Annotated in this window: 44 protein-coding genes (1 of these 44 running past the window's edge); 20 read left to right on the forward strand and 24 right to left on the reverse strand. The window is 61.9% G+C overall.

Annotated features, from left to right (window positions below):
* Positions 1-681 precede the first annotated feature (681 nt).
* The 4 genes from EZI54_RS11015 to EZI54_RS11030 form a co-directional block, all read right to left on the reverse strand.
* Positions 682-2,154 carry a Na+/H+ antiporter NhaC family protein gene (locus EZI54_RS11015; protein WP_242674425.1) on the reverse strand — a complete coding sequence of 491 codons (1,473 nt, stop codon included), beginning with the start codon at positions 2,152-2,154 and terminating at the stop codon, positions 682-684.
* A gap of 188 nt (positions 2,155-2,342) precedes the next feature.
* Entirely contained in the window at positions 2,343-3,626 is a 1,284-nt protein-coding gene (locus EZI54_RS11020) for an NAD(P)/FAD-dependent oxidoreductase (RefSeq protein WP_131481925.1), read from the reverse strand.
* 304 nt (positions 3,627-3,930) lie between these two features.
* Complete coding sequence (gene gabT, locus EZI54_RS11025) at positions 3,931-5,208, reverse strand: 4-aminobutyrate--2-oxoglutarate transaminase (RefSeq protein WP_131481927.1); 1,278 nt, start codon at positions 5,206-5,208, stop codon at positions 3,931-3,933.
* A 26-nt stretch (positions 5,209-5,234) separates the two neighbouring features.
* The gene (locus EZI54_RS11030) at positions 5,235-6,698 is read right to left on the reverse strand and encodes an NAD-dependent succinate-semialdehyde dehydrogenase (RefSeq protein WP_131481929.1); all 1,464 of its coding nucleotides are present in this window, start codon (positions 6,696-6,698) and stop codon (positions 5,235-5,237) included.
* A gap of 127 nt (positions 6,699-6,825) precedes the next feature.
* Here EZI54_RS11030 and EZI54_RS11035 point away from each other — a divergent pair, with 127 nt between their 5' ends.
* From EZI54_RS11035 to EZI54_RS11060, 6 genes are all read left to right on the forward strand, one after another.
* Complete coding sequence (locus tag EZI54_RS11035; RefSeq protein WP_131481931.1) at positions 6,826-7,743, forward strand: LysR family transcriptional regulator; 918 nt, start codon at positions 6,826-6,828, stop codon at positions 7,741-7,743.
* A gap of 323 nt (positions 7,744-8,066) precedes the next feature.
* The gene (gene kdgD, locus EZI54_RS11040) at positions 8,067-8,978 is read left to right on the forward strand and encodes a 5-dehydro-4-deoxyglucarate dehydratase (protein WP_131481933.1); all 912 of its coding nucleotides are present in this window, start codon (positions 8,067-8,069) and stop codon (positions 8,976-8,978) included.
* Between the two features lie 72 nt (positions 8,979-9,050).
* Positions 9,051-10,376, forward strand: coding sequence for an enolase C-terminal domain-like protein (locus tag EZI54_RS11045; RefSeq protein WP_131481935.1), 1,326 nt, complete (start codon positions 9,051-9,053; stop codon positions 10,374-10,376).
* Between the two features lie 57 nt (positions 10,377-10,433).
* On the forward strand, positions 10,434-11,192 hold the full coding sequence (locus EZI54_RS11050) for a FadR/GntR family transcriptional regulator (protein WP_131481937.1): 759 nt from the start codon (positions 10,434-10,436) through the stop codon (positions 11,190-11,192).
* 98 nt (positions 11,193-11,290) lie between these two features.
* Positions 11,291-12,868 (forward strand): aldehyde dehydrogenase (NADP(+)), encoded by a 1,578-nt coding sequence (locus tag EZI54_RS11055; protein ID WP_131481939.1) that lies wholly within the window; start codon positions 11,291-11,293, stop codon positions 12,866-12,868.
* A 62-nt stretch (positions 12,869-12,930) separates the two neighbouring features.
* A complete protein-coding gene (locus EZI54_RS11060; RefSeq protein WP_131481941.1) occupies positions 12,931-13,872 on the forward strand; it encodes a 2-hydroxyacid dehydrogenase in 942 nt (313 codons plus the stop codon).
* 81 nt (positions 13,873-13,953) lie between these two features.
* On the opposite strand, the gene EZI54_RS11065 is transcribed toward EZI54_RS11060, so the two are convergent.
* Together EZI54_RS11065 and EZI54_RS11070 are read right to left on the reverse strand one after the other, a co-directional pair.
* The gene (locus EZI54_RS11065; RefSeq protein WP_131481943.1) at positions 13,954-15,615 is read right to left on the reverse strand and encodes a GMC oxidoreductase; all 1,662 of its coding nucleotides are present in this window, start codon (positions 15,613-15,615) and stop codon (positions 13,954-13,956) included.
* An 18-nt stretch (positions 15,616-15,633) separates the two neighbouring features.
* Positions 15,634-17,115, reverse strand: a complete 1,482-nt coding sequence (locus EZI54_RS11070) for a flavin-containing monooxygenase (RefSeq protein WP_131481945.1) — start codon at positions 17,113-17,115, stop codon at positions 15,634-15,636.
* Positions 17,116-17,208: 93 nt separating this feature from the next.
* Between EZI54_RS11070 and EZI54_RS11075 the strand changes: the two genes are divergently transcribed.
* Complete coding sequence (locus EZI54_RS11075; protein ID WP_131481947.1) at positions 17,209-17,415, forward strand: hypothetical protein; 207 nt, start codon at positions 17,209-17,211, stop codon at positions 17,413-17,415.
* 20 nt (positions 17,416-17,435) lie between these two features.
* On the opposite strand, the gene EZI54_RS11080 is transcribed toward EZI54_RS11075, so the two are convergent.
* Positions 17,436-17,879 carry an Lrp/AsnC ligand binding domain-containing protein gene (locus EZI54_RS11080; protein WP_131481949.1) on the reverse strand — a complete coding sequence of 148 codons (444 nt, stop codon included), beginning with the start codon at positions 17,877-17,879 and terminating at the stop codon, positions 17,436-17,438.
* Between the two features lie 147 nt (positions 17,880-18,026).
* Here EZI54_RS11080 and EZI54_RS11085 point away from each other — a divergent pair, with 147 nt between their 5' ends.
* A complete protein-coding gene (locus EZI54_RS11085) occupies positions 18,027-21,521 on the forward strand; it encodes an NAD-glutamate dehydrogenase (protein WP_131481951.1) in 3,495 nt (1,164 codons plus the stop codon).
* Positions 21,522-21,713: 192 nt separating this feature from the next.
* The gene (gene putA, locus EZI54_RS11090) at positions 21,714-25,343 is read left to right on the forward strand and encodes a bifunctional proline dehydrogenase/L-glutamate gamma-semialdehyde dehydrogenase PutA (RefSeq protein ID WP_131481953.1); all 3,630 of its coding nucleotides are present in this window, start codon (positions 21,714-21,716) and stop codon (positions 25,341-25,343) included.
* A gap of 114 nt (positions 25,344-25,457) precedes the next feature.
* On the opposite strand, the gene EZI54_RS11095 is transcribed toward putA, so the two are convergent.
* Both EZI54_RS11095 and EZI54_RS11100 read right to left on the reverse strand, forming a co-directional pair.
* A complete protein-coding gene (locus EZI54_RS11095) occupies positions 25,458-26,651 on the reverse strand; it encodes a pyridoxal phosphate-dependent aminotransferase (RefSeq protein WP_131481955.1) in 1,194 nt (397 codons plus the stop codon).
* Between the two features lie 204 nt (positions 26,652-26,855).
* Entirely contained in the window at positions 26,856-28,439 is a 1,584-nt protein-coding gene (locus EZI54_RS11100; protein ID WP_131481956.1) for an FMN-binding glutamate synthase family protein, read from the reverse strand.
* A 155-nt stretch (positions 28,440-28,594) separates the two neighbouring features.
* On the opposite strand from EZI54_RS11100, the gene EZI54_RS24820 reads away from it, so the two are divergent.
* The 4 genes from EZI54_RS24820 (at position 28,595) to moaA (ending at position 31,069) form a co-directional block, all read left to right on the forward strand.
* Positions 28,595-28,831 (forward strand): helix-turn-helix domain-containing protein, encoded by a 237-nt coding sequence (locus EZI54_RS24820; protein WP_207389197.1) that lies wholly within the window; start codon positions 28,595-28,597, stop codon positions 28,829-28,831.
* 88 nt (positions 28,832-28,919) lie between these two features.
* Positions 28,920-29,675: a cation diffusion facilitator family transporter gene (locus EZI54_RS11110; protein WP_131481957.1), complete on the forward strand. Its 756-nt coding sequence runs from the start codon at positions 28,920-28,922 to the stop codon at positions 29,673-29,675.
* A gap of 127 nt (positions 29,676-29,802) precedes the next feature.
* Positions 29,803-30,060 (forward strand): MoaD/ThiS family protein, encoded by a 258-nt coding sequence (locus EZI54_RS11115; RefSeq protein WP_131481958.1) that lies wholly within the window; start codon positions 29,803-29,805, stop codon positions 30,058-30,060.
* 13 nt (positions 30,061-30,073) lie between these two features.
* The gene (gene moaA, locus EZI54_RS11120; protein WP_131481959.1) at positions 30,074-31,069 is read left to right on the forward strand and encodes a GTP 3',8-cyclase MoaA; all 996 of its coding nucleotides are present in this window, start codon (positions 30,074-30,076) and stop codon (positions 31,067-31,069) included.
* Positions 31,070-31,208: 139 nt separating this feature from the next.
* Here moaA and EZI54_RS11125 read toward each other — a convergent pair whose 3' ends face one another.
* From EZI54_RS11125 to EZI54_RS11175, 11 genes are all read right to left on the reverse strand, one after another.
* Positions 31,209-31,610, reverse strand: coding sequence for a ribonucleotide reductase subunit alpha (locus tag EZI54_RS11125; protein ID WP_131481960.1), 402 nt, complete (start codon positions 31,608-31,610; stop codon positions 31,209-31,211).
* Positions 31,603-32,031, reverse strand: coding sequence for a putative zinc-binding protein (locus tag EZI54_RS11130; protein WP_131481961.1), 429 nt, complete (start codon positions 32,029-32,031; stop codon positions 31,603-31,605). Before EZI54_RS11130 ends, EZI54_RS11125 begins: the two co-directional genes overlap by 8 nt.
* A gap of 33 nt (positions 32,032-32,064) precedes the next feature.
* Positions 32,065-32,805 (reverse strand): Crp/Fnr family transcriptional regulator, encoded by a 741-nt coding sequence (locus tag EZI54_RS11135; protein ID WP_131481962.1) that lies wholly within the window; start codon positions 32,803-32,805, stop codon positions 32,065-32,067.
* Positions 32,771-34,036, reverse strand: coding sequence for a molybdopterin molybdotransferase MoeA (locus EZI54_RS11140; RefSeq protein WP_131481963.1), 1,266 nt, complete (start codon positions 34,034-34,036; stop codon positions 32,771-32,773). The genes EZI54_RS11135 and EZI54_RS11140 overlap by 35 nt, the downstream gene beginning before the upstream one ends.
* Complete coding sequence (moaB, locus tag EZI54_RS11145) at positions 34,036-34,599, reverse strand: molybdenum cofactor biosynthesis protein B (protein ID WP_131481964.1); 564 nt, start codon at positions 34,597-34,599, stop codon at positions 34,036-34,038. The genes EZI54_RS11140 and moaB overlap by 1 nt, the downstream gene beginning before the upstream one ends.
* 182 nt (positions 34,600-34,781) lie before the next feature.
* Positions 34,782-35,591 (reverse strand): peptidylprolyl isomerase, encoded by an 810-nt coding sequence (locus EZI54_RS11150; RefSeq protein ID WP_131481965.1) that lies wholly within the window; start codon positions 35,589-35,591, stop codon positions 34,782-34,784.
* Between the two features lie 51 nt (positions 35,592-35,642).
* Entirely contained in the window at positions 35,643-36,320 is a 678-nt protein-coding gene (narI, locus tag EZI54_RS11155) for a respiratory nitrate reductase subunit gamma (protein WP_131481966.1), read from the reverse strand.
* Positions 36,321-36,337: 17 nt separating this feature from the next.
* Complete coding sequence (narJ, locus tag EZI54_RS11160) at positions 36,338-37,078, reverse strand: nitrate reductase molybdenum cofactor assembly chaperone (RefSeq protein ID WP_131481967.1); 741 nt, start codon at positions 37,076-37,078, stop codon at positions 36,338-36,340.
* 10 nt (positions 37,079-37,088) lie between these two features.
* A complete protein-coding gene (gene narH / locus EZI54_RS11165; protein WP_131481968.1) occupies positions 37,089-38,648 on the reverse strand; it encodes a nitrate reductase subunit beta in 1,560 nt (519 codons plus the stop codon).
* Positions 38,645-42,394: a nitrate reductase subunit alpha gene (locus EZI54_RS11170; protein ID WP_131481969.1), complete on the reverse strand. Its 3,750-nt coding sequence runs from the start codon at positions 42,392-42,394 to the stop codon at positions 38,645-38,647. The genes narH and EZI54_RS11170 overlap by 4 nt, the downstream gene beginning before the upstream one ends.
* 89 nt (positions 42,395-42,483) lie before the next feature.
* A complete protein-coding gene (locus tag EZI54_RS11175) occupies positions 42,484-43,767 on the reverse strand; it encodes an MFS transporter (protein ID WP_131481970.1) in 1,284 nt (427 codons plus the stop codon).
* A 238-nt stretch (positions 43,768-44,005) separates the two neighbouring features.
* On the opposite strand from EZI54_RS11175, the gene EZI54_RS11180 reads away from it, so the two are divergent.
* From EZI54_RS11180 to EZI54_RS11190, 3 genes are all read left to right on the forward strand, one after another.
* Positions 44,006-45,868, forward strand: coding sequence for a histidine kinase (locus tag EZI54_RS11180; protein WP_131481971.1), 1,863 nt, complete (start codon positions 44,006-44,008; stop codon positions 45,866-45,868).
* 54 nt (positions 45,869-45,922) lie between these two features.
* Complete coding sequence (gene narL / locus EZI54_RS11185; RefSeq protein WP_131481972.1) at positions 45,923-46,576, forward strand: two-component system response regulator NarL; 654 nt, start codon at positions 45,923-45,925, stop codon at positions 46,574-46,576.
* A 340-nt stretch (positions 46,577-46,916) separates the two neighbouring features.
* Positions 46,917-49,586, forward strand: coding sequence for a nitrate/nitrite transporter (locus EZI54_RS11190; RefSeq protein ID WP_131481973.1), 2,670 nt, complete (start codon positions 46,917-46,919; stop codon positions 49,584-49,586).
* Between the two features lie 58 nt (positions 49,587-49,644).
* On the opposite strand, the gene EZI54_RS11195 is transcribed toward EZI54_RS11190, so the two are convergent.
* Entirely contained in the window at positions 49,645-50,022 is a 378-nt protein-coding gene (locus tag EZI54_RS11195) for a SirB2 family protein (RefSeq protein ID WP_131481974.1), read from the reverse strand.
* 117 nt (positions 50,023-50,139) lie between these two features.
* Between EZI54_RS11195 and EZI54_RS11200 the strand changes: the two genes are divergently transcribed.
* The 4 genes from EZI54_RS11200 (at position 50,140) to EZI54_RS11215 (ending at position 55,719) form a co-directional block, all read left to right on the forward strand.
* Positions 50,140-51,321, forward strand: a complete 1,182-nt coding sequence (locus tag EZI54_RS11200) for an NnrS family protein (protein WP_131481975.1) — start codon at positions 50,140-50,142, stop codon at positions 51,319-51,321.
* Positions 51,322-51,416: 95 nt separating this feature from the next.
* Positions 51,417-53,921 (forward strand): cation-translocating P-type ATPase, encoded by a 2,505-nt coding sequence (locus EZI54_RS11205; protein WP_131481976.1) that lies wholly within the window; start codon positions 51,417-51,419, stop codon positions 53,919-53,921.
* A 41-nt stretch (positions 53,922-53,962) separates the two neighbouring features.
* Entirely contained in the window at positions 53,963-55,129 is a 1,167-nt protein-coding gene (locus EZI54_RS11210; protein WP_131481977.1) for a zinc-binding dehydrogenase, read from the forward strand.
* 11 nt (positions 55,130-55,140) lie between these two features.
* On the forward strand, positions 55,141-55,719 hold the full coding sequence (locus tag EZI54_RS11215; protein WP_242674427.1) for a peroxidase-related enzyme: 579 nt from the start codon (positions 55,141-55,143) through the stop codon (positions 55,717-55,719).
* Positions 55,720-55,786: 67 nt separating this feature from the next.
* Here the strand turns inward: EZI54_RS11215 and purU are convergent, their stop codons facing one another.
* The 3 genes from purU to EZI54_RS11230 form a co-directional block, all read right to left on the reverse strand.
* Positions 55,787-56,653, reverse strand: coding sequence for a formyltetrahydrofolate deformylase (gene purU, locus EZI54_RS11220; RefSeq protein WP_131481978.1), 867 nt, complete (start codon positions 56,651-56,653; stop codon positions 55,787-55,789).
* Between the two features lie 113 nt (positions 56,654-56,766).
* Positions 56,767-57,486: a sarcosine oxidase subunit gamma gene (locus tag EZI54_RS11225; protein WP_131481979.1), complete on the reverse strand. Its 720-nt coding sequence runs from the start codon at positions 57,484-57,486 to the stop codon at positions 56,767-56,769.
* Positions 57,479-57,671, reverse strand: partial view of a sarcosine oxidase subunit alpha gene (locus EZI54_RS11230; RefSeq protein ID WP_131481980.1) — the final stretch only. Its footprint extends 2,828 nt past the window's final position; the window shows 193 of its 3,021 coding nt (coding positions 2,829-3,021); the start codon falls outside the window, past its right edge; the stop codon is at positions 57,479-57,481. The genes EZI54_RS11225 and EZI54_RS11230 overlap by 8 nt, the downstream gene beginning before the upstream one ends.

A 57,671-nucleotide genomic window follows, 5' to 3' on the forward strand; every position in this document is an offset into this window, starting at 1 on the left:
CTGTCTCTGGTCAGTTTGCTGGATACGATAAACCGGCTTCAGAGCCAATCATGAACCGCCGTGGTACGGAACCGTATGCCCGGTGGTGTGAGAGGACGGGGGAGGCAACTCCCCCTCCTACTCGATTCTACTGCATCCTGGGGCGTTCACGAATTGAATCAGCTTGGGCGTCACTATCCTGGGGCCCTTCTGGGCCCTCCGAAGCTAAAGCGTCGGCTACATTGAAGCAGCAACTCGAGCATGTAGCAGATGCTTTAGCTTCTGAGGCGCCGAAGGTGCCCATTTTTGGATATACGGCGTTGCCGACAGCCCCCTTCGAAGCCGAGGAAGTATTCCAAAAGTTGCCGGTTTGCACACGGATACTCCCTCTCCCCTTGAGGGAGAGGGTTGGGGAGAGGGGGCGCCGGCAGGCGCTCGTTATTTCAGGTTACCAATATGTCTTGCCAGACTCTCATCGCACCCCCTCTCTCCAAACCTCTCTCCCGCCCAGGGGAGAGAGGCTTCAAACCGCCACTACTTGCACACCCTCTCAGGCGACGTGAGCGACGGCGTCCGTTGGGCTTGGACTCAGAGAGCCTGATCGTCCGCCGTACCATAGGAATCATCCGGAACACCCTTCACCCAGACACAAAAAAGCCGGGCGAGGCGCGAAGGCCTGGCCCGGCGATCAAGTGCGATACGTCAGGCGATGGCGTAACCCATCACCAGGAAGGACGCAAACGCCAGGCTCGCGCCAATCATGGCGTACGGGATCTGTGTCAGACCGTGCTGCATCGGTGTGCACCCCGAACCGGTGGATGACAGCACCGTGGAGTCACTGAAGAAGCAGGCGTGGCTACCGAAAGCAGAGGCAGAGAGCAGGGCGCCCACGGTCAGCGGCATGGACATGTCCATGGCATGAGCCATCGGGATCACGATCGGCAGGGACACCACAAACACACCCCAGCTGGAACCCGTGGAGAATACAACGGCCGCCATGGTGGCGAAGACCAGGGCCGGCAGCAGTTCCGGTGACAGGTACGGGGTGATGGTGTCGATGATGTAGGTGGTCATGCCCAGCTCATCGTTGATGGCCTTGACCATGAACCCGGCGCATACGACGGCGATCGGATGCAGCATCACCTTGAAACCGTCCAGCATGGAATCGGTCAGCTCGCCAAACGTCATCAGACGCTGCCAGAAGTACAGCACCATGGTGAAGATGGACGCCACCAGGGCACCCAGCAGCAGATCGATGTCGTAGTAGACGCTGGCGATGATCAGCACGGCCATCGGCAGCAGGAAATTCATCAGGCCCACAGTCGTCGAAGTGCGACGGACGTTGCTGGTATCAAAACCCAGATCTTCAACGCCATCGGGAATCGGTTGGCCTTTACTGGCGCGTTCCTCGGCCTTCTTCATCGGGCCGAAGTCCTTGAGGATGCCCATGGCGACCAGGAAAACGACGATCAAAGCGGCCCAGCCGTAGGCCATGTAGGGAATCGATTCGATGTAGAGCGCCATGCCCTGGCCGTCGGCGGCGGCGCCGTTCTCTTCCAGCAGCGCGCCAAAGTAAACCGCCCAGGTGGAAATCGGAACCAGGATGCAGACCGGTGCGGCGGTGGAATCCACCAGGAACGCCAGTTTCTCACGGGAAATCTTGAAGCGGTCCGTCAGCGTCTTCATGGACGCGGACACCGCCAGGGAATTCAGGTAGTCGTCGATAAAGACCGCGAGGCCCAGGAATGACGTGGTCAGCATCGTGCCGCGTTTGGTCTTGATGCGCTTGGCCAGCATGTCGCCGAAACTCAGGACGCTGCCGCCGCGCTCCAGCATGTTGATCAGCCCACCCATCATGCCGCAGACCAGTACGATCCAGGCGATGGTCTCGTTCTGGACCACGTTCATGGACAATTCGCCCAGGCTGCTGAAAAGGTTGGTCGGGTCGATCAGGAGGGAACCGGCGATGATGCCGGCGAAGATGGATTCCAGGGGGCGCTTGGTCTTGACAGCAACGACGACGATCAACAGGGAGGGCAGCAGACTCAGCACACCGTACGCATCGCCCTCCCCATGCCAGGTCGACATGTAGGCAAAGGCTGCCAGTATCGCGCCGTAGCCCAGCATGGAATACAGGGCGCCCCGACCGGGATCGTCCCTCAGGCTTTGGTCCACTGCGGTGATCCCGCTATTTGTTCGAATTGTGTCGTCAGTCATCATATTACCCGTCTCTTGCTTTTTTATGGAATCGCGGTGAGAGCCATCACCGCGCTGTTGAGGGAGCTTTCGATCAACTCCTGAGGGCAATTCGATTTCACCGGGTCAGCACATTGGCGCCACGGTTGTTATTTTCAGTGGGGAAATCAAATGCCAAGCTGATCGCGCAGGTTGTAGTACCAGGCGCCCATGGCGGTCAGGGGGATCCGCATGGCCCGACCGCCGGGGAACGAGTACTGGGGCAGGCCGGCGAAAATATCGAACCGCTCCGCCTGGCCCTGGATCGCGTCACTGATCACCTTGCCCGCCAGGTGGGTGCAGGTGATGCCGTGGCCGCTGTAGCCTTGCGCGTAATAGACGTTGCTGCCGATGCGGCCGAACTGGGGCAGGCGCATCAGTGTCAGCAGGAAATTGCCGGTCCAGGCGTAATCCACGTTCACGCTCTTCAGCTCCGGGAACGTCTTGAGCATCTTCGGAACGATCAGGGATTCGACCTTGCCCGGCTCACGAGCGCCGTAGGTGACGCCGCCGCCGTAGATCAGCCGGCCATCGCCGGACAGGCGGAAATAATCGAGAAGGTAGTTGCAGTCCTCGACGCAGTTGTCATTCGGGAGCAGTCGCTTCTGGACGGCTTCCGGCAGCCGCTCCGTGGTGATGATCTGGGTGCCGCAGGGAATTGCCTTGGACTCCAGCTCGGGCAGCAGACCGTTGAGGTAGGCGTTGCCGGCCACCAGCACGTAGTCGGCTTCCACACTGCCTTCCTCGGTGTGCACCACCGGCTTGTCGCCCTCACGAATCCGCAGGGCCGGGGAGTTCTCGTAGATGGTGCCGCCGAGGGATTCGACGGCCGCCGCTTCGCCCAGTACCAGGTTCAACGGATGAAAATGCCCGCCGCTATGGTCGATCAGGCCGCCGGTGTAACGATCGGAGCCGATGTGCTCGCGAATGGCGTTCTGGTCCAGCAGTTCGAGTTGTTCGTGACCGTGGGTCTCCCACAGCTTTTTCTTTTCGACCAGTTCATCGAACTGTTTGCCATTGCAGGCCGCGAAAATACCGCCTTCTTTCAAGTCGCATTGAATGTTGTAGTCTTTGACGAAACGGCGCAGGATGCGGCCGCCCTCAAAAGCCATCTGGCCCATCTCGGCGCCGACTTTCTCGCCGTAATGGCGTTCGATGAAGTCGATATCGCGGCTGTAGCTGTTGACGATCTGACCGCCGTTACGGCCTGAGGCGCCGAAACCGATGCGGCTACCTTCCAGGACCACGACCTTGTAGCCCTTCTCGGCCATGTGCAGGGCGGTGGACATGCCGGTAAAACCGGCGCCGATGACGCAGATATCCGCCTTCACATGTCCCTGCAGGGTCGGACGCACGGTCTTGTCGTTCGCGGACGCCGCGTAATAGGAATGGGTATGAGACGTTGTTGGCACGGTGTTGCTCCCGAAACATCGATGTATCTTGGCCGGCTCCTTGGTTCGCCGGTTCAGTGTTGGCTTGGATACAACGTTACGGAGAAGTGACAAGGCCGTGATATACCCCCCAGGGTATATTTGGGAAGGGCAATGAATGCAGGGTTGAACCAGTGTGGTGCAGAGGCCGGCTTTTACACGCAAGAGCGGTGCGTGCAACGGTTTCCAGGTGCGCTGGGGGTTGAGCGACGGCTGTCGCAGGAGCTCGATCGTCGAGTGTGGCGGACCGCCAAAAAAACCGGCGCCGAAGCGCCGGCGGAGGGGATCAACTCAGGGCGGCGAACGTCTCTTCCAGGCGGTCCATGCCTTCGTCGATGATGTCATCGCTGATGGTCAGTGCCGGCAGGAAACGGATGACGTTGCCGCGGATACCGCACGACAGCAGGATCAGGCCGTGTTCCCGGGCCTTACCGATCAGCGCCCTGGTCAGTTCCGCGTCGGGCTTGCCGACGTCGCCGTCGATAACCAGCTCCATCGCGATCATGGCGCCCAGGTTACGGACATCGCCAATGCGCTGCGGGAAGCGGGACTGGAGCTGTTTCAGCCGCCCGGTCATGCGCTCGCCAATCTGCACCGCACGCCCGACCAGGTTCTCTTCCTCGATCACGTTGAGCACAGCCAGCCCCGCGGCACAGCCGATGGGGGAGCCCCCGTAGGTGCCGCCCAGGGCGCCCGGTCCCGGCTGATCCATGATGTGGGCCTTGCCGACAACCGCCGAGATTGGAAAACCGCCGGCAATGCCTTTGGCCATGGTCATCAGGTCCGGTTCGATGCCGGAGTATTCCGTAGCGAACAGGCGGCCGGTACGGGCAAATCCGGTCTGGATTTCGTCGGCAATCAGCAGGATGCCGTGCTGGTCACACAGGCTACGCAGCGCCTGCATGAAGGCCGCCGGCGCGGCATAGAAGCCACCTTCGCCCTGGACCGGCTCGATGATGATGGCGGCGACGCGGCCCGGTTCGATATCACAGGTGAAGAGATCGTCCAGCGCCGCCAGAGAATCCTCGACTGAAATGCCGTGGTAGGCGTTCGGGTAGGGCGCATGGAAGATCTCACCCGGGAAGGGTCCGAATCCGGTCTTATAGGGCTTGACCTTCCCGGTCAGCCCCATGGTCATGTTGGTCCGGCCATGGAAGCCGCCATTGAACGCAATGACGCCGGGCCGGCCGGTGTAGGAGCGCGCGATCTTGACGCAGTTCTCCACGGCCTCGGCGCCGGTGGTGACGAAAATGCTTTTCTTGGGCGTATCGCCGGGCGCGGCGGCATTCAGCTTCTCGGACAGGTCAACCGCCGATTCATACGGCGTTACCATCAGGCAGGTGTGGCTGAAGCGTTCCACCTGGGCCTGGACCGCGGCCTGGATCTTCGGGTGGTTATGCCCGGTGTTATTCACCGCGATACCCGCGCCGAAGTCGATATAGCGCTTGCCTTCGATATCCCAGATTTCGGCGTTGCGGGCCTTGTCGACGTAAACCGGGTGCAGGGCACCCTGACCCTGGGCCATGGCCTTCGCGCGACGGTCGTGGAGGGATTGATTGGACATGCTGTGTCTCCTCGTAGTAGCCGGGCTCAGCGAATGCCGCCCATGCACAGGTATTTGATTTCGACGAAGTCATCGATGCCGTAGCGGGAGCCCTCGCGGCCGATGCCGGATTCCTTGATACCGCCGAACGGTGCCAGTTCGGTGGAGATCAGGCCCTCATTGATGCCGACCATGCCGTATTCCAGCGCTTCGGCTACGCGCCAGGCCCGGCCGATGTCGCGGCTGTAGAAGTAGGCCGCCAGGCCGAATGGGGTGTTGTTGGCCAGGGCCACCGCCTCGTCTTCATCGGTGAAGCGGAAGACTGTCGCTACCGGGCCGAAGATTTCTTCCTGCGCAATCCGCATGGACGGCGTCACGCCGGTCATCACGGTAGGCGGGTAGAAATTCGGGTTATCCGGCGTATTGGCGTCCTGCTGGGTCATCTGCGCGCCAGCGGACAGGGCGTCGTCCACCAGGTCCCGGACCTTGGCAACGGCCTTGTCGTTGATCAGCGGACCAATGGTGACCCCGTCACCGAAACCATCGCCGGCCTTAAGCTCACGAACGGCCGCATTGAGCTTTTCGACGAACACGTCATGGATGCCGTCCTGGACCAGGATGCGGTTGGTGCATACGCAGGTCTGCCCGGCGTTACGGAATTTGGAGGTGATCAGGCCCGCCACCGCCGCGTCGGCATCGGCGTCGTCGAACACAATGAAGGGTGCGTTGCCGCCCAACTCCAGGGAGACTTTCTTGACCGTGTCGGCACATTGGCGCATCAACAGTTTGCCCACCGGTGTCGAGCCCGTGAAAGACAGCTTGCGGACGCGGGAGTCCTCGCACAGCACCCGACCAACTTCCGGCGCCTGCAGCGTCGGCACCACATTGATCACACCCGCCGGAATACCCGCCTGACGGCTCAGCTCGGCCAGCGCCAGAGCGCTCAACGGCGTGTCTTCACCGGGTTTGATCACAACGGTGCAGCCGGCTGCCAAGGCCGGTGCCACCTTGCGGGTGATCATGGCGATCGGAAAGTTCCAGGGCGTGATGGCCGCCACAATGCCGATCGGTTGCTTGAGGGTCACCAGGCGCTTGTCGTTGCCGTGGGCTGGGATCACGTCACCGTAGAGGCGCTTGGCTTCCTCGGCGAACCACTCGACGAAGGACGCGCCATAGGCGACTTCGCCGTGGGCCTCGGCCAACGGCTTGCCCTGCTCGGTGGTCATGATGCGGGCCAAGTCGTCCTGGTGCGCCATGATCAGGTCGTACCACCGGCGCAAATACACGGCGCGCTGTTTGGCCGTCAGTGCCTGCCACGGCTTGAGGGCCGATTCGGCCGCATCGATGGCGGTGGCCGTTTCCCCGGCACCAAGGTCCGGCACGGCGGCAATCCTGTGGCCATTGCTGGGGTTGAAGACCGGGAACGTGTGGCCCCGGACTGCATCAACCCATTGGCCGTTGATGTAAGCCTGCTCGCGGAACAGGTCCGGATGATCCAGTGTCAGTGTCATAACGGCATCCCATCGGGTTGGCGAGCGGGCTACGCTCGCAGGTTTGTGGCTATGACGGGATAGTAATCGGGCTCTTTTGTGTGATAAATGAGGATGTTTCCATGTATGCGTTGAGAGAGATCAAACAATGAAGAAGGACCTCAAGGTCAGGCTTGGTCAGGTCGGGGACTACGAGATCCGGCTGCTCAAGGTGTTTGAGGCGGTGGTCGAGTGTGGTGGGTTCGCCGCAGCGGAAAGTGAGCTGAGCATTGGCCGGTCCACCATCAGCATTCACATCGCCAACCTTGAGGAGCGGTTGGACCTCAAACTGTGTCGGCGCGGTCGGGGTGGCTTTTCGCTGACGGAGGAGGGGGTCGAGGTCTACGAACTGATGAAAGGCCTGTTCTCCGCGCTCGAAGGTTTCCGCTCCGGCGTCAACGCGCTGCACGTCAGGCTGACGGGGGAGTTGCGGGTTATAGCCAGCGACGCCGTCTGTATCGACCCGCAGCTACGCCTGCCGGAGACGATTGCCCGATTTTCCGGGATTGCGCCGGACGTCAACGTCCTGCTGGACGTCAAGGCACTCAACGACATCGAACGCATGGTCCTGAACGACGAGGCGGATATCGGTTTCATTCCGTTGCACCGGCAACTGTCCGGCCTGGATTACCAGGCGCTTTACGTCGATCAGTGCCACCTCTACTGCAGTCGGTCCCATCCGCTGTTCAATGCGGAACCTTCACGTGATCTGCTGGACAAGGTACTCGCCAGCAAGGTGGTGCATGCCGGCATTCACACCAACCCGGAAGTCGGGGCGCAGCTGGCGGACATGAACAAGGCCGCGATCTCCTATTTCTACGAAGCACGTCTGGCGATGATCCTTTCCGGCGCCTACATCGGTTTCATGCCTGACAGCTATGTTGAACGCCAGGTGGCCGACGGCGAGCTGAAGGCCCTGGTGCCGGACACCAGACACTATGCGCTGGAGGTCACGGCCATAACCCGGGCCCATGGCCGGGCAAACCGGGCCCGCGACCTGTTTATGGAGCTGCTGTCCGAACATTGAGTTGACGGTCTCGTCGGAAAACGTAGAGCAGGTTGTCGACCCTTTCTGGATTTCAGGTCCGCATTAAGCGTTCCAGAACGATATCGGGAATGTCATCGGGGAGGAATTGCAGAAGATGTTGTATGATGTATGATGAAATTCGAAGGAGAGCAGATCCGCAAGCGTGGACTGAACTTCGCCGCGACGCCGGCCAATGACCTGATGATGTATGGGGGGTCGCGGTTGAGGTAATCATTGTATGATGTATTACATGGTGATCGGGCGCGACCCACGCATGAGGCAGGGTGGCCGGACCCGATGACGACAGCTTAAGGAATCAGGAAATGACACTTTCAGTTGAAAACATTCGCCAGTCCCTGAGCGACGGCCTGCTTTCGTTCCCGATTACGGACATGGATGCCGACGGACGCTTCAATGTCGAGACCTATCGCCAGCGCATCGAGCGCTTCGTGGAGCAGGGGGTCTCAAGCGTGTTCGTCGCGGGCGGTACCGGCGAGTTTTTCTCGCTGTCACTGGATGAATACCGCGAGATCGTCAAGGCAGCCGTTGACGTGGTCGATGGCCGGGTGCCGGTGATCGCCTCCGCCGGCCGCAGCATCCCTGACGCCCAGGCCTATTGCCGGGCCGCTGAGGAAGCTGGCTGCGACGGCATCCTGCTGATGCCGCCGTACCTGACCGAATGCCCGACGGACGGGATCGTCGAGTACGCCAAAGCCGTGATCAACAGCACCTCGCTTCAGGTCATCTACTACAACCGTGCCAACGGCATACTCGATGCCGAGAGCGTCAAGGCGCTGGCGGCGGCCTGTCCCAACCTGATCGGTCTCAAGGACGGCGTCGGCAACATCGCCGTGCTGAACGACACCATCAAGACGGTGGGCGATCGCCTGGTCTACATCGGCGGCGTGCCGACGGCCGAGATCTTCGCCGAGGCCTATATTTCCATCGGCGTGAACACCTACTCGTCAGCGGTCTTCAACTTCATGCCGGAAATGGCCATGAAGTTCTACAGCGCGCTGCGGGGCGGCGACCGGGCCACGGTAACCGCCATCATCCGGGAATTCTTCGTGCCGTTCTGCCGCCTGCGGGATCGCAAGAAGGGCTATGCGGTCAGCCTGATCAAGGCGGGCGCCGACATCATCGGGCAACCAGCCGGTGATGTGCGTGCGCCGCTGACGATGCCGTCACCGGCCGATCGCGAGGCATTGGCTGCCATCATTGCCCACAACCGCTGAGGGGCCTTGCAGGCTACGGGGCAGGCGAACCATTGCCCGTCTGCCTGCCCGGTTCATGAACAAGGTAGAACGATGTTCACAACAATCAAAACGATGTCGGTGGTGCCGGTTGCGGGCTACGACGGCTTCCTGCTGAACCTCAGCGGCGGTCATGCGCCCTGGTTTATCCGGACGGTCGTCATCCTCGAGGACAACGACGGCAACGTCGGCCTGGGCGAGATCCCGGCCACCCAGGCCATTATCGATACCCTGGAGACATGCCGGGAACTGGTGGAGGGCCAGTCTGTCGGTCGTTACAAGGCGATCATCAGCCGGGTGCGCGACGCCATTTCCGGCCAGAAGGACGACGTGCGCGGCAACCAGACGTTCGACCTGCGCATTGCGGTCCATGTGATCACCGGCATCGAGTCGGCATTGCTGGATCTGGCGGGCCAGAACATGGGACTGCCGGTTGTCGAACTGCTGGGCCAGTATGGCCGCCAGCGCGACGAGATCGAAGCCCTGGGTTACCTGTTCCTGCTGGGCGACCCGGACAAGACCGACCTGCCGTACCCGCGCGCCGAGTCCCCGCAGGACGATTGGGACCTTGTGCGCACCCGCGAGGCACTGACGCCGGAAGCGGTGGCCAATCTGGCCCGGGCGGCCTATCAGCGCTACGGCTTCCGTGACTTCAAACTGAAGGGCGGTGTCCTCGACGGGCGCCAGGAAGCGGAGTGCATCGCCGCACTTTACGACGTGTTCCCGGACGCCCGCCTGACGCTGGACCCCAACGGTGCCTGGACCCTCAGGCAGGCGGTGGAATACCTGACGCCCATCAGGCACATGCTCAGCTACGCCGAGGATCCCTGTGGTGCCGAGGGCGCCTGGTCCGGCCGTGAGACCATGAGCGAATTCCGGCGCCGCACCGGTCTGCGTACCGCCACCAACATGATCGCCACCGACTGGCAGCAGTTGCGCAATGCGGTGCGTCTGGATTCGGTGGACATCCCGCTGGCGGACTGCCACTTCTGGACCATGCAGGGCGCCGTGGCCGTCGGCGAGCTGTGTAACGAGTGGGGCATGACCTGGGGTTCCCACTCCAACAACCACTTTGACATCTCACTGGCGATGATGACCCACGTGGCAGCGGCCTGCCCGGGCGAGATCACCGCCATCGATACCCACTGGATCTGGCAGGACGGCCAGCGCATTACCCGCGATCCGCTGAAGATCCGCGACGGCAAGCTGGCCGTGCCCACCCAGCCGGGCCTGGGTGTCGAACTGGACCGGGAAAAACTGGAACAAGGCCATGCGTTATTCAAGTCCCTGAGCCTGGGTCAGCGGGACGACGCCATGGCCATGCAGTACCTGATTCCCGGTTGGACGTTCGACCCCAAGCGCCCTGCGCTTGTTCGTTGATCCGCTCTTGGGATAATGTAACCCGGCCGATCTGGATTGATGATGGACACAACAAAAATGGCAAAAACGGTCACCACCGGTAGTACGTTCAAGGTTGAACCCGTCAAACGCACGGGTAGCCTGGGTACGCATGTTGCGAGTCAACTGGAGCAGATGATCACCCAGGGAAAGATCCCCGTCGGTGAGAAGCTGCCGACCGAGGGCAAGCTGTGCGACATGTTCGAAGTCAGCCGCACCGTGGTCCGTGAAGCCATTACCCAGCTCAAGTCGCTGGGTCTGGTGGAAACGCGCCGGGGTGTGGGTACGACCGTACTGCGCAACCAGCCCGCCGAAACCCTGTTTGCCTACACCATCAATCCTACGGCCGTTGAGGACATCCTGAACATCCTGGAATTGCGTCTGAGTGTCGAGACGCAGGCGGCGGAATTCGCCGCGGTACGCCGGGACGATCGGGACCTCGAACAGCTCGAGCAGTGCCTGGATCGCTTTGACCAGGCGCTGGAGAAAGGCGAGCTGGCGCGGGACGAGGACCTGGCCTTCCACCTCGGAATCGCCAGCGCCACCAAGAACCCGTTCTTCCGCCAGTTCTACGAGCAGTTCAACAAGAACATCATCCCAAGAGCCAAGATCGTCAACACCAGTCTCGATCACCCGGCCACCGAGCAGTACCTGGACCGGGTCCGGCAAGAGCATCGCGAGATCTTCGAAGCCATCAAATCGAGACAGCCCGAAGCGGCCAGGAAGGCGATGCACACGCACCTCTACCGTGCCTATCACCTGTACGAGAAGTACCGGACCAACAAGGCATTCGAGTGATCCCGAAGCCTGCCGTACCGGTCTGCCTGCGCCTTCTGGCCTGAATGAACGCCGCTCCGGATTCCCCGGGGCGCGGACACTCGTGAACGGAGAGACAGATGACTATCCTTGGCGAAATGCTTATCGGCGCACGCGCCGTGAAAGGCACCAACGGGCCGATCCAGGCCATCAATCCGGCCACCAACGAGGCCCTCGAACCGGTATTCGCCGGTGGCACCGAGGCCGACGTCGGCAGCGCGGCCGAGCTGGCGTGGAAGGCGTTTGCCGGCTACCGCGAAACGGCACCGGAAGTCCGGGCCAGGTTCCTTGAAGCCTGCGCCGACGCAATCCAGGCGCTGGGTGACGAGCTGATCGAACGGGCCGTTGCCGAAAGCGGGCTGCCGCGGGCGCGCATCGAAGGCGAACGCGGCCGCACCATGGGGCAGCTCCGGCTATTTGCCCAGGTCGTGCGCGCCGGCAATTACCTGGATGCCCGCATCGACCCGGCCATGCCGGATCGCCAGCCCGTGCCTCGTGCCGACCTGCGCATGCGCAACATTGCGCTGGGCCCGGTGGCCGTGTTCGGCGCCAGCAACTTCCCGCTGGCGTTTTCCGTGGCCGGTGGCGATACCGCGTCCGCGCTGGCCGCCGGCTGCCCGGTCATCGTCAAGGCGCACTCGGCTCATCCTGGCACCTCTGAACTGGTCGGCCGGGCCATCCAGAAAGCCGTGGCCGATTGCGGGCTGCACGAAGGCGTCTTCTCGCTGCTCTTTGGTGCCGGTAATGGGGTGGGGCAGGCGCTGGTCGCGCATCCGCGCATCAAGGCGGTTGGCTTCACCGGTTCGCGCGCCGGCGGCACGGCCCTGGTCAACATCGCCGCCAACCGGCCGGAACCGATTCCCGTCTACGCGGAAATGAGCAGCATCAACCCGGTTTTCCTGATGCCCGAAGCGATGAAGGCCCGTGGCGATGCCATTGCCGAAGGCTTTGTCGGCTCGTTGCTGATGGGGGCCGGTCAGTTCTGTACCAATCCCGGGCTGGTGTTCGCGGTTGAAGGCGACGACCTGGACCGCTTCCTGGAGGTGGCTGGTAGCAAGCTGTCTGAAACCGGCACCCAGACCATGCTCACGCCGGGCATCCATGACGCCTATAACCGCGGTGTGGATCAACTCGAAGGCAACAGCCGCGTGCGCGAAGTGTCGCGTGGACAGGGCAGCGACCAGCCCAACCAGTGCCAGGCGGGCCTGTTCGTCACCACAGCTGACGATTTCATTGCCGACGAGTCCCTGTCCGCCGAAGTGTTTGGCTCGTCTTCCCTGGTGGTGACCTGCAAGAGCGTCGACGACTTTGCCCGGGTGGCCGAACACCTGGAAGGCCAGTTGACGGCCACGCTGCAACTGGATGAAGGCGATCACCAGGCCGCGCGCAATCTGTTGCCGGTGCTGGAGACCAAAGCCGGACGTATTCTCTGCAACGGTTATCCAACCGGCGTCGAGGTCTGTCACTCCATGGTTCACGGTGGTCCTTATCCCGCCACGTCCGACAGCCGCACCACATCCGTGGGTTCCGCGGCCATCCTGCGGTTTATCCGGCCGGTCTGCTACCAGGACCTGCCGCAGGCGCTGATGCCGGATGCCCTGAAAGACGCCAACCCGCTGTCGATCCGGCGTCTGGTGGATGGTCAGGATCAGCGCTAGGGCTGATCGGTTCCTCTCCTTTGCCCCGCGTGAGCGGGGCCTTTCTGACATGGGCAGACGCCATGACCGGACAACACGTTCTCGTGGTCGGCGCTATCGGGCGTCTTCAAATGGACGAGCTCGAAACCCGCTATACGCTGCATCGGCTGGATCAGGCCGGGGACCCCGAAACCCTGTTGAGCGAAGTGGGTGACCGTATTCGCGTGGTGCTGACCAGCAACGGCGTGGGGTTCCCGGAGGATCTGCTGGCCCGCCTTCCCAACCTGGAACTGGTGTCGTCCCAGGGCGTGGGGACCGATGGCCTGTGCGTGGACGCCTGCAGGGTCCGCGGGGTCGCTGTGGCCAACACCCCGGATGTCCTCAACGATGACGTCGCCGATATGGCGATGATGCTGGTCCTGGCCACCGTCCGTCGGCTGGTCGCCGGCGATCGCTGGGTCCGGGACGGGCGTTGGGAACGCGAGGGTATGATGCCGCTCAACCGGTGTATCCACGGTAAGGTACTGGGCATCGCCGGATTGGGGCGCATAGGTAAGGCCATTGCCCGGCGGGCGGAAGCGTTCGGCCTGGAGATTGCCTACTTTGGACGCCGGCAACAGCCGGATGTCCATTACCGCTGGTGCGATAGCCTGGAGGGCCTGGCCCGGGATTCAGACATCCTTCTGCTGGCGCTACCGGGTGGCGACGCGACCCGGGGCGTGGTCGACGAAGCGGTCCTCAATGCACTGGGGCCGGACGGATACCTGATCAATATCGGCCGGGGATCGGTGGTGGACGAGGCCTGTCTGGTGGACTTCCTGGAGCAGGGCAAGCTGGCCGGAGCCGGGCTCGACGTCTTTGCCCATGAGCCTCGAGTCCCGGAGGCGCTCAAGGCCATGGAGCAGGTGGTCCTCCAGCCTCATTGCGCCAGTGGTACCGTTGAAACCCGTGATGCCATGGCTCAACTTGTCGCCGACAACATCGTCGCGCATTTCGAGGGCCGACCGCTGTTGTCACCCGTGTAAGCCTGGAAACCAACACGGGCGGTCTTACCAAGGGCCGAACGGTTGGGATATCGACCGTCTCCAGGACCAGGTGGCGCGTCTTTATGCGGGTCTTCCTGCCGGTTCCTCGATGGTCTCGGGTCCCGCTGCCTGGGCCTGTTTGGGGGGAATGAAGCTCATCGCCCGTTCCGCCAGTGCGGTGATGGTCAGACTGGGGTTGACCCCCAGGTTGGCAGACAGCATCGAGCCATCCACCACATACAGGTTCCTGTAATTGAACACCCGGTTCTGCGCGTCGATCACGCCTTTGTCCGGGCTGTCCGCCATGGCGCAGCCACCCATGCAGTGAGCCGTCATCGGGACGTTGAAGGTGATTTCCGAGAAGGAGCTTAATCCGACGCCGCCGGTGGCTTCCGCCGCTTTACGGGTAAAGGCGTTGGCCTCCGGGATAAAGGTCGGGATGCGATCGCCGTGGCTGGTGAGTGTCTTGGTGAAGGGCCAGTACCAGGGCCGTTTCCAGCGCATGTTGATGTGGCCCTCGATGGTCTGCATCACCAGGAAAATCACCGTCTCCCGTGAGAAACGCCAGGGCAGCAGGCTGCGGAATCCGGCCACGGGCCGTCTCGCCAGCAGGCGCAGCACCGCCCCGAGCCAGTAGAGGATGCGAACGGGTCCGGGCCGGCCGCCGGTCAGTACGGTCAGCAGGCTGCTCAACAGATTGGAACCGTCCGGATAGCGCACCGCCTCGATGTGGGTGTGCTGGTCGATATAGATGCCGGACCCGATGGCGATGCCTTTGGACAGGTCCTCTTTACATCCCGGGTAGCGCACGCCGAGGATCGATTCGGAGTTGGTCCGGACGCGGTTGCCCAGGTCGTCGGAAATGTTGGGCAGTGATCCCTTGTCCTTGAGCTTGAACAGCAGTTCCTGGGTGCCCAGGGACGAGCCGGACACGATGACCCGCTGCGCCGTGATGCGAGTCTCCGGTTTGTGGCCGCGGGCGAAGGTCGGCACCGTGATCACCTCGTACCCGTCCGCGCCGTCCGTGCTGCCCAGGGGCCTGATGTCGATCGCCCGGGTTTCCGCACGCACTTCCGCGCCCCGGCGCTCGGCCAGGTAGAGGTAGTTCTTGTCCAGGGTGTTCTTGGCGTTGTAGGGACAGCCCACCATGCAGCCGCCACAGGCAATGCACGAATTGCGGGCTGGGCCTTCGCCGTCGAAGTAGGGATCCGGGTATTCGGTGCCCTGGGCGTCTTCGTCGTTCCCGAAGAACACGCCCACATCGGTGTAGTAGAACGTGTCCTCCACACCGGCGACCCGGGCCATCTCCCTGAGTTTCTCGTCTGCCAGGGCCGGGCGCCGGTTGCGGGTGACCCCCAGCATCTGTTTCGCCTTGGCGTAGTGCTCGGGCATCACCTCTTCCCAGTTGTCGAGACCGGCCCAGTTGCCTTCGCGCCAGACCGAATCCGGCGGCACCAGCAACGTCTGGGCATAGGTGATCGAGCCGCCACCGACGGCGTTACCGTGCAGGATCATCACGTGGCGGAACAGCCGCAGGCTGAGAAAACCCCTTAGGCCCGCGACCGGCCGCCACAGGTAGTCCCAGAACTTCCAGTTGGTCCGGGGCAGGTTGTCCGGCGTCCAGCGCCGGCCCTGTTCCACCACCAGGACCCGGTAGCCCTTTTCCGTCAGGCGGCACGCGCTGACGCTGCCCCCGAAACCGGAACCAATGATGATGAAGTCGTAGTCGTCGTTATTATCCATGTTTCTCTCACCACTCTGTCAGGGGCTTGCCGGGGTGGGGCGGGGCTGCAGCTCGTAATCCTGCAGGTCCAGTTTGCTGGTCATCAGGCGATAGCTGAACGTAAAACCGGGCCAGTTGTTGGTGTTCCTGCCGGATGCCGTCTTGTACCAGGAGTCGCATCCAGCCTCCCAGACGCTGTGTTTCAGGGCTCTCTGTAGACCGTCACTGTATTCCCGCTGGCGCTGGGGCTTGACGTCCATGAAGTGTAAACCCGGATCCTCCAGCATGCGCACGCACTGCATCACATAACGGATCTGGGACTCGAGCATGAACACGATGGAGCTGTGCGCGAGGTTGGTGTTGGGGCCGTACAGCATGAACAGGTTGGGGAAGCCGGCCACGCTGATGCCCTTGTAGGCTTCCGCGCCATCCCGCCAGGCGTCGTTCAGGTCCAGGCCCTCCAGGCCGGTGATGGTCATGGGGGTCAGGAAATCCGTTGCCTTGAAGCCGGTACCGAAGATGATGGCATCGACCGGATGCCGGGTGCCGTCCACCGTGGCCACCGCGTCGGGTTGGATGTGGTCGATGGCCTCCGTGATCAGCTCAAGGTGGTCCTGGTCCACCGCCGGGTACCAGTCGTTGGAGATCAGGATTCGTTTACAGCCAATCGGATAGTCTGGGATCAGCTTCTCCCGCTTCCGGGGATCGCGTACGTGGCGACGTACTTCGCGCCGGGCGAGCCATTTGAACGCGTTCAACAGGAAGCCGAACCGGATAAAGCCGATGGCACGGCTCTCGTTGCGCCAGTAGATCAGGTTGCGGTAGGCCCGGTCGACAAGAGGGAAGGTGCCAAACAGCCACTGTTCCAGGCCGGTGAACGGCCGGTCAGGCTTTGGCAGCACCCAGGCGCCGGAGCGCTGGAACAGCTTCAGGGACGATACCCTGGGCACGATCTGTGGGACGAACTGGATGGCGCTGGCGCCGGTTCCGATGACGGCCACGGGTTTACCGGTCAGATCGTAACCGTGGTCCCAGCGTGCCGAATGAAAGGCGGTGCCCTGGAAGGCATCGATACCCGGGATGTTCGGTATCGCAGGCTGGTTCAACTGGCCGCAGGCAGTGATGAGCACGCGCGCTTCGATCGATTCGCCCTGGGCTGTGGTGACCGACCAGGTTCCGGAGGTCCTGTCGAACCGGGCGGCGGTCACTTCGGTATTGAAACGGATGTGGTCGCGCAAACCGTACTTGCCTGCGCAGTGTTCGAGATAGGCCCGGATCTCCGGCTGCAGGCCGAACTTGCGGCTCCAGTCGCTCTTGGGCTCGAAGGAAAACGAGTAGAGGTGGGACTGCACGTCGCAGGCGGCGCCGGGGTAGGTGTTGTCCCGCCAGGTGCCGCCGACACTGCTCGCCTTTTCCAGCAGGGTAAAGTTGTCGATACCGGCTTTCCTGAGCTGTATGGCCATGCCCAGTCCCCCGAAGCCCGCACCGATGATCATGATATGCGGCGTTGCTTCGCCCATGCGCATCATTCCCCGTTTTTATTGTTTGATCCTGCAATCGTAGGCGGGTTTCCATTGGCTGACGATGGTGCAAGAGGCCATAGAATCCTTCTTTTGGGACATACCGCGTGTCGTCTCGTCCCGAAGGCCTGTGGATGCCCCTTCCTGGCGCAACGCGGTGAAGCGGACCGGGCGCTGGAACGCCGGGGGAGTGGGGCGAAGGAAGGCAGCCCGGAGTGGTTCGACGGCGTGGCACCGATTCGCTCTGTGGACGACTGTCTGGAAGGCGGTCTGGTCGGCTACCCTGTATGGAACCGTTGAACCGGCGTCGGTGACGACGATCAGTCCTTCACGTTCTCCATGACGACGAAGGTACTGGTTTGCAGCACGTGGGGCAGGGCGGAGATCTGTTCACCCAACACCTGGCGGTACTCGGCCATGTCCCGGGTGCGAATCTTCAACAGGTAGTCAAAATTACCGGCGATCATATGGCACTGCTCAACCGCCGACATCTGCCGGATGGCCTCGTTGAATGCGGCCAGGGATTTGCTGCTGGTGTCGCTCAGGGTGACCTGCGCGAAAGCGATGTGGCTCTGCCCCAGCTTGGTCTGGTTGATCATGGCCGTATAGCCGGTGATGTAGCCCTGCTCCTCCAGGCGCCGCATGCGCACCTGGCAGGGCGTCTTGGACAGGCCGACCCGCGAGGCCAGCTCAGTGACGGTAATGCGGGCGTTCTTCTGCAGTTCGCGCATGATGGAGTGGTCGATTCTGTCCAGTTCGCCCATGTTGGTTCGTCCCGGTGAGATTTATGGCTATTGTGTGAGCCAAATATAATCAAACCGGCTGCCCATTAAAACTAAATGGGTAAAGCGACTTCGATGGATTGCCTATACTGTGGCAACAAATACACTGGCTTTCGCCGGAGAGACCTGATGACAGATAGCCGCCCACCGTCCCCGAATACTCTGCTCGAACAACTTGCCGCCGCCATGGAAGACGACCGCCAGGACGCCGAAGGCTGGGCCCGGCTGAGGCAGATGGTCTCAGGCATGATGGCGCAGACGCGCTCCTGGGACGATGAGTTCCGCAAGGGGGTAATCGACGCTTTTGGCGAAGTGTTGGGGGCCGTCAACAGTAAACTCTATGCCAACGCCTTTCCCCCGGGGTATCGGGCCCGGTTTTCCAGTGCAACGGCAGTCCGGGATATCGCTGAACTCCAGTCCATCGCGGTCAGCGCGGATGTGCCGATGCATTTCCACACCGATCGGGAACAGGATGGCAATACGCTGTCGTTCAAGCTCTACAGCAGCGGCAAGCCGGTGATCCTGTCGGATGTCGTGCCGCTGCTGGAAAACCTGGGCATGCGTGTCCTGGACGAGCATCCGTATGTGATCGAACGCAGTGACGGCAAGATCTTTGGCATCAGTGACTTTACCGTGGAGGTGCTGGGTGAACAGGGAACTGCCGGCAGCGACACCACAAAGGCGTTGTTGCAGGAGGCGTTCCGCGAAATATGGAACGGCTTTGCCGAGAACGATACCTTCAACCGCCTGATCCTCGTCGCCGGCCTGGGCTGGCGGGAAGTGGTCGTCCTGCGGGCCTATGCCCGGTACATCAAGCAGTTGCGCTTTGGGTTCAGTCAGCAATTCCTGGCAGAGACCCTGGCCAAACACCGGGATCTTACCGCGCAGTTGATCGAGCTGTTCCGGGTACGGTTCCAGCCGGACAGCGCCGCCCGCAAGCGCCGCAAACAGGAAGCCGATGTGGAGAAGGCAATCCTGACCGCGCTGGAGGGTGTCGAGAGCCTGGATGACGACCGCATCCTGCGGCGGTTCTACGTGCTGATCAAAGCCACTTCAAGGACCAACTTCTTCCAGCAGGAGGATGGGCAGGCCAAACCCTATGTCTCCTTCAAGATCGATCCGCAGATGATCCCGGACATTCCCAGGCCGTGTCCGCGGTTCGAGATTTTCGTCTACTCGCCGCGCGTCGAAGGGGTCCATCTGCGGGCCGGGCCGGTTGCCCGCGGTGGTCTGCGCTGGTCGGACCGGGCGGAAGACTATCGCACCGAAATCCTCGGGTTGATGAAAGCCCAGCAGGTAAAGAATTCGGTCATTGTCCCGGTCGGTGCCAAGGGCGGGTTTATCGTCAAGCAGCCGCCGGCGGACCCGTCGCGGGCGGCGCTCCAGGAAGAGGGCATCGCCTGCTACCAGACCTTCATCCGCGGCCTGCTGGATCTGACGGATAATCTGGACGGCGGCGTCATCGTGCCGCCGAAAGCGCTGGTCCGTCACGATGACGATGACCCCTACCTGGTCGTCGCGGCGGATAAGGGTACCGCGACCTTCTCGGACATTGCCAACCGGCTGGCCGGTGACTACGGGTTCTGGCTCGGGGATGCCTTCGCCTCGGGCGGCAGTGAGGGCTATGACCACAAGAAGATGGGGATTACCGCCCGTGGCGCCTGGGAATCGGTGAAACGGCACTTCCTGGAGAAGGGCATCGACACGCAGTCCGATCCCTTCACGGTGGTGGGTATCGGCGACATGGGCGGCGATGTCTTCGGCAACGGCATGCTGTTGTCCGATCAGATCCGGCTGGTCGGTGCGTTCAATCACCTGCATATCCTTGTCGATCCGAAACCCGATGCGGCCGTCGCTTTTGCCGAACGTCAACGGCTGTTCGAGCTGCCGGGGTCCAGTTGGGCCGACTACGATGCTTCGAAGATCAGTGCGGGTGGAGGCGTCTTCCCGCGATCGATGAAATCCATTCCCGTCACCAAGCAAATGGCCAGGGCGCTGGGCATCAAGACCGGCCGCCTGACGCCGAACGAACTGATCAGCGCGCTCCTGAAGGCACCGGTAGACATGATCTGGAATGGCGGTATCGGTACCTACGCCAAGGCGCCCGGCGAGTCTCACGAAGAGGTCGGGGACAAGGCCAACGACCCGGTGCGAGTCGACAGCAACCAGTTACGCTGTCGGGTGCTGGGCGAGGGCGGTAACCTGGGCTTTACCCAGCGGGCACGCATCGACTTCGCACGCCGGGGCGGGGCGGCGAATACCGATTTTATCGACAATGCCGGTGGCGTTGACTGCTCCGACCACGAAGTGAACATGAAAATCCTGCTCAACACGCAGGTGCGCGACGGCGCGCTGACCCGGGAGCAGCGTAACCGCATGCTCCGGGAGATGACGCCGGAAGTGGCGCAACTGGTGCTGAAGAACAACTATCGCCAGGCCATGGCGCTCAGCATTGCCGATGCGGGAGGTATGGCCGGGCTGGATGAATGTGAGCGTCTGATCCGGCGCCTGGAATCCGACGGCCAACTCGATCGGGCGCTTGAATTCCTCCCGGACGAGGAGACCCTGCAGGAGCGGCGCGAACGCGGGACCGGTCTGACGCGGCCCGAACTGGCGGTGTTGATCTCCTACGCCAAACTGGAACTGGAGCAATCGCTGCAGGCGTCACCGCGGGTGCTGGATGACCGCTTCTCGGATGCGCTGTTCAGCGCGTTTCCCGCCTCCATGCGCGACGCCTTCCCGGATGCCATCCGGAACCACCCGCTGCGTGCGGATATTACGGCAACCCAGCTTGCCAATGACCTGGTCAACCGCATGGGCATCACCTGGATCGATCGTATACGGCATGCCGCCCGCGCCGACGTCGACGAGGTGGTGATCGCTTACCGCATCGCCATGCGCATCTACGGGGTCGATGCCCAGTGGGCCGCGGTGGAGCAACTGGATGGCCGGATTCGTTCCGGCGTGCAGCTGGAGCTGTTCCGGGACCTGATCCGCCTGATCACCCGCAGTGCCACCTGGATCCTGCGCAACCGGCCCGAAGGCCTGGATGCGGCCGCCTGCCAGGCCCGCTACTCACCGCTACTGGCCGAGGTGGTGACCTCGGTGGAGGCGTTGCAGGCGGTGATTCCGGAAAGTCGATGGAAAGAACGCTATGCTTATTATGTAGACAATGCCGTCCCCGACAGCCTGGCTGCCATCTGCGCGTCGATCGAGAGTCGCTACTGGTTGCTGGATATCATCGAGGTGGCGCGACAGTTCGACCAGCCTCTGACTGCCGTTGCAGAAGTCTATTTCTCACTGGGTGAGGGCCTGAAACTGACCTGGCTGGACCGCCAGATGCGGGCTTTCCGTGCCAAGGGGCACTGGCAGTCGCTTGCTACCAGTCATTACCGGGACGAGCTGGATTATCAGTTGCGTAACCTGACCGCCAGTGTGTTCCGCTCAAATGACCATGCGGGAACACCTCAACAGCTGCTCGACGTCTGGCACACCGTAAAACGAACCCAGATACAACGCTGGCAACAGATGCAGGCGGACATGCAGGCGACGGAAATTATTGATTGTGCAGTCTTTTCTGTCGCGCATGGTGTCCTGAGGGAACTGGGCAGCGAGGTGGCCTGACCAAGCTTTAGGCATGGAAAGATTTTAGGTAAAGGTCAAATTTCCTTTTTTTAACGCTTTGGAAAGAAAAGCGGCGGAAATGGAATTGCCAAAAAAGACAAACCGTCGTATGCAAATGGTTTTAATAGGAAAAATAACTTCGCCTCTCTCGGTAGAATGCAGCCAGAGACGAACAAAGATGAGGTGACAGCTATGAAACCGCAGCAATCAACGACTCCTACGCTGACTGAGAGCCGGCAGGCAATCCGCGATGACTACCTGGCCGATGAGTACAAAGTGATTCGCGAGCTGATTGCTGGTGCGCAGCTGTCCAGCGCCGAGCGCGAGGCCATTTCTGCCCGTGCCGCCGATCTGGTACGTGACGTTCGCAGCAACGCCCGGCCGACCATCATGGAGAAGTTCCTGGCGGAATACGGGCTGACCACGAAAGAGGGGGTGGCCCTGATGTGCCTGGCCGAGGCCCTCCTGCGGGTGCCGGACAACACGACGATCCACGCTCTCATTGAAGACAAGATCACCTCGGGCAACTGGGGCGCCCATGTGGGTAAGGCGGCATCCGGGCTGATCAATTCCACGACGCTGGCCCTGCTGATGACCAGCAACCTGCTCAAGGATTCCGAGCGCCAGACGGTGGGCGAAACCTTGCGCAAGCTGGTCAAGCGCATGGGCGAGCCGGTTGTGCGCACCGTTGCGGGCCAGGCGATGAAGGAAATGGGCCGTCAGTTCGTTCTGGGCCGCGACATCGAGGAGGCCCAGGACAACGGCAAGAGCTACATGGCCCGCGGCTATACCTATTCCTATGACATGCTGGGGGAGGCGGCCCGTACCGACGCTGATGCGGTTCGTTACTACAACGCCTATTCCAACGCCATCGACGCCATCGCCAGGAACTGCAAGGGCGACGTGCGTACCAATCCCGGCATTTCCGTCAAGCTGTCCGCGCTGCTGGCCCGTTACGAATATGGCCAGAAAGAGCGTGTCATGAACGAGCTGATGCCCCGCGCCCTGGAACTGGCCAAGAAGGCGGCCAAGGCCAATATGGGCTTCAATATAGATGCCGAGGAGGCGGATCGCCTGGACCTGTCCCTGGACGTGATCGAAGCCATCCTGGCCGATCCCGAACTGGCCGGCTGGGACGGATTCGGTGTGGTGGTGCAGGCCTTCGGCAAGCGCGCGTCTCACGTACTGGATTGGCTCTACGCGCTTTCCGCCAAGCTGGACCGCCGTATCATGGTGCGTCTGGTCAAGGGCGCCTATTGGGATGCCGAGATCAAGCGCGCCCAGGTGATGGGCCTGAGCGGTTTCCCGGTCTTTACCCGCAAGGCCTGCAGTGACGTATCCTACTTGGCTTGTGCCAAGCAACTGCTGGGCATGACCGACCGTATCTACCCGCAGTTCGCCACCCACAACGCCCACTCGGTGTCGGCGGTACTGGAACTGGCCAGGAATGTCGACCGCGAGCGCTTCGAATTCCAGCGCCTGCACGGCATGGGTGAATCCCTGCACGACCAGGTACTGAAGGACAGCGGCGTCCCGTGCCGTATCTACGCGCCGGTCGGCGCCCACCAGGACCTGCTGGCGTACCTGGTGCGTCGCCTGCTGGAAAACGGGGCCAACAGCTCCTTCGTGAACCAGATCGTCGATACCCGGATCACCCCGGAAGAGATCGCCAGGGACCCGATCGATATCGTCGAGTCCATGGGTGAGAACATTTCCAGCAAGGCGATCGTGCGCCCGGCGGACCTATTCGGTAAACAGCGCCGCAACTCCAAGGGCTGGGACATCACCGATCCGGTCACCATCGAGGAGATCGAGCAGGGCCGGGGTGCCTTCAAGACCCATCGCTGGAAGGGCGGTCCGATCACCGCCGGCGAGGCGGTCGGCGCCGAAGTCCAGGTGGTTCGCAACCCGGCGGATCCGGAAGACCTGGTGGGCCACATCACCTATTCCTCGGATGCCGATGTGGAAGTGGCGATCAATGCGTCACAGGACGGCTTTAACAGCTGGTCGGCGAAATCCGTGGAAGAGCGTGCCGCCTGCGTGCGCAAGGTCGGCGATCTCTACGAGGAGCACGCCTACGAGCTGTTTGCGCTGACCACGCGGGAAGCCGGCAAGTCCCTGCTGGACGCGGTGGCCGAAATCCGCGAGGCGGTGGACTTCTGCCAGTTCTACGCCAACGAGGCGATTCGCTACAAGGACGACGGTGACGCCCGCGGCACCATGGTCTGTATTTCACCCTGGAACTTCCCGCTGGCGATCTTTACCGGGCAGATCATGGCGGCAGTTGCGGCGGGCAACGCCGTTCTCGCCAAGCCGGCTGAAAGCACGTCACTGCTGGCTCACCGGGCGGTCCAGTTGATGCATGACGCGGGGATCCCGAAAGACGTGGTCCAGCTGCTGCCGGGTACGGGCGCTACCGTGGGCGGCGCCCTGACCTCCGATTCGCGTATCGCCGGCGTATGCTTCACGGGCTCTACCGCGACGGCCCAGAACATCAATCGCAAGATGGCCGAGAACATGGCTCCGGATGCCACGCTGATCGCCGAAACCGGCGGTCTGAATGCCATGATCGTCGACTCGACGGCACTGCCGGAGCAGGTGGTGCGCGACGTGCTGGCATCGTCTTTCCAGAGTGCCGGTCAGCGCTGTTCGGCCCTGCGCATGCTCTATGTGCAGGAAGACATTGCCGACCACCTGCTGGAAATGCTCTATGGCGCCATGGAAGAACTGGGCATCGGCGATCCGTGGCTGCTGTCCACCGATGTGGGCCCGGTCATCGATGATAACGCCCACAGGAAGATCACCGACTACTGTGTGAAGTACGACCGGAAGGGCCAGCTGCTGAAGACGATGAGCGTGCCCGAGAAGGGCCGCTTCGTCTCCCCGGCCGTGATCAGGGTCAGCGGGATCGAGGAGATGGAAGAGGAAATCTTCGGCCCGGTCCTGCACGTAGCCACCTTCCAGGCGAAGGACATCGACAAGGTGGTGGATGCGGTCAATGCCAAGGGCTATGGCCTGACCTTTGGCATCCACAGCCGTGTGGATCGCCGGGTTGAGCGCATCGCCAGCCGGATCAAGGTGGGCAACACCTACGTCAACCGCAACCAGATTGGCGCCATCGTCGGCTCCCAGCCGTTCGGCGGCGAGGGCCTGTCCGGTACCGGTCCGAAGGCGGGTGGTCCGCACTATGTGCGTCGCTTCCTGAAGAACGAGAAAGTCGAGAAGCCCGTCGACGGCAGTGCCAAGCGTGTCGACGCCAAAGGTCTGCAGAAGCTGATCGATCAGGTGGCGGGCCGGGCGGCACCTAAGCCCAAGGGGCGTGAAGAACTGCTCAAGCCGATCTTCGGTGACGTGCCGGCGCCCCTGGATGGTCATTCCGAAGATCTGCCGGGACCGACCGGTGAGCTGAACCGGCTGACCGACTATGCCCGTGGCGTGATCCTGTGCCTGGGACCGGATAGCGAGTCGGCCCTGAAGCAGGCGGGTGTGGCCCTGTCCCAGGGCAACCAGGTCGTGGTGGTGGCGCCCGACGTCGAGAAGACCGTGGCTGAATCCGCCAAGGCGGGGCTGCCGATCGTCGGTGTGAACGGCATGCTGGAAGCGGAGGCGCTGGCCAGGGCCAACGGGTTTGACGCGGTCGTCAGTGTCGCAGAAACGGCGGTCCTGCGTGATTATCGCCTGGCTCTGGCCCAGCGTGATGGGGTGCTGATCCCGCTGGTCACCGAGCAGAACCTGGACCAGCGTTTCGTGCTCGAACGTCACCTGTGTGTGGATACCACCGCAGCCGGCGGTAACGCCAGTCTGATTGCAGCCTCCGAGTAGGGCCGCGCCGGCAGGGAGAGTCGCGCGTATTTCGGAAAGATTTGCGTTGAGTGGCCTTGGGCCGATCAGCATGCCCGGTGGTTTGCCGGGCATGCTTGCGTCTGCGTGACAGGATCAGGCAAAGGTCTTCTGGAGGCGATCCAGACCTTTCTGTAGGGTTTTGTCGCTCGCTGCGAAGGACAGCCTCATGTGTCCCGGCGCGTTGAAGGCGGAGCCGGGCACCATGGCTATTCCCAACTTGTCCAGCAGCCAGTCGGCGAGCTCCCGGTCGTCGTCGACGTCGGGCAGCGATTCGATGATGGGAGAAAAGTCGGGCAGGCAGTAGAAACTGCCCTGGGCCGGGAGGCATTTGATCCTTTCAACCGGCTTCAGGCCCTCGGCTACCTGGCGCGCCCTTTCGGCAAAAACCTGCGACATTGTCGTCACCTCATCGAGTCCTCCGTTCAGGGCGGCCGTCGCCGCAACCTGCGATACCGCCGCGGTGTGGGAATTTGTCTGGCCCTGGAGTTTCTGCATCTCGTTGATAATGTCCTCGGGCCCTGCAGCGAAGCCCACACGCCAACCCGTCATGGCATAGGCCTTGGACACGCCATTGATCACGACGGTGCGGTTTTTCAGTGACGGGCAGACATTGAGGATGTTGGCATAGGGTTGGTTGGTGAATCGCAGATGCTCATAGATGTCATCGGACAGCACGATCACGTCCGGATACTCCAGGAGCACATTTCCCAGCGCCGCCAGTTCTTCGCGGCTGTACACCTGACCGGTCGGATTGTTCGGGCTGTTGAGGATGAGAACGCGGGTGCGGCTGCTGAGGGCGTGGTCCAGGGTTTCCGGCGTCAACACGAAACCGTCCTCGTAACGGGTGGTTGCGTTGACCGTCTTTGCCGCAGCGATGTCGGCGATGGCCGGGTAGGTGCCCCAGCGAGGTGTCGGGATGACGATTTCGTCGCCGGGCCCGAGAAGTGACATGCAGGCGTTGAAAAGGCCCTGTTTGGCACCGCAGGTGTGCATGATCTGCTCAAGCCGGTAATGCAGTTGGTTCTGGGACTCGAGTTTATGTTGGATGGCCTCCTTCAACTGCGGCAAGCCACCGATTTCGGTATACCGTGTAAAGCCGTCATCCAGGGCCTGCTTGGCTGCATCGATGATCCATTGGGGCGTATTGAAATCCGGCTCGCCCGCATCCAGTCTGACGATGTCGTGGCCTTCATCGGCCAGCGCCTTGGCACGGGCGCCGATGCGGAATATGGCAGACTCCGACAGGTCGTTGACTCTCCGGGCGAAATGATGAGTGGTCTGTTGCATACGGTTGCCCTCTGTAGGTTGCTTGGCCTGTGACCTGGGCGTCATCCCGACGCGGATCGCCTTCGGCGGCACATGATGGGGCGTGTCTTCCGTGTTTGGCGTCGAACTGTTTCCTTCATGACTCCTCTAATCAGCAGGTCGGTTTACCCAGAGGGTCACAACGAGTGATCGGAGATAGGCCAGCGGTTGGGATGGTGTCCGATGCTAGAACCGGCCGGCACTGGCTTTTTCCCAATCCGCCGCGTAGTCGGGTGGCAGTTCCCCGGAGAGAAAGTCGCCGGTCGCCACCTGAGGATGCATTTCCCGATACGTGTAGGCCGGGCCATACTCGGGGCGGTGATAAATGTGTTCGGGGCCGAGCAGGTCCGGCGAGGCCAGACCCAGGGCTCCGGTTATATCGAGGAGAGACTGGATGGTGGCGTCGTGGAAGTTGCGCACCCTTAGCGCCTTGGAAGGCACGTCCAACGATCTTGAACGGGCCGGGTTTTGCGTCGTCACGCCGGTCGGGCATGTGTCGGTGTGGCAGCGCTGGGCCTGGATGCAGCCGACGGAAAACATGAACGCCCGGGCGGCGTTACACATATCCGCACCCAGGGCGATTTTGGTGACCATGTCGAAGCCGGTCGCGACCTTGCCGCTGGCGATCACGACGATCTCGTCGCGCTTACCGATGCCCTTCAGGCAATTGTCGACGAAGGGCAGGGCCTCATTGATGTAGGTCCCGATGAAGTCCTCGAATTCAGCCGGTGCGGCCCCCGTGCCGCCCTCGGCGCCGTCAATCGTAATGAAGTCCGGTTGTATCCCCGATTCCAGCATTGCCTTGCAGATGCCCATGAACTCATCGCGCTTGCCCAGGCACAGCTTGAAGCCAACCGGTTTGCCGCCGCAGAGTTCCCGCAGGCGCTGCATGAAGCGAAGCAGGCCGACGGGGGTATCGAACTCGGCGTGTTGGGCCGGGGAGATGCAGTCCTTGCCTTCTTCGACTTCCCGGGTCCTTGCGATCTCCCGGTTGACCTTGACGCCGGGAAGCAGCCCGCCATGACCGGGTTTGGCGCCTTGCGAGATCTTGATTTCGACCATCTTCACCTGGTCGTCGGAGGCTTTTCGGGCAAACTCGTCACTGTCGAAACCGCCATCGCGCGTGCGGCACCCAAAATACCCACTCGCAATCTCCCAAATCAGGTCGCCATCGTGCACCTTGTGGTAGGGGCTGATGGCGCCTTCGCCCGTATCCTGCGCGAAGTTGCCCAGCTTGGCGCCCTTGTTCATGGCCAGTACGGCATTGCTGGACAGTGAACCAAAGCTCATGGCGGAGATATTCAACCGCGATGAATCATAGGGTTTCGAACACTGCGGTCCGCCAATCATGATCCGCCCGTAGGCTCGGTCGACCTGTTTGGGGACGATGGAATGCTGGGCGAAATCGGCGCCCGCTCCCTCCACATCGCGCCGGGTGCCAAACGGTACGGTGTCGTTCTGACCGTCGGCGCGTTTGTTGACGATATTCCGCTGTTCGCGATTGAACGGGCGACCGCTTTGCTCGGACTCAAAAAAATACTGGCGAAGTTCGGGCCGGACAAATTCCAGCAGGTACCGCAAGTGGCCCAGGATTGGATAGTTGCGCAGCACATTGTGCCTGGAGCGGAGATCGAAAGCGCCGACCACCGCCAGCAGGGGAAGCACCGCCCAGGGGATGAGGCCGTATGGATTCCAGATTGAGATTGCCACCCCTAGCAGCAGGGTTGCCACGACAAACAAGGTGTAGATCAATCTTGGAAATCCAAGCATGCTCCCCTCAATGTCCTTACAGATACTACTAGCATGGCTCATCCGGCGGTGGTCCCACAAATTCCCGGGCAGCATGTAACATGACGATAAATTCATCCCATCGCTGAGCGGCCCGCCAGCGGGCGGGTTGCCGGCACATTGGGTTACATCCGGGCGTGAAGGTTCCAGAGTATCCACAGCGTGCCTCCGGCCAGCGGCGCCAACGGGAAAGCATACCGGGCAGCGGCGACCCACTGAAGCTGTCTCCCGGCACCTCCATTGCCGAGACCGAAAAGGCAATGATCCTGGCGACACTCGAGCGGTGCGATGGTCATAAGGCAAAGGCCGCCAGGCTGCTCGGCGTGAGCCTGAAAACCCTATATAACCGGCTGAATGACTACCGTAAGGATTAAATCGACTGATCATTTCCCGCATTCGCTTGACCCTGTAACAGCTTCAACCTTTATTGTGCTCTTTTAGTGTTTTACAAAGGGCTGATGTATGGATAGTTGTTGCGAAAACAAAGCTGAAGAACTTGCCGAGTTGCGCGGTAAGCAGGGGCGGGTGCTCTATATCGTGCTCGCCATCAATACCGTGATGTTCCTGTTCGAGTTCTTTGGCGGCTTGCTGGCGGGATCGACCGCATTGCTGGCGGACTCGCTGGACATGTTCGGCGATGCCACTGTCTATGCCCTGACGCTGTATGCCTTGCACCGCAGCGCCCGTAGCCGGGCCGGCGCGGCATTGGTCAAAGGCCTGTTCATGCTCCTGTTTGGCGTCATGGTCGTCGTTGAAGCCATTCAGAAAAGTATTCTGGGTATCGTTCCCCACGCTGAGTGGATGGGTGGCATCGCACTGGTTGCCCTGGCAGCAAACACCGTCTGCTTCCTGCTGCTCAACGCCCACCGACGCGATGACCTGAACATGCGCTCAACCTGGCTGTGTTCCAGGAATGACCTGTTTGCAAACACCAGCGTGATCGGGGCCGCCATCCTGGTGGGTTACACCGGCTCGCTGTGGCCGGATGTGATCGTCGGTCTGGCCATTGCCGGGCTGTTCCTGCATTCCGCCTGGCAGGTGCTTTCCGAGGCGTGGCGCGAATGGAAGGCCTCTGCCCCGACCGGAGCCGTAGACGGGGAGAACGGCTCTGCCATAAAGGCAACCGGGGAAGGAGGTGACGAACCTTCGGCGGAAACAGGGGCATGCTGTGCAGCCCCGGAACCTTTGGAAAGCAAGTCCTGCTCAGCGAAGGAATAGCCGGATCCTGCCGATCGGCGTGCGTTGTTCTTACCAATGATCCGCCGATCTACCCCAAGCGGGGTATCGGCCGGCGGTCGGAGCGCTGCAACAATGGGGGCACCTGACCACCGACTTACAATCTGCCATGACGCACACCATCACCGTTCGCCTGTTTGCCCAACTCCGTGAATTATCCGGCACCGAGGTCTTCGATCACGCTGTCCCTCCCGAGGGGCAGTCCCTGGAGACGGTACTGGCAGCCCTGGAGCAATCTCCGCTCCTGGCAGGGCTGCTCGCCGGCGCGCGGATAATGACCGCTGTGAACCAGACGATGGTCAGGAGTTCGCACCATCTGGTGCCGGGCGACGAGCTGGCGCTGTTCCCTCCGGTAACCGGGGGGTAGGGGAATAATGTCCATGCCTCCCAGCCGGGTACTGAAAGATCGATTTGGTCGAACCATCAATTATGTGCGCCTGTCGGTCACGGACCGCTGCGACTTTCGCTGTGTCTACTGCATGGCGGAGGACATGACCTTCCTGCCGCGCCAGCAGGTGCTGACCCTGGAGGAGATTGCCCGCCTGGCACGAACCTTCCAGGGCCTGGGGACCGAGAAAATCCGTCTCACCGGTGGCGAGCCGCTGGTCCGCAAGGACATCCTGGACCTGGTAGGGGAGATCGGTCGACTCGGCCTGCGCGATTTCGCGATGACCACCAACGGCAGCCAGCTTTCGAAGCTGGCCGAATCCCTACGTCAGGCGGGCCTCCGGCGCCTGAACATCAGCCTGGATACGCTGGATGCCGGGCGGTTCCGGCAGATCACCCGTACCGGCCAACTGAGCCGGGTCCTGGAAGGGATCGATGCGGCCCGCGAGGCCGGTTTCCGGGGTATCAAGCTGAATGCCGTGATCATGAAAGGCCGCAACGACGATGAGATCCTCGACCTGGTGGCGTTTGCCCGGCGCAAGCAGGTGGATATCAGCTTTATCGAGGAAATGCCGCTGGGGCAGATCACCGACCATGACCGCGGCGAAAGCCTGTGCAGCAGCGATGACGTCCGCGCCCGGATCCGTCGCTACCACGACCTGCTACCCACCACCGACGACAGCGGCGGTCCGGCCCGTTATTTCCGGATGCCGGACAGTCCGGTGCGCATAGGATTTATCTCTCCCCATTCCCATAACTTCTGCGCCACCTGCAACCGTGTGCGGGTGACCGTCGCGGGCCGCTTGCTGCTGTGTCTGGGCAACGAGCATTCGGTGGACCTGCGGCGCATACTGCGAGGCTACCCCGAGGGTGACGGCAAGTTGCGAGAAACCATCATTAGGGCGATGGACCTGAAGCCGGAGCGGCATCACTTCAGCAGTGACGGGGATGTGCAGATTCTGCGGTTCATGAATATGACGGGTGGGTGAGCAAGGTTGTGGCTTTCTGGCAGCCTGACGGCTGCTCCGAAGCTGAAGCATCGGCTACATTTTACAGCTAACTCGAGTATGTAGCAGAAGCTTCAGCTTCTGAGGCGCCGGAGGCGCCTATCGGATATCTGACTTTCCATCACCCGATCGCCAACAACTCCCCCTCCCGCGAGAACGCCAGGTAATTCCCCACGTTCCCCAGCCGAATCGTTTCCACCATCATCGTCAGCGGCTGCTGTGCCTCATCGGCGGTCGGCGCCTGCCCGCCGCGGCCGGACATCGCCGCAACGAAGACCACGTCCCATTCCTGACCGGTGGCACGGGATTCCTCCACCAGGGCCTCAAAACGGCGAACGCCCTGCAAAGGCTTGTCGACGCAGATGACCGGACTCAGGGTGCCACCTTCACCACGGTCAAACCGACTTTGTTCCTCGGCCGAGGCGTCTTCAGGCAATTCGGCCCGACAGAACACGAACAGGAAACGCTGGGGCTCAGGCTGGGTATCGGCGGCCTCGATCAGGTCGCGGTAGCTTTCAATCATTGCTCGTTCTCTCGTTTGTCGTTTGGCCGGTCTGCTGCCTGGCGTCATCGCCCAGACAGCCGGTCAGGACCAGTTGGCAGACATCGTCCACGGCGTCGTCGCCATAGCTCTGGCCGTAATGTTTCCTGAAGCCATACTCGTAGAGTCGAACATGGCGCTCTGGCTGTACCCCAATATTTTCCAGGCAGGCGCCCGCGCAGTGCAGGGGGCAGCCATCGATAACGGTGACCGGCCGGCCGGAACGCGCGGTCCTGACCAGCGGTTTGACCTTTCCACCGACACCGGAAATGCACGACATCTCATATTCGCCGGCGTGGTCGAGACGCACCGCGGCGTTGTTTGCCAACTGGGCGACGTCGGAGCAACCCGAGCAGGCATAGATCAGGGGGCGGTTCCTGCGGGGTTCGTTTGCTGTTGTCATCCCTCCTCCCGGAAAGTCTCTGCTGGATTTGTCCTATCGGCTGAGCTGCATCAGGCGCTGGGCGTCCGGAATCACCAGCCGGCTGCCATTGACCCGCAGCAGACCGTTGCTCTTGAGCTCGTTGAGCTGCCGCGAGAAGGTCTCCGGCTGCATGGCCAGACGCGAGGCAATGAGACACTTGGGCAGGGGCAGCTCGATCTCGCCATCCCGCTTGGCGCCTTCCGGCAGCAGATCCAGGAGGTAGCGGATGACTCTCTCCCGCGCACTTTGCACGGTCATGATTTCCAGGTCGTGGAAACGGGACACGGCTCGCGCGGCATAGTGGGCCAGGGCGTTTTCGGCGTAATCGGTGCTTGACCGGATCAGCGTCCGATAGGCATCGATGGGAATGCTCAGCACCAGGCTGGGCTTGAGAGCCTCGGCGTAGCAGGCGTAACGCGCCGGATTGGCATAAATCATCACCTCCGCCAGGCAGTCGCCTGCCGTCAGGCTATCCAGCGTGCGCTCGAACCCCGAGTAGTCCAGGCGGTACAGGCGCAACTGCCCGGATACCATGAAGTAGAAATGGTGGGCTTCGGTATCCTGCCTGTAGATCAGTTCGTGAGGGGCCAGGTTGATCCGCCGGATACGCATCGACAGCGCCCGGAAATCCCGCTCGCTGAGGTGGCTGAAAAGGGCATGGAGTCGCAACGCATCGGTCGCATCGTCACCGCAGAATGATGCGTGATGGACGATGTTGTCAGCGGTAGAGCTGATCGCGATGGACAAATTCATATTGCGCTCCTTCAATGATCGCCTGATAGGGCGGAATGATCAGGTAGCCGTCCGCGCGGCAGGCGACGGACAACAGTCCGGATCCCTGGGATCCCGACAGGGTGGCGTGCCACTGGCCCCGCCAGTTCTTGAGATTGACGCGCAGGTATTCCTGCCTGGGAATGGCTCGCGTCCGGCTGAAACCGGCGTGCACGCGGATGGGAATGGCCGGTCGCACGGTGACGCCCATCAGGCGCCGGATATAGTCACCGGCCAGGACTTCCAGCGTGAGCAGGGCGGCCATGGGGTTGCCCGGCAGTCCGAGGACTGGTGTGGCCCCGACGTAACCGAACGCGAACGGTTTGCCCGGCTTCATCGCCACGCCCCACAGGGTCAGCGATCCCAGTTCCCTGATCGCCTGGCGGACATGGTCCTCGTCGCCGACCGAGACACCACCGCTGGTGACAATGAGATCGTGATCCCGGGCGGCCTGTTCCAGGGCCAGACAGGTTGCCCCCCGGCTGTCGGGAATCTGGACGGCGGGCCCGACATCGCACCCAAGGCGCTCCAGGGCACCCCGCAGCGAGAAGGCATTGGCGTTGTAGATCTGTCCCGGCCCCAGCTCCTGACCAGGCGATACGATCTCGTCGCCGCTGGTCAATATGCCGACTTTCAGGCGTGTGCGAACGTTGATATCGGCCAGTCCCTGACTGGCCAGTAGCCCCATCTCCGGTGCTTCCAGGCGGGTCCCTTCGTTCAGGAGCAGGTTCCCGGCCTCGACATCTTCGCCGGCGCGACGGATGTTTTGTCCACGGGTCGGGGAGATGTTGATCCGGATGCGATCCGGTCCCACTGACTCCACCTGTTCCTGCGGAACGATGGTATCGACGCCTGCCGGCAACGGAGCACCGGTGAAGATACGGGCCGCAGAACCCGGTTGCAGTGCCGGGGGAAGCACGCCCGCTGGCACCCGTTGGGAGACTGGGAATTCAGCGCTATCGTCCAGATCGGTCAGTCGCAGGCCATAACCGTCCATGGCGCTGTTGTCTCGGGGAGGCACGGACAGAGGTGCAGTGACGGACGATGCCAGGATACGACCCCGACAGAGGGCCAGTGGCAACTTCTCGATACCCGCAAGGCATTCCGCTTCACGTGCCAGAGCCGCCTGCACGGCGGAGATCGGCATCAGAATGTTCATCCGTTTGCCGTCGCGGGCCGCAGGGCTTTCAGTATCACAGATACAGTCACTCATCAGGCCGGCTCCCCCTCTGACCGTGAAGCACAATGCTCGCCCCTTCGGGCGACCAGTTCGCCGACGAAGTTGCAGGGGCGGTGACGACTGTCAAGCTGGGGCCCAATGATGTCGTTCCAGGCTAAAGCGCAGGCGCGCGGGGCGCCCGGCATGGCGCAGATCAGCGTCCGGTTCGCCAGTCCCGCGACCGCCCGTGACTGGATCGTTGAGGTGCCGATGCTGGCCAGGGAGAGGTGCCGGAACAGTTCTCCATAACCCTCAACCACTTTGTCGAACAGGGGAAGCAGCGCTTCTGGTGTGCTGTCGCGGCCGGAGAAACCGGTGCCCCCGGTGACCAGCACGGCCGGCAGGTCGGCACGGGCAATCCAGTCCGACACTACGGCCCGGATCTGGTAAATGTCGTCCTTCACTAACCGGCGCTCGATGAGCCGGTGGCCGGCCTCCTCAAGGCAGCGCTGCAGGGTATCGCCGGACTGGTCGTTGGCCAGGGTTCGCGTATCCGAGACGGTGAGTATGGCAATATCCAATGACTGGAACGGGCTGTCAGCCGAGGCATGGGACATACGGGAATCCTCCGGGAAATCAGGTTTCTACTGTCCTCAATGGTACGGCGGCCGGGCGCGTTGTTCGCTCCCCCAGAGGGGGTAGTCGGGCAGGTGTATTGGGGTATATCCGGACCCGTCGCAGGCTGGGAAGGCCCCGGCAGATTCGCATCCACCGGGGCGGAAAAACAGGGCAGGAAAACCTACTGCATCAGCGGCGAGTCGGGGAGTTCCAGGTCGACGCCTTCGACGCCGTATTCCAGCGCCAGCGTCTGGATATACTGCCGCAGCCAGCGCCGGGTGACCTTCTCCTGGAGATAGCGGCGGATGGTGGATTTGGCGAGCTCGTACGACAGCGGTTGTCCCTCGATCCGCCGGTCGACGCGCACCACATGCCACCCGTAGCGGCTCTCGACCAACTGCGAATGCAGCCCTTCCGGCAGCCGCCAGACGACACGCTCAAACTCCTCGACGGTCTGGCCCTTGGCGATCTGCCCCAACTGTCCGCCCTGCTTGCGGGATTCGCAGGCGGAGTGGGCCAGCGCGAGCCGGGCAAAGTCGGCCCGACCGTCGGCCAGGCTGGCGATCAGTCGCCTGCCGGTGTCTTCCTGTTCGGACCGGGCGACAATATCGTCCGGCGCGGCAGCCAGCAGGATGTGACTGACCGCCAGGAGCGTCGGCGTGCGGAATTGCTCCGGGTTGGCGTCGAAGAAGCGCCGGCAGTTGGCGTCGTCGGGTTCTGGCACGTCGATGACCTGGTCAATCAGCGCCGCGATGCGTTGCTCCTCATCCAGATCGTCTTCGATACCCAGCTCAGCAGCCTGGCGCAGCAGCAGTTCGCGGATCACCAGGCTGCAGGAAGCCTGATGCCAGGCCTCGCCGATTTCGTCCGCCGGGTGATACTGAAGTTCCGCGGCGATGCGGTCTTCATGGATTTCCTCGCCGGCGACCCGGACCGCCGGGAACGGATGTTCTTTGAGGTCGCTGACATCAATGGCGTTGATCAGGTTCATTGGTTTGCTCCGTACGGGAGCCGAAGCTCCCGGTTGTTCGGGGTTGGGCGACTAGATACGGCGACGGACAACCTGGTAACGACGCCCCAGGTACTCCAGGGGAGCGCTGAAAACATGGACCAGCCGCGTGAAGGGAAACAGCACGAAAATCGTCAGCCCCAGGAAGATGTGGACTTTATAGATCCAGTGCACGTCCCGGATGTAATCGGCGGCGCCGCCCTGCAATGTGAAGATCGATTGCGCCCAGGATCCGAAGAGCAGCATGGTATGCCCGTCCAGATGGCCCAGCGTGGGGATGATGGTGAGCAATCCCAGCGAGACCTGGATGAGCAGGATCACGATGATCAGGATATCGGCGACGCTGCCGGCCGCCCGCACACGCGGATTCGTCAGGCGACGGTAGGTCAGCATCGCGGCGCCGATCAGGCAGGCCACACCCGCCACGCCACCCACGACGATCGCCATCACCTGCTTGGTTCCGGCGCTCATGAAGGGCTCGTAGACCCAGTGGGGCGTCAGCAGGCCGACAATGTGCCCAAACAGGATCACCAGGATACCGACGTGAAACAGGTTGCTGGCCACCCGCATCCCGCCCTTGGCCAGCATCTGGCTGGAACCGGCTTTCCAGGTGAACTGCCCCATGTCGTAGCGCGCCCAGCTGCCGATGAAGAACACGGCCAGGGCGATGTAGGGATAGATGCCGAAAAGTAGTGTGTTCAGATAGTCCATGAGAGTTCTCCTGCGCCTCAGGCGCCACCAATCTGCTGTTTCACGGCGTCCTGCATCAGTTCGTCACTGAGGTGGACACGCTGGACCTGGTCAAGCTCGTGCCGGCGCTGGCCGACAAGGCTGCTGTTACCGCAGGATTCTCCCTGGTCGTCGAGGAACTTGACCATTTCCTCTTCCCAGACCTTGTCCAGGGCTTCGGGGGTATCATCCCGTTCTTCAGCGGCGACCAACGTGGCCAGTTCCTGCCGATCCGGCGCCTGGCCGGCGAGGGTCAGCAACGCGTCGAAGGGCAACTGGTAGAAGCTCTCCCTCTGGTGCAGGCGCTCGGCGAGCAGGCCCAGGATGTGGTGAATGTCTTCCAGCCAGGTCCGGATCTCCAGCCAGTCGCGCGTGGAGAGATACTCCAGGAACAGGGGCAGGTGGTCGGGCAACTCACGCACGTCGAGCTCCAGGCCGGCCTCGGCGTAGTGGTTCATCAGGTCCACCATGGCCTGGCCGCGGTCGCGGGACTCGCCATGGACATGCTCGAACAGCAGCAGCGACAGGGAGCGCCCGCGTTCGAACAGGGACACGTAGTTCTCCTGCAGGTCCATCAGGTTGCCGACACACAGCCGTTCGATGCAGGTGAGCAGGGCGTGCTTCTGCTGGGGCGGCAGGCGGTCGTCCGCCAAGACCGCCGCCACCAGTTCGTCCTGGGCGGCCTGCAGTTCCGCCGTGGGGTACTCCAGCAGGCGGGCGATCACACGTAGGGTTTGCATGTTGTTCTCCTCAGTCCTGCAGCTGCTTCGGGTCGACCTGTTTCACGGTGCTCAGCTTCTGCACCATGCTGGTGGTCTGCTTGCGCCCGCCGAACAGGCTGAAGTCGCTGTCGCCGCCGGTGCAGCCGTCGCCAAAGCTGAAGCCGCAGCCGCCACGATTGGGGAAGGCTTCCTTCGCCAGCTCCATATGCGTCGTGGGGATGACGAAGCGGTCCTCATAGTTGGCAATGGCCAGGTAGCGATACATCTCGTCGGCCTGGGTCTTGCTGAGCCCGGCGGCCTCCAGCGGTGACAGGTCCTCGACACCGTCCACGGTTTCCGCCCGCTTGTAGTAACGCATCGCCAGGATCCGCTTGAGCGCCCGCAGCACCGGCTTTTCGTCACCGGCGGTGAGCAGGTTGGCCAGGTATTTGACCGGAATACGCAGGTTCTCGATCTTCGGCAGTACGCCTTCGAACTCGATCTTGCCGGCCTCAGCGGCGGATTGGATCGGGCTCAGTGGCGGCACATACCAGACCATGGGCAGGGTGCGGTATTCCGGGTGCAGCGGCAGGGCCAGTTTCCAGTCCACCGCCATCTTGTAGACCGGGGAGCGCTGGGCGGCCTGGATGACACTGTCCGGTACGCCGTCCTTGCGGGCCTGCTCGATCACCTGGGGATCGAACGGGTCGAGGAAGATCTCCAGCTGCTTCTCGTACAGATCCTGTTCGCCCGGCGTGCTGGCCACTTCCTCGATGCGGTCGGCGTCATACAACAGCACGCCCAGGTAACGGATGCGACCCACGCAGGTTTCCGAGCACACGGTGGGCAGGCCCACTTCGATACGCGGATAGCAGAAGATGCACTTCTCGGACTTGCCGGTCTTCCAGTTGAAGTAGATCTTCTTGTAGGGGCAGCCGGAAACGCACATCCGCCAGCCACGGCACTTGTCCTGGTCGATCAGCACGATGCCGTCTTCCTCGCGCTTGTAGATCGCGCCGCTCGGGCACGAGGCCACGCACGCCGGGTTCAGGCAGTGCTCGCACAGGCGCGGCAGGTACATCATGAAGGTGCTTTCGAACTGGCCGTAGATGTCCGCCTGGATCTGGTCGAAGTTCCTGTCCTTGCGGCGCTTGGCAAACTCGGTGCCGAGGATTTCCTCCCAGTTGGGGCCCCATTCGACTTTCTTCATGCGCTCGCCCGAGATCAGCGAGCGGGGTCGGGCGATCGGCTGGTGCTTGCTGTCACCGGCGGTATGCAGGTGCTGGTAGTCGAAGTCGAACGGCTCGTAGTAGTCGTCGATCTCCGGCAGGTCCGGGTTGGCGAAGATGTTCGCCAGTACCCGGAAGCGACCGCCGATACGCGGGCGAATCCTGCCGTTGCTGTCGCGCAGCCAGCCGCCTTTCCATTTGTCCTGGTTCTCCCACTCCTTGGGGTAACCGATGCCGGGTTTGGTCTCGACGTTGTTGAACCAGGCGTATTCCATGCCTTCGCGGCTGGTCCAGACGTTCTTGCAGGTGACCGAGCAGGTGTGGCAACCGATGCACTTGTCCAGGTTGAGCACCATGCCGACTTGGGATCTGATTTTCATTGGGCGGCCTCCTGTACTTCGTCCTGGCCTTCGCCGTCGAGCCAGTCGACATTCTTCATCTTGCGCACCACGACAAACTCGTCCCGGTTGGAACCGACCGTGCCGTAGTAGTTGAACCCGTATGAGTACTGGGCATAGCCCCCGATCATATGGGTCGGTTTCGGGCAAACCCGGGTGACCGAGTTGTGGATCCCGCCCCGGGTCCCGCTGATTTCAGAGCCGGGAATGTTCACCAGGCGCTCCTGGGCGTGATACATCATCACCAGGCCGGGCATGACCCGCTGGCTGACCACCGCACGGGCGGTGAGGGCGCCGTTGAGGTTGAACAGCTCGATCCAGTCGTTGTCCTCGATGCCCAGTTCGCGGGCGTCGTCCTCGCTCAGCCACACGATGGGGCCGCCGCGGGACAGGGTCTGCATCAGCAGGTTTTCGCTGTAGGTACTGTGGATACCCCATTTCTGGTGCGGGGTGATCCAGTTCAGCGCCTTTTCCCGGAAGCCGTTGGGCTTGACGCCCAGCATCGGACCGGAGGTCTTGGTGTCGATCGGCGGCCGATAGACCAGCAGACTCTCGCCGAAGGCCCGCATCCACTCGTGATCCTGGTAGAACTGCTGGCGGCCGGTGAGGGTGCGCCAGGGGATCAGCTCGTGGACGTTGGTATAGCCGGCGTTGTAGGACACGTGCTCGTCCTCGAGCCCCGACCAGGTGGGACTGGAGATGATCTTGCGCGGCTGGGCCACCACGTCGCGGAAGCGGATCTTCTCCTCTTCCTTGTTGGTCGCCAGGTGGGTGTGGTCCAGGCCGGTAATGTCGGACAGCGCCTGCCAGGCCTTAACCGCCACCTGACCGTTGGTTTCCGGGGCCAGGGTCAGGATCACTTCGGCCGCGTCGATGGCGCTCTCGATCTTCGGCTGGCCGGCATTGGCGCCTTCGAGGTGCTGGTAGTTCAACTGCCGCAGGAAGTTCACTTCCTTTTCGGTGTTCCAACTGATGCCCTTGCCGCCGTTGCCGGCTTTCTCCAGCAGCGGGCCGAGGGAGGTGAAGCGGGCGTAGGTGTTGGGGTAGTCGCGCTCCACCGTGACGAAATTGGGCGCGGTCTTGCCCGGAATGAGCTCGCACTCGCCTTTTTTCCAGTCCTTCACGTCGAATGGCTGGCCCAGTTCGGCCGGTGCGTCGTGCTGCAGGGGCAGGGTCACCACATCCTTCTCGACACCCAGGTGGCCTACCGCGGCTTTGGAGAAGGCGCGGGCGATGCCCTTGTAGATCTCCCAGTCACTGCGCGCTTCCCAGGCGGGATCGGTGGCCGCGGTGAGCGGGTGGATGAACGGGTGCATGTCCGAGGTGTTCAGGTCGTCCTTCTCGTACCAGGTGGCCGTGGGCAGGACGATGTCCGAGTACAGGCAGGTGGTGGACATGCGGAAGTCCAGGGTGACCAGCAGGTCGAGCTTGCCCTCGCGGGCCTCGTCGTGCCATTTGACTTCCTGCGGTTTGACGCCACCGGTTTCGCCCAGGTCCTTGCCCTGCAGGCCGTTTTTGGTACCCAGCAGGTACTTGAGCATGTACTCATGACCCTTGCCGGACGAACCCAGCAGGTTGGAACGCCAGATGAACATGTTGCGCGGATGGTTGGTCGGTGCCTCGGGATCCTCGCTGGCAAACGCCAGGGAGCCGTCCTTCAGGGACCGGGCCACGTAATCGGACACCTCCAGGTCGGCCTTTTCCGCTTCCGCGGCGATGGTCAGCGGGTTGCGGTTGAGCTGGGGTGCGGAAGGCAGCCAGCCCATGCGCTCGGCACGGACGTTGTAGTCGATCAGACTGCCGGTGAATTTCGACTTGTCCGCCAGTGGGGAGAGGATTTCGTCCACGCCCAGCTTCTCGTAGCGCCATTGTCCGGAATGGGCGTAGAAGAAGGAGGTGCCATTCATGTGGCGCGGCGGGCGCTGCCAGTCGAGACCGAACGCCAGCGGCTGCCAGCCGGTCTGCGGGCGCAGTTTCTCCTGGCCGACGTAGTGGGCCCAGCCGCCACCGCTCTGACCAATGCAGCCACACAGGATCAGCATGTTGATCAGGCTGCGGTAGTTCATGTCCATGTGGTACCAGTGGTTCATGCCGGCACCGACGATGATCATGGAACGGCCGCGGGTCTTGTGGGCGTTGTCCGCGAATTCCCGGGCAATGCGGATGACCTTGTCCCGGGGCACACCGGTGATGGTTTCCTGCCAGGCCGGGGTGTAGGGCGCGTTGTCGTCGTAGGACGTGGCGCCGTCGTCCTCGCCCAGACCCCGGTCGATGCCGTAGTTGGCGATCATCAGGTCGTATACGGTCACCGCCAGGGCCTGTTCGCCATTGGCCAGGGTGATTTTCCGGGCGCCGAGGCTGTGAGTCAGGGTGTCGCGCAGTTCCACGTGCTTGAAGTGCTCGTGCTGGATGCCGCCGAAATAGGGGAAGGCGACCTTGACCACCTCGTCGTGGGCCTCCGTCAGGGACAGGCGCAGGGTGACATCCTGCTGTTCACCGCCGGCGTTCTGCTTCAGGTTCCACTTGCCTTTCTCGCCCCAGCGGTAGCCGATCGAGCCGTTGGGGGCGGTCAGGCTGCCGTCGTTCTCGTTGATGGCGACGGTCTTCCACTCGGGGTTGTTGCTCTCGCCCAGACCGTCCACCAGGTCACTGGCACGGAGGAACCGGCGTGGTACGTAGCCACCGTCTTCGTGCGGTTCGAGCATCACCAGGTACGGCATGTCGGTGTAGCGGCGCACGTAGTCGGTGAAGTAGGGGCTGGGGTTGTCGACGTGGAATTCCTTTAGGATCACGTGGCCCATGGCCAGGCCCAGGGCGGCGTCGGTGCCTTGCTTGGGGTTGATCCATTCATCGGAGAGTTTGGCCACCTCGGCGTAGTCCGGGGTGATGGCCACGGTCTTGGTGCCCTTGTAGCGGACTTCGGTGAAGAAGTGCGCGTCCGGGGTCCGGGTCTGGGGCACGTTGGACCCCCAGGCGATGATGTAGCCGCTGTTGTACCAGTCGGCGGATTCCGGTACGTCGGTCTGCTCGCCCCAGGTCTGCGGGGAGGCCGGCGGCAGGTCGCAATACCAGTCGTAGAAGCTCAGGCAGACACCGCCGATCAGCGACAGGTAGCGGGCACCGGAGGCGTAGGACACCATGGACATGGCGGGGATTGGCGAAAAGCCGACCACCCGGTCCGGACCGTAGGTCCTGGCGGTGTAGACGTTGGCGGCGCCGATCAGTTCGTTGAGCTCATCCCAGCTGGAGCGGACAAAGCCGCCCATGCCGCGGCGGGTCTTGTATTCGGCGGTCTTGGCCGGATCCTCGACGATGGACGTCCACGCGTCCACCGGATCTCTGAACCTGGCCCTGGCTTCGCGCCAGAGCTTGAGCAGGTGCTTGCGGGCCAGGGGGTACTTCAGGCGGTTGGCGCTGTACATGTACCAGGAGTAGCTGGCGCCGCGCGGGCAACCGCGGGGCTCGTGGTTGGGCAGGTCCGGGCGGGTGCGCGGGTAGTCGGTCTGCTGGGTTTCCCAGGTCACCAGGCCGTTCTTGACGTAGATTTTCCAGCTGCACGAGCCGGTGCAGTTCACACCGTGGGTGGAGCGTACGATCTTGTCGTACTGCCAGCGACCGCGGTAGCCGTCCTCGGCGTCACGGTTGACGGCATGAGTCTCGCCATGGCCGTTGGCGAAGGGCTCGCGCTTCTTCTTGAAGTAACTCAGTTTATCGATCAGATGACTCATGGTCTCTCCCCGAGATCGTTATTGCACGACGCTCATTGTGAACAGGAAAAACCCTGGAATCTGCGTGGTTACCCCGACATAGCCGGGTTCTACCCCCAAGGGGATAGGGCCTTCTCCCCCTTAAGCAGCCGGTGGCGCATATGCCGTCGACTATGGAGGTTGAGGGCAAGGAGGGTTAGCGCAGAGAAGCCGAAAAGAAGCATGAAGGCCGCACTGCGAACGCCAATCCATTGATTCGCCATGGCGAACAGCAGTGGCAGGAGAAAGCCGGAAAGGCAACCGGACAGCAGCGCCAGACCGGCGGTGAAGGCGACGTGATCCGGCTGTAGCTCCACCAGGAGTCGCAGCAGGCTGCCGAAGGCCACCCCCAACAGCATGCCCAGCAGGGCGATCAAACCCACTTCAACCATGATGGACCAGCCAAACTGCAGGTGCAGGATGTGGGTGGCCCCTTCGACGTCCAGCGACATGTTGGGGTAGGACAGCAGCAGTCCCGGAAGTAGGGCGGCCGTCAGGGCGCGACGCAATACTGGCACCGCTCCCAGACGGTCGGCAAGCCAGCCGCCGGGTACCTGGCAAAGGGAAGCCGGGACGATAAACCCCATGGCCAGCAGGGCACCGGTGTTGAATGGCAACCCCAGGCTGGCGCTGATGAAATCCGGCAGCCACAGTGTCAGCGCCAGTATTCCGCCGCCGCTCAGGGCGAAAAGCACGCAAAGCAGTTGCACATCCGCTTGCAGAAGCAGCGATAGGTTAGCCCTGATCCGGCTCTGCCCCGACCGGTGCGCTGCCGGCGGATCGCTTTCCGTCAGGAGGGCGTAAAGGATCGTCACCAACACCAGCAGGATGATGTAGGCTGTGGAGACTGAGCGCCAACTGTAGGCTTCGTGTATTAACGAGACCAGATAATAGTTGAACCCGGCTCCGAGCATACCTGTGGAGAAGAGACTGAGCACCAGTCCGCGATGCTGGGGCGGAGCACGGCTGGAGATAAACTGAAGGCCCGCGCTGAACGTCCCGCCTGCCAGACCGAGTCCGCAGGCTACCAGAAGGTAGCCCCACAGACTCTCGACCCGGCCCAGGCTCGCCAGCACAGGCACCAGACCGGCCAGACATCCGAGCATCACACGTCTGGTGCCGAACCTTTGGGTGGCGATGCCAGCCGGAATGGCCAACAGACCCCCTGAAAGGACGGGGAGCGCCAGAAGGGTTCCGAACTCGACGTCGGACAGGTTCAATTGTGTCCGGATATGGACCCCGATCACCGCAAGCAGCGTCCAGCAGCCAAATGCGACAAAGAAGGCGACATAGGTAGGCAGCAGGATGCCTGTCAGTGACAGCAGGGTGTCTTTTCGTATCTGCGGTGCTTTCATTGCATTGCTCGTGCTCCACAGCCTATGGATCTGGGGTGTCGGATGTTCCTGTACCTATTTAGTTTTCGCGTGCGGGAATTGGAGTGCAACGAATCTTAAGAGGGATAACCGCAGGGGGTAGGCGGTTAGCCATTGGAGGTAGATCACACCTGGCGGGCGTCGTTTGAGTGGAACAAAGGATGACGCAGGGACGTGACTTGCTATCATGAGGCAGATCGAACGGGCTTATCGAATCCCTATGGCATCCAATACTTCACTTGTACACCGCATAACACTGTTCGTCGGCGCCATAACGCTGGTTGCGCTGACCAACATGCTGGCGTCACTGATGATATCCACCAGCATCCAGGGCAGTGCCACCGCGATTAATATCGCCGGGTCGCTGCGCCTGCACAGTTACGGCCTGCTTTCGGACGTCTATGAGCTCGACCGCGCGGGTGTTGCACGTTCTGGAGACGATTTGTCCCGGCAAGTGGATGAGTTTGGCGACCGGCTCCGTTCCCCGGAACTGACCCACACCCTGCCGGATGATTCAGCTCATGCCCTGCACCAGCAATACCAGGTGGTGCTCAGCCGCTGGAAAGACGACATCAGACCGTTAATGGCATTAACGCCGAAGGCGGCTCTTGAGCAGGGTTTACGTGACCACATCGAGCGTTTTGTCGGCGAGATCAACCGGTTTGTCCTGTTGCTGGAGGAGCGCACCGAAGCCCGCGTTCAGGTCATGAACGTGGTTCAGGTGGCCAGCCTGGTCCTGTCGATCCTGATCTTCCTGTTCCTGTTCGTGGACCTCAAGAGGCGGGTGATCGAGCCGCTGGGACGACTGGTGGACGTGGCCGGGGCCGTGGCCCGCAAGGACTTTTCCCAGAAAGCCCACCTGGGTGGCTCCGACGAACTTTCCCACCTGGGCAGGGCTTTTGATCAGATGACCAGCCAGCTCAGTCGCAGCTACCAGCAACTGGAGTCTGAATCCCGGCAGAAAACGGTGGAGCTGGAGCGCAGTAACGCGGCCCTGGAACTGCTGCACCGGACGAGCCGCACGCTGTATGCGAGCCATGACCTGTGCAACGGCGCCATCCCCATGCTGCAGGAACTGGAGCAACTGCTCGGCATCGGGCCCATACGCCTGTTCCTGCACGATAAAAACATGCCGCAACCTGTCCAGGCGATCGTCACAGCTACCCGTGAGCGTCCTTTCTATTGCAGGGATCACGATTGCAACGCCTGTCTTGTGACGCCGGAGCAATATGATGCCCTGCCATCCGATGACAACGACGGACGACGCTTGCTGTTGCCCATCCGCACCAACGGCCAACTGCTGGGCACTCTGGAAGTGTGGTACCCGGCGAATGAGCCATTGCCCGAGTCGTCACGGCGATTGTTGGAAACGCTCTGTGACCAGTTGGCTACAGCCATTTTCCTGGAACGTCAGATTACGGAAGAGCAGCAATTGACGCTGGCGGAGGAACGGGCGGTGATCGCCCGGGAGCTTCATGACTCGCTGGCGCAATCCCTGACGTACTTGAAAATGCAGGTCGCCCGGCTCAGCCGCCTGGAAGTAGCCGGTGAGCAGAGTGCATTCCACGCGGAAATACTGGATGAGTTGAGCAATGGTCTGAACAGCGCCTATCGTCAGTTGCGGGAACTGTTAACCACCTTCCGGCTGAAGCTCGACACGCCGGATCTGGCCACCGCCGTGCGACAGACCGTGGGTGAATTTGCCGAGCGCCTTGGCGCTCCGGTGCAGCTGGAGTACGAGCTGCCCGCCCGCATCCTCTCGCCCAATGAGGAGATCCATATCCTGCAGATTATCCGCGAGGCGCTGGCCAATGCGGTCAAGCACGCCCAGGCCAGTGAAGTGACCGTCCGCGTTGGCTTCCGTTCGCCGCAGGTTCAGGTCGCCATCCTGGACAATGGCGTTGGCCTTCCGGGGGGCGACCAGCCGCTGCAGCATTACGGCATGATCATCATGCAGGACCGTGCCAGGACATTGGGTGGCAGACTGACCGTGGGCAATCGAAAGCACGGTGGAGTGGAAATCCTGTTAACCTTCGTTCCGAAGAGTCGCCACGTCATGTCCTCTGAGGTCTCGGCCGGCTGACGTGGTGACCGTGAATCGATAACAAACGAGCAAATGAGAGAGCCTGGAGCATCTATGACCGACGTCCCTGCAAGCATCCTGCTGATCGATGATCACCCGCTGTTACGCCAGGGCATCAAGCAGCTGATCGAAATGGAGCCGGCCATGACGGTGGCGGGGGAGGCCAGCAACGCTCCTGACGGCGTCCGGCAGGCGTTGGAGATTGAACCCGATCTCATTCTCCTCGACCTCAATATGCCGGATATGAACGGCATCGAGGCGCTGAAACAGCTGCGCGCCGAGAACATCAGCTCGCGCATCGTGATCTTCACGGTATCGGATCACGAGGACGATGTTGTGGACGCGCTCCGGGCCGGTGCGGACGGTTACCTGCTCAAGGACATGGAGCCGCTGGACATGATCGACCAGCTCAAGCAGGCGGCCGTCGGCAAGATGGTGATCAGCGACAAATTGACAACGCTCCTGGCCCAGGCCTTGCGCTCACAGAAGGCGCCGGTTGAGGCAAAGCCGGACTATGAGAGCCTGACCCCCCGCGAGCGGGATATTCTCAAGCTGATTGCCGACGGACTTTCCAACAAGATGATAGGGCGGCGTCTCGATATCAGCGACGGCACGGTCAAGGTCCACGTCAAACACCTGCTCAAGAAACTCAACCTGCGTTCCCGGGTCGAGGTGGCTGTCTGGGCGGTTGAGGAGGGGGTGAGGTAAGACCTTACGCTCAATCCTGAACGTCGTCGTGCGTCCAGAGGTACCCGCCGCGTTCCTCCCCCGGCGGTCGCGCAATACAGCCAGGCGTGGCTGCCCGCACCGCCGCCAGACCGCTGACGGAAAAGCGGGATACCTCCGATGAATCCCGCCTTCTTGGGCCTTACCCAATCGGTGGTATAGAGCTCCAAATGTCTGAAAACAAAAAGAAATATTAACCATTATGCGCGCCTCTCCCAGGTTGGACGGGAGGCGGCGGGTGCGGCTTGAGAAATATCAATTTCCGTTTACGGTGCCCTCTCTACAGTTGCCATAACTCTCTGAAAGCCATCTGGAGAACAATATGGCGACATCAGCAACCCCTGCCAAAAGGGACCAGTATCGGGCCCTGGGCATATCCACACTGGCATTCACACTCTGTTTTGCAGTGTGGACCATCTTCTCCATCATCGGTCTTCGAATGAAACAGGAGTTCGGGCTCTCCGAAACCCAACTCGGCCTGTTGATGGCCACGCCCATACTGACGGGCTCGATCAGTCGCTTCTTCCTGGGTATCTGGTCGGATCGCATCGGCGGGCGCCGGGTCTTCTCGCTGGTCATGCTGTTGACTGCCGCCTGTGTCTATCTGCTGACCTTTGCCGAGAGCTACACCACGCTGCTGGTCGCCGCCCTTGGCGTGGGTCTGGCCGGTGGCTCGTTCATTGTGGGGGTTGCCTACACCGCCGCCTGGTTCGAGCCGTCCAGGCAGGGAACCGCGCTGGGAATTTTCGGGGCCGGGAACGTGGGTGCTGCGTTGACCAATTTCGGTGCGCCGTTCCTGCTCCTGGCCCTGGGATGGCAGGGGACCGCGCAGGTCTATGCCACCGTGCTGGCCATTATGGGCGTCGTTTTCTTCATCGTGGCCCAGGAAGATCCGCTGGTTGCCGAGCGCCAGGACCGCGGCCGGGAATCATTCCGGCAGCAGCTGGCGCCGTTGTCCGAGTTCCGGGTCTGGCGTTTCTCCCTGTACTACTTCTTCGTGTTCGGCGGTTTCGTGGCGCTGGCGCTGTGGCTGCCGCACTACCTGATCGAGGTCTACCGACTGGATATCGCCACCGCAGGGATCATTGCCGCGCTCTATACCGTGCCGGCATCGCTGTTCCGCATTCTCGGGGGATGGCTGTCCGACCGTTACGGTGCCCGACGGGTGATGTACTGGACGCTGATCGCCTCGGTTATCTGTACCTTCCTGCTCAGCTACCCGCCCACGGATTATACGATCCAGGGCATCCGTGGCGAGATCGGGTTCCGGGTGGCCATGGGCCTGCCCGTGTTTATCGTCGTGACCTTCGTTCTCGGCTTCTTCATGTCCCTGGGTAAGGCGGCGGTGTTCAAGCATATTCCGGTCTATTACCCGCGCCACGTGGGTGCCGTCGGCGGGGTGGTCGGGATGATCGGTGGCCTGGGCGGTTTCCTGATGCCTCTGACCTTCGGGATGCTCAACGACGTCCTCGGCATCTGGCAAAGCTGCTTCATGCTGCTGTTCTTGATCGTGGCCGGGGCGCTCACCTGGATGCACCATGCGATACGGTCCGCCGAGCGCCTGGAATGGAAACAGAAGGAGGAGAAGACCGACCTTCCCGAGCTGTCCACCCCGTCCGGCCTGGTTATCGACGAATGGCACCCGGAGGATGCGGACTTCTGGGAGACTAAGGGTAAACAGATCGCCCGCCGTAACCTGTGGATCTCGATCCCCAACCTGTTCCTGGCCTTCTCCGTATGGACAATCTGGAGCATCCTGGTGGTCAAGATGCCGAAGCTGGGCTTCGATTACAGCTCCAACCAGCTGTTCTGGCTGGCAGCCCTGCCGGCGCTTTCCGGGGCCACCCTGCGCATCTTCTACAGTTTCATGGTGCCGATCTTCGGGGGGCGCCGCTGGACCGCCATCTCCACGGCATCGCTGCTCCTGCCCTGCCTGTGGATCGGCGTCGCCATCCAGGATACCGGAACGCCTTACCTGGTCATGCTGATCCTGGCACTGCTGTGTGGCTTTGGTGGCGGCAACTTTGCCTCCAGCATGGCGAATATCAGCTTTTTCTACCCACAGTCCCAGAAAGGCGCGGCCCTGGGCCTGAATGCCGGCCTCGGCAACCTGGGCGTGTCCGGTATGCAGTTGCTCGCCCCCCTGGTCATCGCCAGCAGTGTATTCGGTGACTGGGCAGGCGGCAGCCTGACCGTGGTCACGGGCAGCAACGCCGGGGATGTGCTGTGGCTCCAGAACGCGGCCTTCGTCTGGGTGCCCCTGATCGTCATTGCAGCGGTTGCGGCCTGGTTTGGCATGAACGACATCGCCGATGCCAAGTCCAGCTTCCGCGATCAGGCGGTGATTTTCCGCCGCGCGGATAACTGGCGCATGTGCTGGCTGTACCTGGGCATGTTCGGCAGCTTCATCGGCTTTGCCGCCGGGTTCCCGCTGTTGTCGGGCATGCAGTTCCCGGGCGTCGATCCGGTCAAGTTCGCCTTCCTGGGTCCGCTTGTCGGCGCGTTGACCCGGCCTGTCGGAGGGATTCTGGCGGACAAACTGGGGGGCGCCAACGTTACCTTCTGGACGTTTGCGGTAATGATCCTGGGTATCCTTGGCGTGCTTAGCTTCCTGCCGGGCGAGGCGGGCGGCGGTAATTTCTGGGGCTTTTTCCTGATGTTCCTGGTGCTGTTTGCGGCCTCCGGTATCGGTAACGGCTCCACCTTCCGCATGGTGCCGATCATCTTCCGCGAACTGTTGATGGGTGAGGCGGGCAATGGTGACAAGGCCCAGGCCGAAAAGGCGGCGAACAAGGAATCTGCGGCGGTGCTGGGTTTCATTTCGGCCATCGCGGCATACGGAGGTTTCTTCATTCCCAAATCCTATGGCACGTCCATCGACCTGACCGGCGGTGTCGCCACCGCCTTGATCAGCTTCATCGTCTTCTATGCCAGTTGCATGCTGCTGACCTGGTGGTATTACTCCAGGCGCAATGCTCCCTATCCGTGCTAGGGGTACGCACGGGTTAGACCTTGGCGTCCTTCGGGGCGCCCTTTTTTTGCCCCCACATTCACCACAGTACCGGCTTGTTGATAGCCAACCAGAAAATCAGGGCCAGTTGCCCAAGGGCGAGGATGGCGGCCACGATTCGGGTGTTTCGACTGTACATCGGTTTGATGGCGAAGCGCCCGGCTACGATATAGCCCACCAGCAGAAGGACCTTTGCCGTCAGCCAGCCATGTACGCCGGGCATCCATCCGGTGACGAACAGCAGGCCGACAGCGGCCGCAAGCAGGATGGTGTCATTGAGGTGTGGCACCCATCTCAGTGGCGTGTGACGCCAACCCGGGCGGTCAAGGGCATCCAGGCCCAGACGGAGGGTGAACAGCCCAGCCGTCAGGCAGGCGGCCGTAACATGAATGGTTTTCAGGAGAATATAGAGCGACATGGTGATTTCCTGGCGTCCACTGTCATCGGGGGTATGTCGGTGTACTCATTGAGGTGTATTTAAAATAAAGGAAATACCTTTAGTCTGGCTACAGAGTCAACGATGGAATGTCGTGCCATGCAAAGCCAGTCTGTATCCCTCGATGCCGCCTCTCCGGGGCAGCTGTTCAACTATCCGTTCAGGATCTTCTTCCTGTCCGTTGCCGTTATGGCGTTGCTCTGGGTTCCGCTCTGGGTGGCGGTCGTGACAGGCCGATTGGACCTGCCGCTGGCTCTGCCACCCCTGGCCTGGCACCGGCATGAAATGCTGTTCGGCTTCCTCTCCGCCGCTATTGCCGGATTCCTGCTTACGGCAGTCTGCGTCTGGACACAGACCGAGCGCACCCACGGGCTTCGCCTGATGGGGCTGTGGCTGGTCTGGCTGGCCGGGCGCCTGCTGCTGGCGCTGGGGGAGGGCTGGCCCGAGGCCCTGGTCCAGGGTGTCAACCTGGCGTTCATTCCGCTGGTCATGGCTGACGCCGGCTGGCGCATCTGGCGCGCACGTCAACGTCGGCAGTTGATGCTTCTGGTGGTTCTCGGCCTGCTGTGGTTCATGCAGATCGCCTATGTCCGCACCTTCAACCCGGTCTTTGTGTCCGGTGCGCTGGTATTGGCCATGGCGCTCTCCGGGATTATCGGCGGTCGGATTACTCCCGCGTTCTCGACAGGCTGGCTGCGGCAACAGGGTCGGGACGAGGCGACAACGATCCGGGTTGCACCGACACTTGATGCGCTTCAGGTTGCCGCCATGCTGGGGCTGTCGTTGATGGTCCTCTCAGGCGCACGGTGGGGATCCATGGTCACTGCCCTGGTTGCGGCGGCGCTGATGCTGGCGCGCCTTGCCGGCTGGAAAGGCTGGCTGGTGGCACGCAACCCGCTGTTGTGGATCCTGCACCTTTCACTGCTCTGGATACCGGTGGCGTTGCTCCTGTTCGCAGGGAGTTCGCTCTTCGGCTGGCCGGCCAGCGTCTGGACCCATGCCGCCGGCCTTGGGGTTGTCGCCAGCCTGATCCTCGGCGTGATGGCGCGGGTGTCGCTCGGTCACACAGGTCGCCCGCTGACACTGCCGCGGGGCATGGTCGTTGCGTTTCTCGCCATCCAGGCAGCGGCCGTGGTTCGCGTGGTGACCGCGCTGGGTGGTATTGCCTGGCAGTCCGGTGTCATGCTGAGCGGTCTGCTCTGGATGCTGGCGTTCGCCCTGTTCCTGCTGCGCTATGCCGGGATCCTGATGCGGCCACGGAGCGATGGTCTTCCGGGATGATCCCTGAGCGGAGATTGATATGGAGCAACCCGGTGACCCGCGTCATCTGCTAAACAGACGATAACGCCTTCGGGTGCCATCAGGTCGACCGGCCCATGAAACGAATCCTCACCTCTGAACGTCGCCGTGTCCTGCCGTCGGATGGGCAGGTGCTGTCGACGGAGGAGGTTGCTTCCCGGCGGCTGCTTTTTGGTACCAATCTGATCGTTGAGACACCTCCCGGTGGCTTGAGGGCATTGCTCGGAAACACCATCAGGGATCCGATGCTGTGGTTCCTGCTTGGCACCAGCATCATTTTCTGGTTCATCGGGGAGCGGACCGAATCCCTGGTCCTTCTGGCGGCCCTGGTACCTTTCTTCGGGATGGACGCCTTCCTGCATCGCCGAACCCAGGCGTCTACGGCTGGCCTCAATAGCCAGTTGGCGGCCCAGGCCACTGTACTTCGTCAGTCGGGGCGACAGGTTGTCGATACCCAGGAGCTGGTCCCGGGCGACCTGGTTGAGGTCGCTGCGGGCGAACCCTTTCCTGCGGATGGCCTGCTGCTTGATGTCAGCTCGCTGCAGGTCGATGAATCGGCCCTGACCGGAGAAGCCTATCCGGTCCGGAAGTCGTCAGCGCCGACGCTTCCCGCGGACGATAGTGACGAGACGATCAGCGACCATTTCTGGGGCTTTGCCGGAACCCGGATACTGTCCGGCACCGCAAAGCTCCGGGTGGTCTTCACCGGGCGGGAAACGCTGTATGGTGAGATTGTCCAGACAGCGCTGGGCGGTCGCCAGGAGCGGACGCCGCTGCAGAGAGCCGTTGCCCGTCTGGTGAGCACCCTGCTACTGGCCGCCCTTGCGTTCTGTTTTCTAATGGCGGCTGTTCGGCTGTACCAGGGACACGGTTGGCTGGATGCATTGGTCAGTGCTCTGACGCTGGCCGTTGCGGCGCTGCCGGAGGAGTTTCCGGTGGTGCTGACCTTCTTCCTCGGGGTCGGGGTATACCGGCTTGCCAAAAGGCATGCACTGATTCGCCGGGCCGTGGTGGTTGAGAACATCGGACGGGTGACCACGATTTGCTCGGACAAGACCGGCACGCTGACGGAGGGGCGTCTCAAGTTGGCTCATTGCTACCCGGCAGAAGGGATGGATGAGCGGCAATTGCTTGCCACAGCCTCGGCGGCGTCACACGAGAGGTCAGGGGATCCCATGGATGACGCCATTCTCGAGGCCGGCCCAGTAGCCAGGGATCGGGTTGTGGCCCGCTTCCCTTTTACGGAGGATCGCAAGCGCGAGACCTGCATCCTGTCTCACGATGGCGGGGCGTACGTAGCAGTCAAGGGCGCTCCGGAGACGGTGCTCGCCCTGTGCGACCATGGCACCGGTGAAGCGGACGGCTGGCTGGAACTGACCCGGCGGCTTGCGGGCGAAGGGCACAAGGTGATCGCCTGCGCCAGACGGGACGGGTTCCCTGGCGAAGAGTCCTCCGTTGAGCCGGACAGCCATTTCCGGTTTCAGGGGTTGCTGGCCTTCGAGGATCCCGCCCGGGTTGGCGTTGCCGATGCGATCAGCCAGTGCCGGAACGCCAGAATCAAGGTCATCATGGTCACGGGGGATCATCCCGAGACCGCAAGGGCCGTGGCTGCTGAAATCGGCCTTGGCGACCCGGTACCCCGTGTCATTACCGGGGATGACCTCATGATTCGCCTGGCGCAGCCGGACGGGAACGACGCTCTGGTTGTGGATGTGGTCGCCCGGGCGGTGCCGGCCCAGAAACTGGCCCTGGTCAATGATCTGCGGCGCCGGGGGGAGATCGTTGCGGTCACCGGGGATGGGGTCAATGATGTTCCGGCCCTGCAGGCCTCGGACGTGGGCATCGCGATGGGGGAGCGGGGAACCCGCAGCGCCCGGGAAGTCGCTTCGATCGTGCTGATGGACGATAACTTTCGTACCATCGTGGGCGCGATAGCCGAAGGCCGGCAGCTGTTCTCCAACCTGCAACTGAGTTTCCAGTATCTCCTGATGATCCACATACCACTGGTTCTGACGGCTGCCCTGATTCCGCTGATGGGCTATCCGATACTGTATCTGCCGATCCATATCGTCTGGCTGGAGATGATCATTCATCCCACGGCATTGTTGGTTTTTCAGGCTCTGCCGGAGGCAGACATCCTCAATCGGCTGCCTCCCAAGGGCCGCCTGCGGTTTTTCAGTCGCGCCCAGGTGTGGAGTATCGTTCTGACGGGCGCATGGGTCACGGTACTGGTCTACTGGAGTTATGAGCGTAGCCTGGAACAGGATGTCGAACATGCCCGGGCAATGGCGCTTGCGGCGCTGGTGTTTTCCGGAGCGGCCATGACTGTAGTACTCAGCCGCCTCAACGGGATCTGGGCCCGACTGGTGCCGTTGATGGCGTTGCTGTCAGTGATCCTGCTGGTCCAGGTTCCCGGGCTTGCGGGGCTATTACACCTGAGGCCCCTGCATGGCGAGGACTGGCTCATTGCGCTGATAGGGGCGGCGGTGGCCTGCCTGCCATTGATCGTTGAAAGGCGGATTGGCCGGTTGGCAATTGCCGATAGGCGATCTGCCACGGGGTTTGGTAAGGTTTCCAGATAACGCGATGCCGTCATCCACCATATGGATCAGGGGAGCTCAACATGAACGAACGTGCGATTCCGGGAACGATGAAGGCGATGGTACTGACCGGCCATGGCGATGTGGACAAGCTGGTTTATCGGGACGATGTGCCGACCCCAAAGCCAGGGCGCCGAGAGGTTCTTGTCAAGGTGACGGCGACCGCCAAGAACAACACCGACCGCAAGGCGCGCGAAGGTCTGTATCCCACCAGGGACAAGGGTGATGTGACGTCCTTCGCCATGGGCGGCGAGCCGACGCTGACTTTTCCACGGATTCAGGGAGCGGATGTCGTCGGGCGGGTTGTCGCGGTAGGCGAGGGCGTCGACGAATCGCGGATCGACGAGCGGGGTCTGCTGGACTTCAACATCTACGCGGATGATCGCCGCGACATCAACCTGACGCCGGACTACTACGGCCACGGTGCCGATGGCGGCTACGCGGAATACATCGCCGTGCCATCCGATCAGTTCCACCACATACCCAACCCGGATCTGGCCGACGCCGAACTTGCCTCCATGGGCATGTGCTCCTACCAGACGGCGTATCACATGATGACCTCGGCCCGCGTAAAGGCGGGCGAGCGCATACTGGTCACCGGCGCCAGTGGCGGTGTCGGCACGGCACTGATCCAGCTCTGTCGCATAGTCGGCGCCATACCGTATGCGCTGAGCCAGAAAAGCAAGGCCGCCGAGCTGAAGGCGCTGGGCGCCGAGGCGGTGCTGGACCGATCCGACATGAGCCAGTTTGAGGGGCAGGTCAAAGCGGTGACGGGCGGTGCGCCGCTGGATGCCGTCATGGATCTGGCCGGCGGCGAGATGACCAACCATTTCATTGACGCCATGATCTTCGATATGAACGCCCGCAAGGACTATCCGCGGCTGAGCATCGCGGGGGCCAGTGCCGATAACGTCACGGAAATCATGTGGACGCGGATCTACCTGTACCAGGTCCAGATCTTCGGTGTGTCCCACGGCACGCGGGAGGAGGCGGAACAGCTGATGGACTGGATCCGCGGCGGGCAACTCAAGCCGGTACTGCATGCGGCCTTTAAACTGTCGGACCTGCACGAGGCGGAGCGCTATTTCGTTAATCGCGGCAGCGGCTACCTGGGCAAGATCGTGATCGTGCCGGATTCCGAGTGGGCCGAGCATGGGCAGCCATTCGGGCTGACCCCGTCATCCACCTGATGGAGACCGACGTGGATCAAACAACCCACAAAGGGATCAGCCGCTTTCCGGTGCCTGATCTCAATGACCTGCCGGACGATATCCGTGAACGAATCGAAGCCGTTCAGGAGAAGTCCGGGTTCATCCCCAATGTCTTCCTGGCCCTGGCCCATCGTCCCGATGAATTCCGCGCTTTCTTCGCCTACCACGATGCCCTGATGGAGAAACCGGGCAATCTCACCAAGGCAGAGCGGGAAATGATTGTGGTGGCGACCAGCAGTGCCAATGAGTGCCAGTATTGCGTCATCGCGCATGGCGCCATACTGCGCGTGCGGGCCAAGAACCCGCTGATCGCGGATCAGGTCGCCACGAACTACCGAAAGGCGGACATTACGGATCGGCAGAAGGCGATGCTGGATTTTGCGATGAAGGTGTCCGGAAAGGCGCAGCAAGTCGACGAACGCGACTTCGATGCCCTCAAGGCGCATGGCTTCAGTGAGGAAGACATCTGGGATATTGCCGGAATTTCGGCCTTCTTCGGGATGTCCAATCGTATCGCTAATGTCAGCAACATGCGTCCGAACGAGGAGTTCTATTCATTCGGGCGGTAACTCCGGAAGGCCGACGGTGCTCGCTGGATGCGCCGTCGGTCACCCAAACTTCCGGCCCTAGGGCACCCTAATCCGGAAAGACGACAGTGCGGTTGTCGTGCAGGAACACCCGCTTTTCAATGTGGTAGCGCACGGCCCTGGCAAGCGTCTGGCTTTCGATGTCCTGCCCCCTGGCTACCAGATCCTCCGGATAGTGGCTGTGATCCACGGACTGCACGCCCTGGGTGATGATAGGGCCTTCATCCAGGTCGTTGTTGACGTAATGGGCGGTTGCCCCCACCAGTTTTACCCCTTTATCCCAGGCCTGGTGATACGGCTTGGCGCCTTTGAACCCCGGCAGCAGCGAGTGGTGGATGTTGATGGCGCGGCCGTCCAGTTTGGCGGCGAGATCGGGGGACAGTACCTGCATGTAGCGGGCAAGTACGACCAGTTCGCAGTCGTGATCCTGGATCAGTTGCCAGAGCTCGGCTTCCTGCTGCGGTTTCGTCTCGGGCGTAATGGGGAGGTGGAAATAGGGGATACCGTGCCAGTCCGCCAGAGGCTTGAGGTCCGGGTGGTTGGAGATGATCAGCGGGATATCCATCGCCAGTTCACCCTTGCGGTAGCGATAGAGCAGGTCGTTGAGGCAGTGATCGTACTTTGACACCAGGATGGCAACACGCGGACGATGATCCGGGGCCTTTAACTCCCACTGCATATCGAACGCGGCGGCGCGCTCCTCGAAGATCGCGCAAAAGCGCTCGATCGACTGTTGACCCCCCAGCGGACGAAGCTCAACACGAATGCTGAAGCTTTCCGTCGCGCGATCGTCAAAGGAGTTCATTGCAAAGACATAGTTTTCCGTTTCCGCCAGGCTTCGGGTCACCACGTCAACGGTGCCCAGGCGGCTGGGGCACTGGGCGGTGAGTATCCAGAGATCTTCGTGTGCAGTCATGATGTCGATACCCTCCCGATTTCCCTCAACAGATTACGATTGGGCTTGACGGATCCCCGCCCGGCGTCTGCCCTGATGGCGCAGACGCCGGGCGGGATTCGTCGGTACACAGCCTAGACCGTACTGGTATCGGTTTTATGGCTGGCCTGGCCTTTTACGGCGCTCAGCAGAGGCCCGGTGTGCACCCCATGCTCAGAGGCGGCATCCAGCAGCCAACGCCAGATATAGTCGGCGAAGCTGCGTCGGACGACGATTTCCCAGTCGTTGTCGCCGAGCCGTCGCAATGTCGCCTGCGTCTTGCCCAGCACGGTTGTGACGACTTTACCGACCGGGAAATGACGGTCGTGTACGTCATAGGGACAGCTTTTCATCAGGACGGATCGGGCTTCGGTACCTGACAGGCGAACGATGGACTGCCCGCCGCCGACATTGACGACGGCATAGTGCCCCTCCAGCTGTTCCCGAAGCCGGCTTTCCATCGTGAACGCCTGGTCCCCCGGTCCCACCAGCAGCCACTCATCCGGCGTGATCCAGCTCAGGGACCAATCCCCCTTCGACTGGCTCTGCAGAGGCTCCGGCAGGTCCAGCCCGGTCGCGGCCTGCACGCCCTCCCGGAAGCCGGCTGCAGCAGCGTCGCCACGGAGGATCAGGTGCGTTTTCAGGGGTTCTTCCCAGATGGATACACGCGCATTCGCCGAGACTTCGCCGGTTTGGGCCTGGGCCACGTGATGGAGCGGGCTCCGTGCCGGTACCGAGTCATCCGGTTGCTGATCCATCAAGGCCACGCCCGGTGTTGCTGTGCTGTCGACTGCCGTGTTGGTGACATCAGACATTTTGACGCTCTCCTTTCGGGTCCAGGAAGATAGTGCCGCAGATCTCCGCCTCGACGACGCGGCCGTTCTCCAGTGGGTAGTAGACGATATCGCCTTCACGGTTGTGGCCGTTGCGGATCAGTCCCATGGCGATTGAGCGCTCCAGGTTGGCGCTGTAGTAGCTGGAGGTGATGTGTCCCAGCATT

Source organism: Marinobacter halodurans (genome assembly GCF_004327985.1).
Lineage (GTDB): Bacteria > Pseudomonadota > Gammaproteobacteria > Pseudomonadales > Oleiphilaceae > Marinobacter_A > Marinobacter_A halodurans.

Coding starts and splice junctions, on each gene's coding strand:
- gabT (WP_131481927.1), bottom strand. CDS start 5,208: ATGTCCAATCAATCCCTCCACGACCGTCGCGCGAAGGCCATGGCCCAG.
- EZI54_RS11030 (WP_131481929.1), bottom strand. CDS start 6,698: ATGACACTGACACTGGATCATCCGGACCTGTTCCGCGAGCAGGCTTAC.
- EZI54_RS11035 (WP_131481931.1), top strand. CDS start 6,826: ATGAAGAAGGACCTCAAGGTCAGGCTTGGTCAGGTCGGGGACTACGAG.
- kdgD (WP_131481933.1), top strand. CDS start 8,067: ATGACACTTTCAGTTGAAAACATTCGCCAGTCCCTGAGCGACGGCCTG.
- EZI54_RS11045 (WP_131481935.1), top strand. CDS start 9,051: ATGTTCACAACAATCAAAACGATGTCGGTGGTGCCGGTTGCGGGCTAC.
- EZI54_RS11050 (WP_131481937.1), top strand. CDS start 10,434: ATGGCAAAAACGGTCACCACCGGTAGTACGTTCAAGGTTGAACCCGTC.
- EZI54_RS11055 (WP_131481939.1), top strand. CDS start 11,291: ATGACTATCCTTGGCGAAATGCTTATCGGCGCACGCGCCGTGAAAGGC.
- EZI54_RS11060 (WP_131481941.1), top strand. CDS start 12,931: ATGACCGGACAACACGTTCTCGTGGTCGGCGCTATCGGGCGTCTTCAA.
- EZI54_RS11065 (WP_131481943.1), bottom strand. CDS start 15,615: ATGGATAATAACGACGACTACGACTTCATCATCATTGGTTCCGGTTTC.
- EZI54_RS11070 (WP_131481945.1), bottom strand. CDS start 17,115: ATGGGCGAAGCAACGCCGCATATCATGATCATCGGTGCGGGCTTCGGG.
- EZI54_RS11080 (WP_131481949.1), bottom strand. CDS start 17,879: ATGGGCGAACTGGACAGAATCGACCACTCCATCATGCGCGAACTGCAG.
- EZI54_RS11085 (WP_131481951.1), top strand. CDS start 18,027: ATGACAGATAGCCGCCCACCGTCCCCGAATACTCTGCTCGAACAACTT.
- putA (WP_131481953.1), top strand. CDS start 21,714: ATGAAACCGCAGCAATCAACGACTCCTACGCTGACTGAGAGCCGGCAG.
- EZI54_RS11095 (WP_131481955.1), bottom strand. CDS start 26,651: ATGCAACAGACCACTCATCATTTCGCCCGGAGAGTCAACGACCTGTCG.
- EZI54_RS11100 (WP_131481956.1), bottom strand. CDS start 28,439: ATGCTTGGATTTCCAAGATTGATCTACACCTTGTTTGTCGTGGCAACC.
- EZI54_RS11110 (WP_131481957.1), top strand. CDS start 28,920: ATGGATAGTTGTTGCGAAAACAAAGCTGAAGAACTTGCCGAGTTGCGC.
- EZI54_RS11115 (WP_131481958.1), top strand. CDS start 29,803: ATGACGCACACCATCACCGTTCGCCTGTTTGCCCAACTCCGTGAATTA.
- moaA (WP_131481959.1), top strand. CDS start 30,074: ATGCCTCCCAGCCGGGTACTGAAAGATCGATTTGGTCGAACCATCAAT.
- EZI54_RS11125 (WP_131481960.1), bottom strand. CDS start 31,610: ATGATTGAAAGCTACCGCGACCTGATCGAGGCCGCCGATACCCAGCCT.
- EZI54_RS11130 (WP_131481961.1), bottom strand. CDS start 32,031: ATGACAACAGCAAACGAACCCCGCAGGAACCGCCCCCTGATCTATGCC.
- EZI54_RS11135 (WP_131481962.1), bottom strand. CDS start 32,805: ATGAATTTGTCCATCGCGATCAGCTCTACCGCTGACAACATCGTCCAT.
- EZI54_RS11140 (WP_131481963.1), bottom strand. CDS start 34,036: ATGAGTGACTGTATCTGTGATACTGAAAGCCCTGCGGCCCGCGACGGC.
- moaB (WP_131481964.1), bottom strand. CDS start 34,599: ATGTCCCATGCCTCGGCTGACAGCCCGTTCCAGTCATTGGATATTGCC.
- EZI54_RS11150 (WP_131481965.1), bottom strand. CDS start 35,591: ATGAACCTGATCAACGCCATTGATGTCAGCGACCTCAAAGAACATCCG.
- narI (WP_131481966.1), bottom strand. CDS start 36,320: ATGGACTATCTGAACACACTACTTTTCGGCATCTATCCCTACATCGCC.
- narJ (WP_131481967.1), bottom strand. CDS start 37,078: ATGCAAACCCTACGTGTGATCGCCCGCCTGCTGGAGTACCCCACGGCG.
- narH (WP_131481968.1), bottom strand. CDS start 38,648: ATGAAAATCAGATCCCAAGTCGGCATGGTGCTCAACCTGGACAAGTGC.
- EZI54_RS11170 (WP_131481969.1), bottom strand. CDS start 42,394: ATGAGTCATCTGATCGATAAACTGAGTTACTTCAAGAAGAAGCGCGAG.
- EZI54_RS11175 (WP_131481970.1), bottom strand. CDS start 43,767: ATGAAAGCACCGCAGATACGAAAAGACACCCTGCTGTCACTGACAGGC.
- EZI54_RS11180 (WP_131481971.1), top strand. CDS start 44,006: ATGGCATCCAATACTTCACTTGTACACCGCATAACACTGTTCGTCGGC.
- narL (WP_131481972.1), top strand. CDS start 45,923: ATGACCGACGTCCCTGCAAGCATCCTGCTGATCGATGATCACCCGCTG.
- EZI54_RS11190 (WP_131481973.1), top strand. CDS start 46,917: ATGGCGACATCAGCAACCCCTGCCAAAAGGGACCAGTATCGGGCCCTG.
- EZI54_RS11195 (WP_131481974.1), bottom strand. CDS start 50,022: ATGTCGCTCTATATTCTCCTGAAAACCATTCATGTTACGGCCGCCTGC.
- EZI54_RS11200 (WP_131481975.1), top strand. CDS start 50,140: ATGCAAAGCCAGTCTGTATCCCTCGATGCCGCCTCTCCGGGGCAGCTG.
- EZI54_RS11205 (WP_131481976.1), top strand. CDS start 51,417: ATGAAACGAATCCTCACCTCTGAACGTCGCCGTGTCCTGCCGTCGGAT.
- EZI54_RS11210 (WP_131481977.1), top strand. CDS start 53,963: ATGAACGAACGTGCGATTCCGGGAACGATGAAGGCGATGGTACTGACC.
- purU (WP_131481978.1), bottom strand. CDS start 56,653: ATGACTGCACACGAAGATCTCTGGATACTCACCGCCCAGTGCCCCAGC.
- EZI54_RS11225 (WP_131481979.1), bottom strand. CDS start 57,486: ATGTCTGATGTCACCAACACGGCAGTCGACAGCACAGCAACACCGGGC.